The sequence below is a fragment of the Gilvirhabdus luticola genome, assembly GCF_040117515.1.
GTDB classification, from domain to species: domain Bacteria; phylum Bacteroidota; class Bacteroidia; order Flavobacteriales; family Flavobacteriaceae; genus Gilvirhabdus; species Gilvirhabdus luticola.
In genome coordinates this window covers 57,672-115,342 of record NZ_JBEEEN010000009.1, presented here as the reverse complement: position 1 = coordinate 115,342, position 57,671 = coordinate 57,672, and the positions used below count along the sequence as shown (strand labels likewise).

The 57,671-nt window shown below is 32.8% G+C and carries 60 protein-coding genes (2 of these 60 cut by a window edge); 27 read left to right on the top strand and 33 right to left on the bottom strand.

Annotation, left to right across the window (positions count from 1 at the left end; genetic code table 11):
* Window positions 1-1,049: the 5' portion of an NAD(P)H-hydrate dehydratase gene (locus tag AAFP94_RS13815; RefSeq protein ID WP_316663229.1), read on the bottom strand. 511 nt of this gene lie to the left of the window's left edge; the window shows 1,049 of its 1,560 coding nt (coding positions 1-1,049); it begins with the start codon at window positions 1,047-1,049; its stop codon lies beyond the left edge, outside the window.
* A 440-nt stretch (window positions 1,050-1,489) separates the two neighbouring features.
* On the opposite strand from AAFP94_RS13815, the gene thrA reads away from it, so the two are divergent.
* The 7 genes from thrA (at window position 1,490) to AAFP94_RS13780 (ending at window position 9,240) form a co-directional block, all read left to right on the top strand.
* Window positions 1,490-3,934 (top strand): bifunctional aspartate kinase/homoserine dehydrogenase I, encoded by a 2,445-nt coding sequence (gene thrA / locus AAFP94_RS13810; protein ID WP_316663230.1) that lies wholly within the window; start codon window positions 1,490-1,492, stop codon window positions 3,932-3,934.
* A gap of 4 nt (window positions 3,935-3,938) precedes the next feature.
* Window positions 3,939-4,859 (top strand): homoserine kinase, encoded by a 921-nt coding sequence (locus AAFP94_RS13805; RefSeq protein ID WP_316663231.1) that lies wholly within the window; start codon window positions 3,939-3,941, stop codon window positions 4,857-4,859.
* A 1-nt stretch (window position 4,860) separates the two neighbouring features.
* Window positions 4,861-6,153: a threonine synthase gene (gene thrC / locus AAFP94_RS13800; protein WP_316663232.1), complete on the top strand. Its 1,293-nt coding sequence runs from the start codon at window positions 4,861-4,863 to the stop codon at window positions 6,151-6,153.
* A 71-nt stretch (window positions 6,154-6,224) separates the two neighbouring features.
* Entirely contained in the window at window positions 6,225-6,857 is a 633-nt protein-coding gene (locus AAFP94_RS13795; protein ID WP_316663233.1) for an outer membrane beta-barrel protein, read from the top strand.
* A 142-nt stretch (window positions 6,858-6,999) separates the two neighbouring features.
* Window positions 7,000-8,181, top strand: a complete 1,182-nt coding sequence (locus AAFP94_RS13790; RefSeq protein ID WP_316663234.1) for a retropepsin-like aspartic protease — start codon at window positions 7,000-7,002, stop codon at window positions 8,179-8,181.
* Between the two features lies 1 nt (window position 8,182).
* Window positions 8,183-8,707, top strand: a complete 525-nt coding sequence (locus AAFP94_RS13785) for a DinB family protein (RefSeq protein WP_316663235.1) — start codon at window positions 8,183-8,185, stop codon at window positions 8,705-8,707.
* Between the two features lie 2 nt (window positions 8,708-8,709).
* Window positions 8,710-9,240 (top strand): PH domain-containing protein, encoded by a 531-nt coding sequence (locus AAFP94_RS13780; protein WP_316663236.1) that lies wholly within the window; start codon window positions 8,710-8,712, stop codon window positions 9,238-9,240.
* Window positions 9,241-9,242: 2 nt separating this feature from the next.
* On the opposite strand, the gene AAFP94_RS13775 is transcribed toward AAFP94_RS13780, so the two are convergent.
* The 11 genes from AAFP94_RS13775 to AAFP94_RS13725 form a co-directional block, all read right to left on the bottom strand.
* Complete coding sequence (locus tag AAFP94_RS13775; RefSeq protein ID WP_316663237.1) at window positions 9,243-9,944, bottom strand: gluconate 2-dehydrogenase subunit 3 family protein; 702 nt, start codon at window positions 9,942-9,944, stop codon at window positions 9,243-9,245.
* A 10-nt stretch (window positions 9,945-9,954) separates the two neighbouring features.
* Complete coding sequence (locus AAFP94_RS13770) at window positions 9,955-11,670, bottom strand: GMC family oxidoreductase (RefSeq protein WP_316663376.1); 1,716 nt, start codon at window positions 11,668-11,670, stop codon at window positions 9,955-9,957.
* Window positions 11,671-11,704: 34 nt separating this feature from the next.
* Window positions 11,705-13,408, bottom strand: coding sequence for a GMC oxidoreductase (locus AAFP94_RS13765; RefSeq protein WP_409628862.1), 1,704 nt, complete (start codon window positions 13,406-13,408; stop codon window positions 11,705-11,707).
* Window positions 13,409-13,410: 2 nt separating this feature from the next.
* Complete coding sequence (locus AAFP94_RS13760; RefSeq protein WP_316663239.1) at window positions 13,411-13,956, bottom strand: gluconate 2-dehydrogenase subunit 3 family protein; 546 nt, start codon at window positions 13,954-13,956, stop codon at window positions 13,411-13,413.
* A complete protein-coding gene (locus tag AAFP94_RS13755) occupies window positions 13,957-14,703 on the bottom strand; it encodes a 3-keto-disaccharide hydrolase (RefSeq protein ID WP_316663240.1) in 747 nt (248 codons plus the stop codon). It lies immediately after the preceding gene.
* 65 nt (window positions 14,704-14,768) lie between these two features.
* The gene (locus tag AAFP94_RS13750) at window positions 14,769-15,821 is read right to left on the bottom strand and encodes a sugar phosphate isomerase/epimerase family protein (protein WP_316663241.1); all 1,053 of its coding nucleotides are present in this window, start codon (window positions 15,819-15,821) and stop codon (window positions 14,769-14,771) included.
* Window positions 15,818-16,969 (bottom strand): Gfo/Idh/MocA family protein, encoded by a 1,152-nt coding sequence (locus AAFP94_RS13745; protein ID WP_316663242.1) that lies wholly within the window; start codon window positions 16,967-16,969, stop codon window positions 15,818-15,820. Before AAFP94_RS13745 ends, AAFP94_RS13750 begins: the two co-directional genes overlap by 4 nt.
* A 17-nt stretch (window positions 16,970-16,986) precedes the next feature.
* The gene (locus tag AAFP94_RS13740) at window positions 16,987-18,120 is read right to left on the bottom strand and encodes a Gfo/Idh/MocA family protein (RefSeq protein WP_316663243.1); all 1,134 of its coding nucleotides are present in this window, start codon (window positions 18,118-18,120) and stop codon (window positions 16,987-16,989) included.
* Window position 18,121: 1 nt separating this feature from the next.
* Window positions 18,122-19,351: a nucleoside permease gene (locus tag AAFP94_RS13735; protein WP_316663244.1), complete on the bottom strand. Its 1,230-nt coding sequence runs from the start codon at window positions 19,349-19,351 to the stop codon at window positions 18,122-18,124.
* A gap of 22 nt (window positions 19,352-19,373) precedes the next feature.
* Window positions 19,374-20,369: a sugar phosphate isomerase/epimerase family protein gene (locus tag AAFP94_RS13730; RefSeq protein ID WP_316663245.1), complete on the bottom strand. Its 996-nt coding sequence runs from the start codon at window positions 20,367-20,369 to the stop codon at window positions 19,374-19,376.
* 186 nt (window positions 20,370-20,555) lie between these two features.
* On the bottom strand, window positions 20,556-21,716 hold the full coding sequence (locus AAFP94_RS13725) for a cysteine desulfurase family protein (RefSeq protein ID WP_316663377.1): 1,161 nt from the start codon (window positions 21,714-21,716) through the stop codon (window positions 20,556-20,558).
* Between the two features lie 142 nt (window positions 21,717-21,858).
* On the opposite strand from AAFP94_RS13725, the gene AAFP94_RS13720 reads away from it, so the two are divergent.
* A complete protein-coding gene (locus tag AAFP94_RS13720) occupies window positions 21,859-22,755 on the top strand; it encodes a hypothetical protein (protein WP_316663246.1) in 897 nt (298 codons plus the stop codon).
* On the opposite strand, the gene AAFP94_RS13715 is transcribed toward AAFP94_RS13720, so the two are convergent.
* Window positions 22,748-23,314: a DNA mismatch repair protein MutS gene (locus AAFP94_RS13715; RefSeq protein WP_316663247.1), complete on the bottom strand. Its 567-nt coding sequence runs from the start codon at window positions 23,312-23,314 to the stop codon at window positions 22,748-22,750. The two genes, AAFP94_RS13720 and AAFP94_RS13715, sit on opposite strands and share 8 nt — an antisense overlap.
* Window positions 23,307-23,507 carry a hypothetical protein gene (locus tag AAFP94_RS13710; RefSeq protein ID WP_409628855.1) on the bottom strand — a complete coding sequence of 67 codons (201 nt, stop codon included), beginning with the start codon at window positions 23,505-23,507 and terminating at the stop codon, window positions 23,307-23,309. The genes AAFP94_RS13715 and AAFP94_RS13710 overlap by 8 nt, the downstream gene beginning before the upstream one ends.
* A 64-nt stretch (window positions 23,508-23,571) precedes the next feature.
* Between AAFP94_RS13710 and AAFP94_RS13705 the strand changes: the two genes are divergently transcribed.
* Together AAFP94_RS13705 and AAFP94_RS13700 are read left to right on the top strand one after the other, a co-directional pair.
* Window positions 23,572-23,877 (top strand): DUF2752 domain-containing protein, encoded by a 306-nt coding sequence (locus tag AAFP94_RS13705; RefSeq protein ID WP_316663249.1) that lies wholly within the window; start codon window positions 23,572-23,574, stop codon window positions 23,875-23,877.
* Window positions 23,878-23,887: 10 nt separating this feature from the next.
* Entirely contained in the window at window positions 23,888-24,208 is a 321-nt protein-coding gene (locus AAFP94_RS13700; protein WP_316663250.1) for a CCC motif membrane protein, read from the top strand.
* A 63-nt stretch (window positions 24,209-24,271) separates the two neighbouring features.
* On the opposite strand, the gene rocD is transcribed toward AAFP94_RS13700, so the two are convergent.
* From rocD to AAFP94_RS13680, 4 genes are all read right to left on the bottom strand, one after another.
* Window positions 24,272-25,516 carry an ornithine--oxo-acid transaminase gene (gene rocD / locus AAFP94_RS13695; RefSeq protein ID WP_316663251.1) on the bottom strand — a complete coding sequence of 415 codons (1,245 nt, stop codon included), beginning with the start codon at window positions 25,514-25,516 and terminating at the stop codon, window positions 24,272-24,274.
* A gap of 143 nt (window positions 25,517-25,659) precedes the next feature.
* Window positions 25,660-26,040 carry a DUF6768 family protein gene (locus tag AAFP94_RS13690; protein WP_316663252.1) on the bottom strand — a complete coding sequence of 127 codons (381 nt, stop codon included), beginning with the start codon at window positions 26,038-26,040 and terminating at the stop codon, window positions 25,660-25,662.
* Window positions 26,030-26,401 (bottom strand): RNA polymerase sigma factor, encoded by a 372-nt coding sequence (locus AAFP94_RS13685; RefSeq protein WP_409628871.1) that lies wholly within the window; start codon window positions 26,399-26,401, stop codon window positions 26,030-26,032. Before AAFP94_RS13685 ends, AAFP94_RS13690 begins: the two co-directional genes overlap by 11 nt.
* A gap of 18 nt (window positions 26,402-26,419) precedes the next feature.
* Entirely contained in the window at window positions 26,420-26,590 is a 171-nt protein-coding gene (locus AAFP94_RS13680; protein WP_316663253.1) for an RNA polymerase sigma factor, read from the bottom strand.
* 128 nt (window positions 26,591-26,718) lie between these two features.
* Between AAFP94_RS13680 and rlmD the strand changes: the two genes are divergently transcribed.
* From rlmD to AAFP94_RS13640, 8 genes are read left to right on the top strand one after another with little or no spacing between them, the layout of a single operon-like run.
* Window positions 26,719-28,128: a 23S rRNA (uracil(1939)-C(5))-methyltransferase RlmD gene (gene rlmD / locus AAFP94_RS13675; protein ID WP_316663254.1), complete on the top strand. Its 1,410-nt coding sequence runs from the start codon at window positions 26,719-26,721 to the stop codon at window positions 28,126-28,128.
* A gap of 7 nt (window positions 28,129-28,135) precedes the next feature.
* Window positions 28,136-28,666 carry a DUF6452 family protein gene (locus AAFP94_RS13670; RefSeq protein WP_316663255.1) on the top strand — a complete coding sequence of 177 codons (531 nt, stop codon included), beginning with the start codon at window positions 28,136-28,138 and terminating at the stop codon, window positions 28,664-28,666.
* Window positions 28,667-28,700: 34 nt separating this feature from the next.
* Window positions 28,701-29,402 carry a DUF6048 family protein gene (locus AAFP94_RS13665; RefSeq protein ID WP_409628848.1) on the top strand — a complete coding sequence of 234 codons (702 nt, stop codon included), beginning with the start codon at window positions 28,701-28,703 and terminating at the stop codon, window positions 29,400-29,402.
* 22 nt (window positions 29,403-29,424) lie between these two features.
* The gene (locus AAFP94_RS13660) at window positions 29,425-29,970 is read left to right on the top strand and encodes a DinB family protein (protein WP_316663257.1); all 546 of its coding nucleotides are present in this window, start codon (window positions 29,425-29,427) and stop codon (window positions 29,968-29,970) included.
* Between the two features lie 2 nt (window positions 29,971-29,972).
* The gene (locus AAFP94_RS13655) at window positions 29,973-30,977 is read left to right on the top strand and encodes a DUF3500 domain-containing protein (RefSeq protein ID WP_316663258.1); all 1,005 of its coding nucleotides are present in this window, start codon (window positions 29,973-29,975) and stop codon (window positions 30,975-30,977) included.
* A gap of 6 nt (window positions 30,978-30,983) precedes the next feature.
* A complete protein-coding gene (locus tag AAFP94_RS13650; protein WP_316663259.1) occupies window positions 30,984-31,835 on the top strand; it encodes a mechanosensitive ion channel family protein in 852 nt (283 codons plus the stop codon).
* Window positions 31,836-31,894: 59 nt separating this feature from the next.
* Window positions 31,895-32,671 carry a bestrophin-like domain gene (locus AAFP94_RS13645; RefSeq protein WP_316663260.1) on the top strand — a complete coding sequence of 259 codons (777 nt, stop codon included), beginning with the start codon at window positions 31,895-31,897 and terminating at the stop codon, window positions 32,669-32,671.
* A 1-nt stretch (window position 32,672) separates the two neighbouring features.
* Window positions 32,673-33,305: a cation transporter gene (locus AAFP94_RS13640; protein ID WP_316663261.1), complete on the top strand. Its 633-nt coding sequence runs from the start codon at window positions 32,673-32,675 to the stop codon at window positions 33,303-33,305.
* A gap of 2 nt (window positions 33,306-33,307) precedes the next feature.
* Here AAFP94_RS13640 and AAFP94_RS13635 read toward each other — a convergent pair whose 3' ends face one another.
* Window positions 33,308-34,465 carry a THUMP domain-containing class I SAM-dependent RNA methyltransferase gene (locus tag AAFP94_RS13635; RefSeq protein ID WP_316663262.1) on the bottom strand — a complete coding sequence of 386 codons (1,158 nt, stop codon included), beginning with the start codon at window positions 34,463-34,465 and terminating at the stop codon, window positions 33,308-33,310.
* Window positions 34,466-34,523: 58 nt separating this feature from the next.
* Between AAFP94_RS13635 and AAFP94_RS13630 the strand changes: the two genes are divergently transcribed.
* The 3 genes from AAFP94_RS13630 to AAFP94_RS13620 are packed head-to-tail and all read left to right on the top strand — an operon-like array spanning window position 34,524 to window position 36,355.
* On the top strand, window positions 34,524-35,255 hold the full coding sequence (locus AAFP94_RS13630) for a class I SAM-dependent methyltransferase (RefSeq protein ID WP_316663263.1): 732 nt from the start codon (window positions 34,524-34,526) through the stop codon (window positions 35,253-35,255).
* Complete coding sequence (locus AAFP94_RS13625; protein WP_316663264.1) at window positions 35,256-35,927, top strand: ZIP family metal transporter; 672 nt, start codon at window positions 35,256-35,258, stop codon at window positions 35,925-35,927. It abuts the gene before it with no gap.
* The gene (locus tag AAFP94_RS13620) at window positions 35,927-36,355 is read left to right on the top strand and encodes a DUF4268 domain-containing protein (protein WP_316663265.1); all 429 of its coding nucleotides are present in this window, start codon (window positions 35,927-35,929) and stop codon (window positions 36,353-36,355) included. The genes AAFP94_RS13625 and AAFP94_RS13620 overlap by 1 nt, the downstream gene beginning before the upstream one ends.
* Here AAFP94_RS13620 and AAFP94_RS13615 read toward each other — a convergent pair.
* Genes AAFP94_RS13615 through AAFP94_RS13605 form a run of 3 tightly spaced genes read right to left on the bottom strand, consistent with a single transcriptional unit; the run spans window position 36,345 to window position 38,150 of the window.
* Entirely contained in the window at window positions 36,345-36,839 is a 495-nt protein-coding gene (locus AAFP94_RS13615; protein ID WP_316663266.1) for a GNAT family N-acetyltransferase, read from the bottom strand. The genes AAFP94_RS13620 and AAFP94_RS13615 overlap by 11 nt on opposite strands.
* Before the next feature lie 2 nt (window positions 36,840-36,841).
* Window positions 36,842-37,468 (bottom strand): PAQR family membrane homeostasis protein TrhA, encoded by a 627-nt coding sequence (gene trhA, locus AAFP94_RS13610; protein WP_316663267.1) that lies wholly within the window; start codon window positions 37,466-37,468, stop codon window positions 36,842-36,844.
* The gene (locus AAFP94_RS13605) at window positions 37,452-38,150 is read right to left on the bottom strand and encodes a DUF4294 domain-containing protein (protein ID WP_316663268.1); all 699 of its coding nucleotides are present in this window, start codon (window positions 38,148-38,150) and stop codon (window positions 37,452-37,454) included. Before AAFP94_RS13605 ends, trhA begins: the two co-directional genes overlap by 17 nt.
* 99 nt (window positions 38,151-38,249) lie before the next feature.
* On the opposite strand from AAFP94_RS13605, the gene AAFP94_RS13600 reads away from it, so the two are divergent.
* From AAFP94_RS13600 to AAFP94_RS13590, 3 genes are all read left to right on the top strand, one after another.
* Complete coding sequence (locus tag AAFP94_RS13600; RefSeq protein ID WP_316663269.1) at window positions 38,250-39,338, top strand: M42 family metallopeptidase; 1,089 nt, start codon at window positions 38,250-38,252, stop codon at window positions 39,336-39,338.
* A 111-nt stretch (window positions 39,339-39,449) separates the two neighbouring features.
* A complete protein-coding gene (locus tag AAFP94_RS13595) occupies window positions 39,450-40,001 on the top strand; it encodes an NUDIX hydrolase (protein WP_316663270.1) in 552 nt (183 codons plus the stop codon).
* Window positions 39,998-40,672, top strand: a complete 675-nt coding sequence (locus AAFP94_RS13590; protein ID WP_316663271.1) for a PrsW family intramembrane metalloprotease — start codon at window positions 39,998-40,000, stop codon at window positions 40,670-40,672. Before AAFP94_RS13595 ends, AAFP94_RS13590 begins: the two co-directional genes overlap by 4 nt.
* Window positions 40,673-40,677: 5 nt before the next feature.
* Here the strand turns inward: AAFP94_RS13590 and AAFP94_RS13585 are convergent, their stop codons facing one another.
* The gene (locus AAFP94_RS13585) at window positions 40,678-41,136 is read right to left on the bottom strand and encodes a GNAT family N-acetyltransferase (RefSeq protein WP_316663272.1); all 459 of its coding nucleotides are present in this window, start codon (window positions 41,134-41,136) and stop codon (window positions 40,678-40,680) included.
* A 143-nt stretch (window positions 41,137-41,279) separates the two neighbouring features.
* Window positions 41,280-42,365 carry an amidohydrolase family protein gene (locus AAFP94_RS13580; RefSeq protein ID WP_316663273.1) on the bottom strand — a complete coding sequence of 362 codons (1,086 nt, stop codon included), beginning with the start codon at window positions 42,363-42,365 and terminating at the stop codon, window positions 41,280-41,282.
* A 791-nt stretch (window positions 42,366-43,156) separates the two neighbouring features.
* Between AAFP94_RS13580 and AAFP94_RS13575 the strand changes: the two genes are divergently transcribed.
* Together AAFP94_RS13575 and AAFP94_RS13570 are read left to right on the top strand one after the other, a co-directional pair.
* Window positions 43,157-43,978 carry a T9SS type A sorting domain-containing protein gene (locus tag AAFP94_RS13575; RefSeq protein WP_316663274.1) on the top strand — a complete coding sequence of 274 codons (822 nt, stop codon included), beginning with the start codon at window positions 43,157-43,159 and terminating at the stop codon, window positions 43,976-43,978.
* A gap of 173 nt (window positions 43,979-44,151) precedes the next feature.
* A complete protein-coding gene (locus AAFP94_RS13570) occupies window positions 44,152-44,373 on the top strand; it encodes a hypothetical protein (protein WP_316663275.1) in 222 nt (73 codons plus the stop codon).
* Between the two features lie 72 nt (window positions 44,374-44,445).
* Here AAFP94_RS13570 and AAFP94_RS13565 read toward each other — a convergent pair whose 3' ends face one another.
* The 8 genes from AAFP94_RS13565 to AAFP94_RS13530 form a co-directional block, all read right to left on the bottom strand.
* Window positions 44,446-44,895, bottom strand: a complete 450-nt coding sequence (locus AAFP94_RS13565) for a hypothetical protein (protein WP_316663276.1) — start codon at window positions 44,893-44,895, stop codon at window positions 44,446-44,448.
* A 4-nt stretch (window positions 44,896-44,899) separates the two neighbouring features.
* The gene (locus AAFP94_RS13560) at window positions 44,900-46,708 is read right to left on the bottom strand and encodes a DUF885 domain-containing protein (RefSeq protein WP_316663277.1); all 1,809 of its coding nucleotides are present in this window, start codon (window positions 46,706-46,708) and stop codon (window positions 44,900-44,902) included.
* Between the two features lie 26 nt (window positions 46,709-46,734).
* Window positions 46,735-47,436 carry a purine-nucleoside phosphorylase gene (gene deoD / locus AAFP94_RS13555; RefSeq protein ID WP_316663278.1) on the bottom strand — a complete coding sequence of 234 codons (702 nt, stop codon included), beginning with the start codon at window positions 47,434-47,436 and terminating at the stop codon, window positions 46,735-46,737.
* 74 nt (window positions 47,437-47,510) lie between these two features.
* Window positions 47,511-49,901, bottom strand: a complete 2,391-nt coding sequence (locus AAFP94_RS13550) for an aldehyde dehydrogenase family protein (RefSeq protein ID WP_316663279.1) — start codon at window positions 49,899-49,901, stop codon at window positions 47,511-47,513.
* 11 nt (window positions 49,902-49,912) lie between these two features.
* Window positions 49,913-50,917: a deoxyribose-phosphate aldolase gene (gene deoC, locus AAFP94_RS13545; protein ID WP_316663280.1), complete on the bottom strand. Its 1,005-nt coding sequence runs from the start codon at window positions 50,915-50,917 to the stop codon at window positions 49,913-49,915.
* A gap of 55 nt (window positions 50,918-50,972) precedes the next feature.
* Window positions 50,973-52,271 (bottom strand): pyrimidine-nucleoside phosphorylase, encoded by a 1,299-nt coding sequence (locus AAFP94_RS13540; protein ID WP_316663281.1) that lies wholly within the window; start codon window positions 52,269-52,271, stop codon window positions 50,973-50,975.
* Between the two features lie 30 nt (window positions 52,272-52,301).
* Window positions 52,302-52,973, bottom strand: coding sequence for a methyltransferase (locus tag AAFP94_RS13535; protein WP_316663282.1), 672 nt, complete (start codon window positions 52,971-52,973; stop codon window positions 52,302-52,304).
* Between the two features lie 3 nt (window positions 52,974-52,976).
* Window positions 52,977-53,510 (bottom strand): GNAT family N-acetyltransferase, encoded by a 534-nt coding sequence (locus tag AAFP94_RS13530; RefSeq protein WP_316663283.1) that lies wholly within the window; start codon window positions 53,508-53,510, stop codon window positions 52,977-52,979.
* 105 nt (window positions 53,511-53,615) lie between these two features.
* On the opposite strand from AAFP94_RS13530, the gene AAFP94_RS13525 reads away from it, so the two are divergent.
* Window positions 53,616-54,821, top strand: a complete 1,206-nt coding sequence (locus AAFP94_RS13525; RefSeq protein ID WP_316663284.1) for a multidrug effflux MFS transporter — start codon at window positions 53,616-53,618, stop codon at window positions 54,819-54,821.
* A gap of 15 nt (window positions 54,822-54,836) precedes the next feature.
* On the opposite strand, the gene ccsA is transcribed toward AAFP94_RS13525, so the two are convergent.
* Window positions 54,837-57,671, bottom strand: partial view of a cytochrome c biogenesis protein CcsA gene (ccsA, locus tag AAFP94_RS13520; protein ID WP_316663285.1) — the 3' portion only. 345 nt of this gene lie beyond the right edge of the window; the window shows 2,835 of its 3,180 coding nt (coding positions 346-3,180); its start codon lies beyond the right edge, outside the window — the gene reads right to left on this strand; the stop codon is at window positions 54,837-54,839.

The window sequence follows — 57,671 nt, the reverse complement described above, 5'->3', positions numbered from 1 at the left end:
ATCACTAATGGCGTTTTGTTGTCTTTTAAGAATTTTTCTAATGCTTCAATCGTTTTTTTATCTGTACCAATGCCTATTCCAAATCCGATAACGGTTGGTAGTATATCAAATTGAATGTTACCAATTAGTTTTTCATTTTCATCCGTTATGACCATGGCTTCAGGTAAAGCAGTCTGTAAAATGGAATAACCGCATTTTGGAATAAACGCAGAAACAAGTCCTGCTCCAACGGCCAATGCTGCTCTGCTTGACAAAACAACTGAACCCATTTTACCATAAGTTCCTCCAATAATTAAACTATGTCCAAAACTTCCCTTATGAGCAAACTTATCTCTTGGCATATAAACCTGTAACATTTCTGGTTTTCCAATGAGTTCATTTCCAACATTGGTGGTATTATAAAAATCTTGATCAATACCTATATCTAATACTTCCCATTGGATGGTGAACCTGGCAGTATCTGGCAAAAAGAAAACCAGTTTAGGAGTCATAAAACTCAAGGTATAATTTGCCCAAACAACGCCATTTTCATCTTCAGGCACTTTATCTAAATACAAACCTGAAGGAACATCAACAGATAAAGTAAATGCCTTTGATGCCTTAAAATGCATAAACAATGCTTTGACCCAATCTTGTGCAGGTCTGTTTAAGCCAATACCGAATATGGCATCAACAATAATATCATCAACATGAATGTCTGGAAACTCCTCTTTACATTTAAGTAATATTGGCCAATCTTTTGTGACTTCTTTTATTCTCTCGTAGTTTATTAAAAAATCTTTTGAGCGCTTATCACTGCAATTCACAACATAGGTTATCACATTATAACCATGCTGAATTAAGTGCCTTGATAAGGCTAAACCATCTCCGCCATTATTACCAATTCCGCAAAACACATGAATGGGAACCTGTGCACCTTGCATACGTACATGTAACCAATTAAAGATTTGCAGGGCAGCACGTTCCATTAAGTCTGTTGAAGAAATCCCTTGCCGCTCTATAGTAATCTTATCGCATTGATAGAATTGTTCTTTTGAAAATATTTTCATGTGCTAATACTTATTGTTTTAAATGGTCACATGTAACATCAATATCATCTTGCTATTGAATGTTTAAAAAATGAGGTGTGATGTTTCATTTATGGTTATTAATTAATTATGAAAAAATTAATTATTAAAAAGATTAATGTTAATAATTTAAAAAAAAATAAACCTGTTCAAATTTTCTTCAAAAATTTAGGATTAATTTTTTTATTACAGTAAATGTAATACTTTTGAAGCGTATTGCTTAACAAATGAAACAATTTCAAAAAATACAAACAGTAAATTCTTCTTCTAATTTAGTAAGAAATACTTCGGTATTTGGTGTTTTCAATACAACTACATTTACCCTTTTGGGTTGTTAATTTATATACCTCCGTCTATATTCGTATTTATGATTAAAAGTCATAAATTTAGTTTTCAATCCAACATTCATAAATCAACACATAATGAAAGTATTAAAATTTGGTGGAACTTCTGTAGGTTCTGCAAAAAATATTAATAAGGTTATAGATATTCTAAAAGATGTCTCATCTGGCAACCAAGCTGTTGTAGTGGTTTCTGCTGTCGGCGGAATTACTGATAAATTATTAAATACAGCTCAACTTGCAGTAGATAAAAACCAAGATTACAAAGAAGCTTTTAAAGGTATTAAACACATTCACCTCGATATCATCGATGAACTTTTAGACGATAAAAAAACTGATATTGTTAATTTTGTTTCAGAAAAGTTAAACCATCTTGAACAATTACTTGATGGTATTTTTCTCATTAATGAGATGTCACCAAAAACTTCAGATAAACTCTTAAGTTTTGGAGAATTATTATCCTCATATATTATTGCTGAAACAATGAAATCAAGAGGCTATGATACAGCCTTAAAAAACTCTCAAGAACTGATTGTTACTGATAAAAATCATACCAATGCTTCAGTAGATTTTAAAGCAACGAATTCAAACATTGTCTCTTATTTTAATAATAATACAAACAGTATTACCATTCTTCCTGGATTTATTTCAAAATCGAAAGACAACGAAATTACAACATTAGGACGTGGTGGATCAGACTATACTGCTGCTATTGTTGCTGCAGCCTTAAACGTAGATGAATTACAAATTTGGACTGACGTTAGTGGTATGTTCACAACCAATCCAAAATTAGTTAAACAAGCATTTCCTATTAAAGAATTATCATACCAGGAAGCTGTTGAATTATCACATTTTGGAGCAAAAGTATTGTATCCTCCAACGGTTCAACCTGTGTTAGATAAAAACATCCCTATAATTATAAAAAATACGATGGCTCCTGAAGATCATGGAACATCAATTAATAATAATATAGCTCATGGAAGTCTCGCTGTTAAAGGAATTAGTAATATTAATGATATTGCATTGTTAACGCTTCAAGGCAATGGCATGGTTGGTATTCCAGGATTTTCAAAGCGATTGTTTGAAACACTTTCACAAGAGAAAATTAATATTGTATTGATTACTCAAGCATCTTCAGAGCATTCAATTTGTATAGGTATTTCAGAAAAGGACGCTGAAAATGCAAAAGCGGCGATTGATCAGACATTTGAAAATGAAATCTCATTACACAAAATAGACCCAATAATTGTTGAAACAGGCTTATCGATTATTGCTGTTGTTGGCGATAATATGAAAAGCCATCAAGGCATTAGTGGCAAAATGTTTAGCTCATTAGGTAAAAACAACGTTAATATTAGGGCCATTGCTCAAGGCGCTTCAGAACGAAATATCTCTGCGGTAATTGCCGAAAGAGATGTCAAGAAAGCATTAAACACACTGCATGAGGTTTTCTTTGAAGACAATACCAAACAGATTAATCTTTTTATAACAGGTGTTGGTAATGTTGGCGAACGACTCATAGAACAAATAAAACAACAAAAGAAATATTTAAAAGAAAATTTAAAACTTAATGTTAGAATTGTAGGGTTGTCCAATTCTCGAACTATGATATTTGATAGTGACAGTTTATCATTAAAATCATGGAAAGATGATTTAGCAAAAGGAGAAAGAGCATCGCTTGAAGGCTTTTTAGAAACTGTAAAATTACTCAATTTAAGAAACAGTGTTTTTATGGACATTACAGCAAATGCAGATGTAGCAGCCTTATATCCAGAATATTTAAAAAATAGTATTGCAGTTATTGCTTGTAATAAGATTGCTTGTTCTGGTGATATTGAAAACTACAAATTATTGAAACGATTATCTCTAAAATATAATGTGCCTTTCTTATTTGAAACGAATGTTGGAGCTGGCTTACCAGTTATAGATACACTCAATAATTTAATTCTTTCTGGAGATAAAATCACATCTATTCAGGCCGTGTTATCTGGAAGTTTAAATTTTGTGTTCAATAAGTTTGATGGTACAAAGTCATTTCATGATATTGTTAAACAGGCACAAAATGAAGGCTATACAGAACCAGACCCAAGAATTGATTTAAGTGGTGTTGATGTCGCTAGAAAAATACTAATTTTAGCTAGAGAAAGTGGAACAGAAATGAACCTTGAAGATATTAACAACAAATCATTCTTAACCAAAGCCAATTTAGAAAGCAATTCAGTTGATGATTTTTACAGTACCTTGATTTCTGATGAAGTACATTTTCAAAAACTTTATAAAGATGCAAAATCTAAAAGTTGTAGATTGAAATATGTTGCGGAATTCAATAATGGGAAAGCAAATGTTGGATTAAAAGAAATTCCTGAAGGTCATCCGTTTTATAATCTAGAAGGAAAAGATAACATAGTCATGTTCTATACACAGCGTTATCCAGAACAACCAATGATAATAAAAGGTGCAGGTGCTGGTGCAGATGTAACAGCATCAGGTTTGTTTGCAGATATTATAAGAATTGGTAATAACTAACTTCATGGAAGAAATTAAAATATTTTCACCAGCAACCGTAGCTAATGTAGCCTGTGGTTTTGATGTATTGGGGTTTTGCCTCGATACCATTGGAGACCACATGGTTGTTAGAAAAACATTAGAAAAAGGAATTAAAATTACTGAAATTGAAGGTTTCGACCTTCCTTTTGAAGCTACAGAAAATGTTGCTGGCGTTTCAGCATTAGCCTTAATAGAAGATGCAAAACCTAATTGTGGATTTGAAATAGAAATTTACAAGAATATAAAACCAGGAAGTGGTATAGGGAGTAGTTCTGCTAGTGCTTCAGGTAGTGTTTTTGCTATCAACGAATTATTAGGCAAGCCTTACAACAAAACTCAACTCACCTATTTTGCTATGCAAGGAGAGAAAATGGCTAGCCAAAGTGAACATGCAGATAATTTGGCTCCTGGAATTTTTGGTGGATTTACATTGGTAAAAAGCATAAATCCTTTAGAAATTCTAGAGTTACCGACTCCAAAAGACTTATATGCCGTTATTGTACATCCTCAAATTGAAATTAAAACTTCAGAGGCAAGAGCTATGTTACCAAACAATGTTCCTTTAATAGATGCGATTATTCAATGGGCAAATGTTGGGAGTTTTGTGCATGCCTTACATACCAGTAATTATGGTTTGATTCAAAGATCACTTCAAGATATAGTTATAGAACCGTATAGAAAAAGGCTCATTCCGCATTTTAGTCAGGTTAAATCTGAATCCATGAAAGCTGGAGCTTTAGGTTGTGCAATTTCTGGTTCCGGTCCTTCTATGTTTGCGCTTTCACATGGTTTGGAAAATGCAAAAAAAATAGAACTTGCAATGAAAAAAGTGTATAGTAATACTCAAATAGATTTGGAGACTTATGTTTCTAAAATCAATACCAAAGGCATTAAGATTTTATAACATGAAGTACTATTCGCTTAACAGTAAAGCTCCAAAAACAAGTTTTAAAAATGCTGTCATAAAAGGAATTGCTCCAGATAAGGGATTGTATTTTCCAGAATTAATAACACCTTTGCCTCAATCTTTTTTTGATCATATAGATGATTTGTCTTTTCAGGAGATTGCCTTTAAAGCAATCCATCAATTTGTGCACCCTGATATTCCTGATGCAGTTCTAAAACAAATTATAGACGAAACCTTATCCTTTGATTTTCCTTTAGAAAAGATCAATGAAAAAATTTCAGTATTAGAATTATTTCATGGGCCAACTATGGCATTTAAAGATGTTGGTGCTCGTTTTATGGCTCGGTGCCTTGGATATTTTAATCAAGATAATACTAATGAAGTCACTGTATTGGTAGCAACTTCTGGCGATACTGGAGGTGCAGTTGCTAATGGTTTTCTTGGAGTAAAAGGCGTGAATGTTGTGATTCTTTATCCAAGTGGTAAAGTAAGTGATATACAGGAAAAACAATTAACCACACTTGGAAAAAACATTAAAGCTTTAGAGGTTAATGGTACATTTGATGATTGTCAAGCCATGGTGAAGCGAGCTTTTTTAGATGAAGAGCTAACCAGTAAAATGCAGTTAACTTCAGCCAATTCAATAAACGTAGCACGCTGGTTACCTCAAATGTTTTACTTTATGTTTGCATATAGACAATTACATAATAGTCATAAAAATATAGTGTTTTCTGTTCCTAGTGGTAATTTTGGAAATATTTGTGCAGGTATGATGGCACAACAATTAGGTTTACCTGTCAAACATTTTATTGCATCAAATAATGAAAACAAAATAGTTACAGATTATTTACAAACTCAAGCCTATACTCCTAAACCATCAATACAAACCATAAGTAACGCCATGGATGTTGGTGATCCAAGTAATTTTATTCGCATTCAGGAAATTTATAAAAATAACTTCGAATTACTAAAAGACAATCTTTCAGGCTATAGCTTTACTGATGAGGAAACTAAAGATGCCTTAAAGGAAATCTATAATGAATTCAGCTATGTTGCAGACCCTCATGGCGCTGTTGGTTATCTTGGTGCAAAGGCTTATTTAGAGAATAATAAAGAGGTTCATTGTGTTTTTTTAGAAACGGCACATCCAACTAAATTTTTAGACGTAGTTGAAGAAACCATTGGAGAAAATATCGAGTTGCCAGAACAGATTTTAAAAGTGATGGTTAAAAAGAAAAAATCTCTTAAAATAGAGCTATATAGTCAGTTTAAAGATTTTTTGCTTAAATAATGATTGTACAAAACAGAGATTTTGTACAATTTAATTATTCTATATTAGTATTAAATTTTAAAAATGTAGTTATGAAAAATAAATTTAAAGTAATTCTATTGATACTATTTCTGAATTCAATGGTAACTTTTGCGCAGGTTATAGAATTCACGCCAACCTATGGTTATCAATTTGGAGCCAAACTGGGCTACGGTCCAAATTATATAAAAATGAAAGATAGTGATCAATTTGGTGCTACAATTGGGATTGAGACCTATAATGGACTTATGGCAGAGTTAAGTTATTTCAATATGAGTACAGAATTAAGAATAAAAGATCGAGTACTATCTCCAGTAGAAAACTATCTTTCGGATTTAAATACCGATTGGTTTCTTATTGGAGCATCCAAATATTTTAAAGTAGAAAAAGTTAAACCTTTTGCCGGGGCAGGTTTAGGCATTGTGATTGTCTCGCCAAAAAATGAAAATAGAGATATTTTAGATAATAATTTAAGCAGTAATACTAAATTTGCATTTAGCTTTAAAACAGGTGTAAATATTATGTTCTCAAAAGCAATTGGATTAAACTTACAAGGGAATTTATTTTTTCCTGTTGACTGGGCAGGTGTTTATGTAGGACCAGGTGGTGCAGGAATAAGTACTGGATCCACCGTAATCCTTGGTGGCTTCAGCACTGGATTGGTGATTAGAATTGATGCTGATTAAGTTTATAATATTACTTAATGAATTTTATTCTTATACTTCAAAAAAACAAGACTTTTATTTAACTCATTCTCTTAAAAATCTCATAAAAGTTAAAATAAGATAATCAAAAAAGTTATCTTTTACCATTAATTTTCATTCAACTATGAAGGTCATTAATTTCCTATTCATCGTTTTTGCAATTCAATTTAATTTTAGCCAAAACATTAATTTCAGCAAAGGCAAAGCGGCTAAAAACAAATATTATTCGGAAATTTCATTTGAATTTGTAAAAGGGAAAATTATTATTCCTGTAACAATTGAAGGTAAGACCTATAGGTTTCTGTTAGATACAGGCGCACCAAATCTTATAACAGCTAATCTTAAAAATGTCATACAACACAAGGAAGGAGCTAATATGACTATCAAAGATGCAAACAGCAATAAAAGCTCTATGGAAGTTATAAATATTCCTTCCTTAACATTAGGGAATATTCAATTTAATAACCAAACCGCATTGGTATATCCTTCCGATAATAATCTAATCTTTGATTGTTTTCAAGTGGATGGTTTCATTGGTAGTAATTTATTGAGGAATTCAATTATTAAATTTCAACTCAAAGAGAAAAAGGTAATTATAACAAACGATATTAAAAAAGTGAATCCCAACAAAAACTACAAATCAGAGTTAATAATTGTAGGCGCTCAAAGTAGTCCTTATATTCACATAAAAATCAAAGGTGAAAAAAATGCCCGAGAAAGCCTCTTGTTTGATACAGGTATGGATGGTTTTTATGATTTAAGCTTAAACCACTATAATCTTTTTAGCGAACAAAATGTTCTAACTACTCACTCTCAAGGAAGTGGATCTATAGGTATGAGTTTATTTGGTAATGCCAAAGCTAATAATCAATACCGGTTAAAAATTCCTGAAATACATTTTAAAAATGTAATATTTAAAAATGTGATAACTGAAACTTCTGATGATAATAATTCGAAAATAGGTGTTAAGTTACTGGAATATGGTAACATTATTATTGATTTTAAACATAAAGATTTTTATTTTGAACCTTTTGAGCAAGAAGTAGATCTAGATGAAAAGCTTTTAGGCTTCTCTCCTACCATTATAGATAATAAAGTAGTTGTAGGCATTGTTTGGGATGAAACATTAGAAGATAAATTAGCATTTGGTGATGAAATTATTTCTGTAAATGGTTTAGATTTTACACAAATGGAAATCTGTAATTTGCTTACAAATAAATCGCCTTTTGAAGATGAAGATAATTTTACGGTTCAAATTAAAAATAGTGAAGGTGAACTAAAAACCTTAAACATAAACAAACAATAAAATGGAATTCAATTTACAAAAAGCCATCTTAATTTTAGAACGAACACCAGCTGTTTTAGATTCATTATTAAGAGATTTACCAAAAGATTGGACGCATAGAAATGAAGGCGAGAACACCTGGAGTCCATTTGATGTAGTTGGTCATTTACTTCATGGAGAAAAAACAGATTGGATAGAACGAACCAATATTATTTTGCAAAATGATTTAAACATATCTTTTACTCCTTTTGATAGGTTTGCACAATTTGAAGACAGTAAAGGCAAAACAATGAATAATTTATTGGATGAATTTTCGGCACTGCGAAATGCAAATCTTAAAATTTTAAATGATCTTGATTTAAGTGAAAGAAATTTTACACTTATTGGACGTCATCCAAATTTAGGTAAAGTAACTCTTAAGCAATTATTAGCATCTTGGGTAGCACACGATTTAGGTCATATTGCACAAATAACAAGAGTCATGGCAAAGCAATACAAAAATGAAGTAGGCCCTTGGAAAGAATACATGTCAATTTTAAATAAGTAATCATGTCTCAAGAAAATAACCTTATTATTCAGGCAGAATTCAATCCAAAAATTAAACGTTATATTTTATTCTATGTAGCGTTCTTCTTCTTTATTTCTGTAATGGGTATTCCTTTACTCCTATTTTGGTTTTTAGGTATCGGTCAAACATTAAGCAAACGCTACTACGAACATCTTGACTGTAGATTAACAGAAAAACACCTTGAATTTAGGAAAGGATATCTTTTTAAAGTAGAAAAAACTATTCCGTTGGAAAATATTCAGGATTTAACTTTTATTGAAAATCCTTTATTAAAATATTTTGACTTGCGCATTTTAAAAATTGAAACCGCCGGACAAAGCAATATGAAAGGAAGCGACATGAAACTAGTAGGCATTATTGATGCCTTAAAGTTCAAAAAGCAAGTTTTAGATCAACGAGAAAAACTAACAAGAAGAAGTTATACTACAACAACCGAAAACTCAAGTCAACAGACCAATATATTACTTGAAGAAATAAAGGATTTATTAACTGATATAAGGGACAAGTCCTAACATTAAGAAATTAAGTTACCATCATCATCCCATTTGGCAATATCACCTCTTTTAGATTGGTCAACGCATTTTGCCAACCATTCTTCATCATAACTTACATCATGGTCTTTTAGCACGTCTTCAGGTATACCATCCCAAACATTTGGAGTATTACCTTTATATCCTAAATCTTTAAAACCCATTTCGGTAGTATAATACCCTGTAAGAGTCAGGTTCCTCATTAAGGTGAAAAAATGTTCACCTTGCTTTAATTCTTGCTTTGTTTTTTCAGGATACGCAATTTGGTCACAAATTTGAAGTTGTTCAGCATTAGTGCATGATACAAACTCTTTATTAAACAATTTATTACTATATCCATCTAACCACATCAAACCTCCTCTAATTGGAACTTGGTGGTAAGGTAAATCCTTAACGATAAATTCTATAAACTCTTTTACACCAGCTTCAGTTGCAGAACCATATTCGTCATTACTTGGCAATATAATATCACATAACACAGCTATTGTAGATAATTCATATTCTGTTAAAAAAGTTTTATCATTAAGCTTTTTGTCTCTTAACTTTTCTTTATCTGTTCTTCCATATACAGGATCGTTGGACACGATTTCCTTAACTTCAGGTTTGGTTTCTACACATCCATTTAATGCCAAACCAGCAGCCACAGAACCTAACAATAAAGACTTAATTGAATCTCTCCTATTCATAATACAAATATTAAATATTTTGTTTTTTAAGTTGTTCAACAATATAATCACAAGTTCGCCAAGACAGTGCTAATATGGTCCATGTTGGATTTTTATCTGCTTGTGAAACAAATGGTCCAGCATCGACAATAAACACATTATCTACATCATGTAATTGTTGGTATTTATTGGTTACCGAAGTTTTAGGGTTGTCACCCATTCTGGTTGTGCCCACTTCATGTATTATTCTACCAGGAGCTTCAAGACCATAATCACTGTCTTTACCTGGTTTTTCACCAATCAATTCACCGACATTACCAAGAATTTCTTCGAAGGTTTCATGCATGTGTTTGGCTTGATTTCTTTCATAGTCACTCCAATGATAATTAAAACGTAATACAGGAATTCCCCATTCATCAACCACATTTGGATCAATTTCACAGTAATTGCTTTCCATAGGAACACTTTCTCCTCTACCAGCAACACCAAGAACAGAACCATAAAAACGCTTAACATCATCTCTTAATTGATTGCCATAACCACCAACATTTTTACCAATAAACTTGTTGAAATCATTTGGATTAAATCCAAAACCATAGGCTGGCATGCCCATGCCTCCCCAAATTTCAATATGATAGCCACGCGGAAAATCAAGTTTTTTATCATTTCCCCACCATGGTGTATAAACATGCATTCCACCAACACCATCCTCATTGTAAGTTTTTCTATTCATCAATTCTGGAATAAAAACCATTCTTCCTGCTCCAGTTGAATCATGTAAATATTTACCCACCAATCCGCTACTATTGCCTAGCCCATCTTTATGCACCTTACTTTTTGAATTCAACAAAATTCTTGCCGTACTACAAGCTGAAGCTGCAAGAACAATTACCTTCGCATTAAGTTGATATTCTTTTCTATCCTCCTTATTAATAAAAATTACACCTGTAGCTTTGCCTGAATCGTTAACAACAACTTCTCTAACCATTGAATTGTTATACAATGTAATTTGACCACCTGACTTTTGAGCTGGAAATATTAAACAGGATCCTGAAGAAAAATCTGCATATACACTACAAGACCTACTACATTGACCACAATAAAAACAAACTCCACGTTCTTCATTAATTCGTTTAGTTAAAATAGATAATCGAGCAGGAATAACAGGGACATTAGCCTTACGTGCGCCTTTAATATAGTATAGTTCGTGAAGTCTAGGTTTTGGTGGAGGAAGAAAAAATCCATCAGGTTCGTTAGGAATGTTTTCTTTAGTACCAAATATTCCGATGAGTTTATCAACTTTATCATAGTAAGGTTTAACATCTTCATAGGAAATGGGCCAGTCATCACCAAGACCATCAACACTTTTTCTTTTAAAATCCAATGGTCCAAATCGTAATGAAATTCTTCCCCAATGATTTGTTCTTCCACCAAGCATACGTGATCTAAACCAATCGAATTTTGTACCATTTTTATGAGTATATGGCTCACCTTCTATTTCCCATCCACCATAAGCAGCATCAAAATCACCAAATGCTCTTGTTGTGCCTGCTCCTCTTCTTGGAGATTCCCAAGGCCATTTAAGTTGCGTTCTTTGTTCAGGATTAGCAGGGTCAAAAAACGGACCAGCCTCGATAACAGCAATATTCAAACCTGCTTCAGAAAGTATCTTGGTGGCCATGCCTCCTCCTGCACCTGAACCTACAATTATAGCATCATATTCTTGAGTTGATTCTTTTATTTGCATCATTTATAATTAATCTTAATATTAAATCTATTCTTTAAAGTACTCCTTTTTTCATCTGTTTGTCTGCATAATCCACAGCTCTGGCTGTTAACGCCATATAAGTGATACTTGGGTTTTGCGTAGCGGAACTTGTCATACAAGAACCATCTGTTACAAACACATTTGGTACTTCATGCATCTGGTTCCATTTATTCAACACACTCGTTTTTGGATCGTGTCCCATTCTAGCTGTTCCCATTTCGTGTATACAGGCTCCAGGTGCTGTAACATCATTAAATGTTATAACGTCAGTACAGCCAGCCGCTTTAAGCATTTCCGCAGCACATTCTGCACCATGCTTGCGTAAATTTATTTCGTTTTCTCTTAATTTGGCGTCAAAGGTAATAGTAGGTAATCCATTGTTATCTCTTTTATTAAAATTAAGGAACATTTTGTTTTCATGATAAGGTAGCATTTCACCGAAGCATGTCATTCCAATTTGCCAGGTTCCTGGTTTTAAAATTTCATTTTTTAAATCTTCTCCTATTACTCCATCTGGGATGTTAGTAATTCTACTTGCACCACCTTGATAACCAAAGCCTCTCAAATAATCATCCCGCTTTGTTTCTTCATTTAAATTTGTAAATCTTGCAATATAGAAACCACCTGGTTTTCTACCCTGGTAATATTGATCTTCAAATTTATTTGGTAAAACACCAACAGCTCCCATACCATAATGATGGTCCATAATATTATGACCTAATTCACCGCTTCCATTTCCAAGTCCGTTTGGAAATGTATCAGATCTACTGTTTAATAAAATAGCAGTAGTACCAACAGTGCTTGCGTTGCAAAAAATGATTCTAGCATTGTAGACAATCTCTTCTTTGGTGTTATCGTCAATAATCTTTACACCACTAGCTTTGCCAGTTTCTTTATTGAATACAATTTCTGAAACTACACTATGTGGTCTAATTGTTAGGTTGCCTGTATCTTGTGCAACAGGAATAGAAGCTGATTGACTACTAAAATAAGCCCCATACGGACATCCTCGACCGCATCTATTTCTACTCTGGCATTGTCCTCTTTTACCTAAATGAATTTCAGGATTATATTCTGTAAGATTAGCAAGTCTTGTTGGAGTAACAATACGATATGGATATACTTTTTTCACTTCTTCTCGTAGATATTGTTCTACACAATTAAGCGGAAATGGTGGTAAAAATACCCCATCTGGTATTTGAGGCAATCCTTCCTTTTGACCAGAAATACCTACAAATGTTTCAACATAATCGTACCATTGTTCAATATCTTTATATCTAATTGGCCAATCTATAGCTATATTTTCTTTACCATTAGCTTCAAAATCCAAATCACTCCAACGATAGCAATTTCTTCCCCACATTATTGAACGACCACCGACATGGTGTCCTCTGATCCAATCAAATCGTTCTATTTCATCATAATCATAAACATCATCCTTATTAACCCAATGTTTATTATCTTGTCTTACCCACCAATTCAATCTATTCTGTTTTGAGTAATGCTTTTCTATTTCATTTTGTGATAGCATATTTAAATTTTCCAAATCCCAAGAATCCGTATTTGCTGTTGGATAATCTCCATGTTCTACCATTCTGCCTCTTTCCAGCATCAAGGTTTTATATCCCTTTTTACACAATTCCATAGCTGCATATCCACCACTTATTCCAGAGCCAATTACAATGGCATCAAATGTCATTATTGATTTAGCTTTCATACTCATAATGCCCAAGCTTTTCCGTCTACTTCTTCTAAAGAAATACAAGCTTTGTATTTGCCTGGAACTGGTAGATAATTTAAAAATGTAGTAGCAACTTCCTTTGTATTTAAAAAATATAATACTGTTTGCTGCTTTATGTCTATAAATGCTTCTTTAGAAACATTGTGAGTTTCTTCAGATGAATTTGACAACTCTTGAAGGGATTGTGTATAATTTTTTGAATTTTTTAAATATGATTTCAAGTTCGAAAACTTTTTGGTAAAATTCTGTTGCTGTTCAACAGAATAGACCTTACCAACAATGGTATCTATCATCTGGTGAACTCCAACTTCAGTTGCCGAAGGACTATTGGATTTTGGAAGAATTGCATCAACTAAATTTTTGAGTAAAGAAAAATCTTCATTATTAAAAAACTGAAGGGCATAATCTGATTCGTCCTGTTTTTCAACTTGTTTACATGCAACCAATAAATTACTCGTAAACGGAATAATCAATGCACTTCCTGTGGCAAGAGTTACTAATTTTATAAGTTCTCTACGTTCCATTTAATCTAATTCCTGAATTTTAATATTTCGGTACCATACTTTGTCTTCATGGTCTTGTAAACAAATTCGTCCGGTTTTTGATTTGGCAAAATGTTCCCAATCTTTAAATTTTGATTCCGCAATCATAGCATCCCATTTATCGCCAGAAAGAGGAAACTCTGCAGTTAAGGTTCCGTTTAACCATACTTTACCTTCGTTAGCTCTATGATTGATATAAATTTCACAAGTATTCCATTCGCCAACCGGTTTGGTTATTCCATCCGGAGGTACTATTAAGTCATATAATGCGCCAGCCCTATGTGATGGAAATTTTCCATCTGGATGCCCATCATTATCTAATACTTGTATTTCTGCTCCTGTATCGTACGGGTGATCAAACTTCTCGTCTTCTATAACTCCCCACATAATGCCACTATTACCATTTACAGAAATTTTCCACTCAAGTGATAACTTAAAATTGGTGTATTCTTTATCAGTTACTATATTATATTCTGGACTGCCCTTTCTTCCTGCAAATGCTAACGCTCCATCTTCAACACTCCAATGACTGCTTATGTCACGACCATTATACACGTGCCAACCATTTAGTGTTTTGCCATCAAAGAGAGAAACCCATTCTGGTTCTTTGTCCACTTCAATTTCTGTGGATGTCGCTTCTTCAGGTTTAGTATCAGTATCTTTTTTTGGTTGGTCTTTGCATGCTACAAATACTATAATAAGTATTAGTATGGTTGTGGTTTTTGTCATTTTGATCTATGTTTAGTTATAAAAAATAATTTTGTTTCAACGTAATATATATTATGATTGATAATTTACAAGCCCAAAATGCCTTTTAAAAAATTCTCATCTGCACTACTACCTGCAAAATCATCAAACGTTTTTTCAGTGGCTTCAATAATATGATCTTTTATGAATTTTGCTCCTTCTCTGGCTCCTTGTTCTGGACTTTTTATACAACATTCCCATTCCATAACAGCCCAAACATCACATCCATATTGCGTGAGTTTAGAAAAGATGGATTTGAAATCAATTTGTCCATCACCTAAAGAACGATATCTACCTGCACGATCGCCCCAATCATTGTAACCGCCAAAAGCTCCTTTTTTTCCAGTAGGATTAAACTCTGAATCTTTTACGTGAAACGATTTTATAAATTCATGATAATGGTCTATATAAGTTAAATAATCCAGTTGTTGCAGTACAAAGTGGCTTGGATCATATAAAATATTAACACGTTTATGATTTCTTGTAGCTTCTAAAAAACGTTCAAAAGTATCACCGTCATGCAAATCTTCACCAGGATGAATCTCATAGCAAACATCTACACCTTCGTTATCATAATGATCTAAAATTGGCAACCAACGTTTAGCAAGTTCTTCAAAACCCATTTCAACCAATCCTTTTGGTCTTTGAGGCCAAGGATGCCATGTATGCCATAATAATGCTCCTGAAAACGTTGCGTGAGTGCTAATTCCTAATCTTCTACTTGCAGTGCCTGCTTTTTTTACAGTTTCAATTGCCCACTTGGTGCGTTGTTTTGGATTTCCTTTCAATTTATCTGGAGCAAAAGCATCAAACATAGTATCGTACGCTGGATTTACAGCTACTAACTGACCTTGTAAATGCGTTGAAAGTTCAGTGATTTCTAATCCATAAGAATTTATTTTTCCTTTTAACTCATCACAATACGTTTGACTATCTGCTGCTTTATCTAAATCTATTAAAAATGATTCCCAAGTTGGAATTTGAATGCCTTTATATCCTAAATCTGAAGCCCATTGACACATGCCTTCAAGTGAATTAAAAGGTGCTTTGCTATCTACAAATTGTGCCAAAAAAACGGCTGGTCCTTTTATTGTTTTCATTTATTAATTTTTGTCCATTTAGCATTATTCTTATTACTTTCTACAGAAGCATATATAAATCGCATTCCTTTTAGCCCTTCTTCTATTGATGGATAATTCGCTTTGACAATATTATTACCATCTAATATGGCCATAAAGTGCAATGCGAAATTTTTATATATGTTTGCAAAAGCTTCAATATATCCTTCTGGATGACCTTTAGGAATTCTACATGCTTCTATGGCTTCTGGATATAAATCATGTCCTAATGGTGTATATATTTTGTTTGGCTCATTAAGCCATTTTGCAACTAATCTATTTGGATTTTCTTGTTTCCAAACAATACTACCTTTATCTCCATAAACCCTTATTGCAAAATTATTTTCTTCTCCTAGTGCTATTTGTGAATAAGACATGATGCCTTTGGCCCCATTTTCTAAACGAAGTAATAAATGACCGTCATCATCTAGTATACGTCCTTTACCAAATGTAGTTAAATCGGCTGCCAGCTCTTCTATTTCAAGTCCGGTTACATACGATATTAAATTTTCTGCGTGAGTTCCAATATCTCCTAGTCCACCACCAATCCCTGATCGTTTCGGATCAACTCTCCATTTAGCTTGTTTATGTCCTTCATGTTCTTTATTAGTTGCCAACCAACCTTGAATATACTGCACTTGAACTTTTCTGATATTTCCTAAATCGCCATTCATTACCATAGCCCTAGCTTGTTTTACCATTGGATAGCCAGAATAGTTATGAGTAAGAGCGAATAGTTTGCCCGATTTCTTGATAACCAAATATAATTCTTCAGCCTCCTCTAAAGTTAATGTTACAGGTTTATCACAAACAACATGGAAACCATGTTCTAAAGCCATTTTTGTAGGTTTAAAGTGCATATGATTTGGAGTCACCACCGCTACAAAATCCATACGGATGTCTTTGGTTAGTTTGCTTTCTTTTAAAATCATTTCCTCGTAATTGCCATAGCATCTATCTTCAGGTAGGAATAATGCTTTACCAGATGCTTTTGATTTTTCGGTAGTACTACTAAAAGCACCACAGACCAAATCGATCATACCATCTAAACCAGCGGCTTTTCTGTGTACATCACCTATAAAAGACCCAAGACCTCCACCTATCATTCCCATTCTCAATTTTCGAGGCATATCTTAAAGTTTTCTTTTTAAATATCTGTCCAAATATTTCCGTTAATATGTGACTCAACTGCCTTTTCAATAAAACTCATTCCTCTAACACCATCAATCATAGTTGGAAATTCTCCTTCATCATATTTTTCGCCATTTACTGCACGTGCTACACCTTTATAAATATTAGCCATTGAATCAAAAATTCCTTCAGGATGACCTGGTGGTAATTTTGTCCCGTCTAATGAGATGGATGAATTATAAGAGTGGCCTGGTTTTAAAACTTTAAGTGGTTCTCCATCTTGCATTAAATACAAATAATTTGGATTTTCTTGCTCCCATTTCAGTCCTGCTTTTTCTCCATATACTTTTACAATAAAATTATTTTCTTCACCTGAAGCGATTTGACTTGTACAAATTACACCTTTAACTCCATTTTCACAGCGCAATAAAACAGTACCATCAACATCCATTTTGTTATCATCATATACATAATTTAAATCTGCTAGCACCGATTTTATTTTTAGTTGAGATACATATTCCAACATATCGAAAGCATGTGTTCCAATATCACCAATACAACAACTAATTCCACCCTTTTCAGGATTTAGGCGCCATGTATTAGCTCTTAAATCTTTATCATGAATAATCGGATTTATCCATCCTTGATAATATTGAGCATCAATTTTTTGAACCTTTCCGATAACTCCATCCGCTACCATTTGACGCATTTGACGAATCATTGGATATCCTGTATACGTATAAGTAACCGCGAAAACTGTATTTACATTTTTTAATGTGTCGTTGAGAACTAATGCTTCTTCATAGCTTGTGGTCATAGGTTTTTCACAAATAACATTAAAACCACTTTCCAATAATTTTTTAGCCATGGGGAAATGCAAAAAATTTGGTGTCAATACCGATACAACCTGCATTCTTTCTGATAGAGGAAGTTTCAATTCTTCCTCTATCATTTTATCAAAATCCAGATAGATTCTATTCGTTGGAATCCCAATTTGTTTTGCAAAACCAATATTTTCTTCCCATACAGGATTAAAAACACCTCCAACAATTTGATATTGGTCGTACATTGAAGAAGCTATTCTGTGCAAAATACCGATAAGAGAATCTCCTCCACCTCCAAGAATTCCAAGTCTGATTTTACTATCCATATTATTCTTTATATGCTATTTTTTCGTTTTTAAAGAAGACTAAAAATATGACTAGAACTACTGCCGCAAAAATTGCTGGGAACAGCCAAATATCTGCCCAGGAATGCAATCCATCAGAAACTACATATTTATCTGTAATCTTTCCTGCCACCCAAAATCCAACTAACATGCCTAAACCATATGTAGCTAATGTGATTAAACCTTGTGCAGCACTTTTAATATTATCACCTGCTTTAGAATCTGTATATATCTGTCCAGACACAAAAAAGAAATCGTAACATATTCCATGTAATGCAATACCAGTAATTAACATAAATGCCAATTCACCTGAATTACCATAAGCAAATAACAAATAACGAACTGTCCAAGCTAGCATACCCACTAAAATAGTTTTTTTGAATCCGAATTTCTTAAAAAAGTAAGGCAGTAATAACATAAACAAAACTTCTGACATTTGCCCAATAGTCATTTTTCCTGTTGGATTTTCCATTCCGATTTCTGACAAGAAAGGATTTGCATTTTGATAATAAAACGCTAATGGAATGCAGATTAAAATTGACGAAATAAAGAAAATTAAAAAATTTCTATCTTTCAATAGATTTAAGGCATCTAGGCCTAGAATATCTGAAATGGTTATTTTCTCTCCATCTTTTGCTCTTGGTGGTGTTTTAGGCAAAAAGAAACTAAACAATCCTAAAATTCCAGAGGCAATGGCAACCATTAAAAATGTATTCTTAAGCATTCCACCGGAAATAGCTTCTGCTGAATCCCAATGGAATAAATAGCTTATTGCTAATCCTGCAACAATCCACCCTATTGTTCCCCAAACTCGAATAAATGAAAACTCTTTTGCAGGATCTTTCATTTGATTAAAAGCGACTGAATTAACTAATGCCAAGGTTGGCATGTAGGCTATCATATAACCCAAAACATAAGGATAAAATGCGTTAAAGTCTGTTGCCAATGACATTTTATACATCAATACAGCTCCAATAATATGTAAAACACCAAGTATTTTTTCGGCATTAAAAAATCTGTCAGCAATAAGACCAATAATAAATGGCGCAATAATTGCTCCCCAAGATTGAGTAGAATATGCCATGGCAGTTTCACTACCTGAAGCACTTAAATTATTTCCTAAAAAAGTACCAAGCGTTACAAACCAACCGCCCCAAATGAAGAATTCTAAAAACATCATTAAGGATAGTTGAAATTTAGATGAGTTGTTCATATAATAATTTGTTAGTTAGTTCCTATAAATTTTCTGCGGCTTTTATTACTAGTGCTTTGGTAGCTAAAATACCTTCTTCTTCGGATAAGACGCTGCCTTCATATTCAACACCAATAAATCCTTTGTAATCAGAATCTTTAACTATTTTCATCATTTTGTAATAATCAATAGTTTCTTCGTTACCGTTTTCATCAAATGTATAGGATTTAGCAGATACTCCTTTTGCAAAAGGCAGCAATTCTGCCATTCCTTTGTAGCGATCGTAAGCCTTATCACATGGGGTTTTCCACTGATTTGAACTTGAACCAATAATACAAAAATTTCCAAAATCTGGTAAAGTACCACAGTTAGGTAAATTAATTTCTTTTAAAATTGCAACCAGTTTATCCGCTTCAGAGGAACGGCCTCCATGATTTTCAACAATAACGTTTATATTTATTGTAGCACCATAAGCTGCTAATCTTCCTAAACCATCTACTGCATTTGCTTGCCATTGTTCTATATTTTCGGCTTCTCCACCAGATAAATTTACTCTAACAGAAGAACAGCCCAATTCTGCTGCAGCATCGATCCACATCGAATGTCTTCTTATAGCTTCGTCTCGCCCAGCCTTATCACTAACAGCTAAATCACCTTCTCCATCAACCATAATCAAGACATTTTGAATACCATGTTCTTCACTGCGTTTTTTTAATTGAACAACCAAAGAATCCAGACTGGCTTTTTCATTTCCTTTTGTTAAAGGATACAATTGACTTACATATTCTATGCCTTCAAAACCCAACTCTTTTGCTTTCTTGGCAAAATCTAGATTAGACAAAGTTTTTTCATCTCGTATGGCTTTGTGCAATGACCATTGTGCCAAAGAAAGTTTATAAAATGGTTCATCTGCCATTACTGATTCTGTTTTAATTTCAGATTTCTCTTCCTTTTTATTGTCATTCTTACATGAAACTGTTCCGATTAATAGTAAAAATATACCCAAATAAACAAGATCTGATTTGGTTTTTAATTTCATATTTAATTGAATTTTAGTTGCCTTTTTGAGATTTTAATAACTTTTAGCGATTATATTAATTAGCTTATGATATAAATAAGACAACTAATGTAAAAAAAATATCGCTAAATATTGGCAGTATCTTTTATCAATAAAAAGATAACTAATTTATAAACCAAATGAGATAGTTGGGTTCTCGTTGAAGTTTTAGAATATTGTTTTTTCCTGAACAAACTCTTTTAGTGTTTCTATAACATAGTCAATTTCTTCTTTGGTGTTGTAGCGACTGAAAGAAAAGCGTATGGATGGCTTTTTCATTTCTTGCTCATCCAAAATTTGTTCAAGTACATGTGAGCCTTTATTGCTTCCGCTTTGACAAGCACTACCTTTAGAGCAAGCGATGCCTTTTAAATCCAACTGAAATAATAACATTAAGGCTTTTTCTTGAGATAATGGCAACCTTACATTTATGAGAGTATAAGTACTAGACTCGAGATTAGCTGAACTGCCATTAAAACCTATATCGGGAAAGTCGTCTTGTAAACGTTTAATAAAATGAGATTTAAGATCAACAATGTATTGTCTTTCGGTTTCTAAATTTTCATATGCCAACTTCATTGATTCTGCTAACCCAACAATATTATGAACAGATTCGGTACCTGCTCTAAAACCTCGCTCTTGCTCACCTCCAAAAATCAATGGTTTTAATCCTGAATTCTTTCTGACAAAGGCAAATCCAACACCTTTGGGTCCATGAAATTTGTGAGCGGCAACTGCCATGAAATCAATATGAATTTCTTGCAAATCCAACTCAAAATGACCAACAGACTGTACAGTATCACTATGAAACAAGGCACGATATTCTTTGCATAATTCACCAACACGTTTAATATCTAAAATATTGCCGATTTCGTTATTAACATGCATCAAGCTCACTAAAGTTTTTTCTGAAGTGTTTTTGAGCAGATTCTCTAAATGTCCATAATCAATATGACCATCATCTTTTAGGTTCACATAATCAACAACTATTTTATGTTGCTTTTCAAGTTCTTGAATAGTATGAAGCACTGCATGATGTTCAATTAAGGAAGTAATAATTCTTTTTACTCCTAAATCTCTTACAGAACATTGTAACACTAAATTATCGGCTTCAGTGCCTCCTGAAGTAAAGATTATTTCTGCTGGAGAAACATTTAAATATTTTGCTATTGCCTTTCTTGAGTTTTCAATTATAACTTTAGATGTTCTGCCAAAACTATGTGTAGATGAGGCATTTCCATAATTGTTTTTCATTACCTCTGTCATCTTATCTATGACCTCTTCTCTAATTTGAGTTGTAGCAGCACTATCAAAATATACTTTTTTTATCATTTTAAATTAGTTTGCCTTTGAAACAACTTATAATTGAAAATTCAAATAATTTGTACAAAAATAGGGCAAATAAAATTATTTATAAGAAGCAGCGTTATAAATAATCAATTCTCTTATTTTTGTTTCAAATCTACAATGGATGAAAAAAATTATAAGACTTATATTTAGTTGTTTGTTTCTTACAACATGTGATGACGGCGATATTATTACTGTTCAATTAGATTTTGACGATACTTTTCTAGCTTGTGGAGATATTGTATTTTATAAAACCAAAGACGATCCAGCAGAATCTCTATCCATTCAAATTACATCTCCTACTCTTACCATTGAAGATATTTTAGAGGCAACAGCACCAATAACACGTACTATTAATGGATCTTCAAACACATTTCATTACAGATCATACAATACCGTAACAAACGATTTGTTTTGTAATGACATTCCACCTTCGGAAGTTGATATTAAGGAAGATTATGAAAGCACTTCAGGAACTGTAACCTTTACTTCCGTTTTGACAGAAGATGACAATGATGGTATTCCTGCAGAATTTGAAGACATTAATGGTAATGGAGACTTGGAGGATGATGATACAGATGGTGATGGATTACCAAATTATTTAGATGACGATGACGATGGTGATAATGTAAGAACAGTTACAGAAAACCCTGAATATACGCAAACAGATGGATTAGCTAACGCTCAAGATACCGATGGAGATAGCATACCCGATTATTTGGATGATGATGATGATGGTGATGGAGTGCTAACCAGGGATGAAGAAAACATATCGCAAGATCAAAACCCAACTAACGATGTTACCAACAATGAAGTTGGTCCGGATTACTTAAATCAGGAAATTATTGAGGTAGTTCCCGCTACAGCCTATAGGGAGCATAGTATAAAACAAACCTATGAAGTTACTATGATTGTAGAAAATATTGACCTTGAAGTACTATCACAGGATATTTTGGATTTTGGAACTTTGAGCAATAGTGCAACAACAAATACTCGAATAGTAACTCCAGATTTTAATTAGAATTTATATTCTGATAAATATAAACCTCTGTGGCTCCTAAACCATATTTCTGATAATTGGCATCATAGTATTTAACGTTGTATCGGCCAAATAAATATTCTAATTCTACTTTTAAAACACCTTCTCCAACACCATGAATAAATACAACTTTTTGAATTCGCTTTCTTATAGCAAACTCTAATTGTCTTTTTGCAGTTTCTAACTGTAGTGTTAACATATCATGGTGACTCATTCCTTTGGAAGATTTCACTAGCTGATTGATGTGTAGGTCAACTTCCATGGTTGGTTGGTAACGTTCCTTTGCTTTTATACTACTTTTGCGATTCTTTTTTGGTGATTCTTTTTCAGAAATAACCGAATCTAAATCAGTATTTGAAAAAAGCTCTTTTTTAAAATCTTGATCTGCTTTATCCTTTATCAATTCTGATGGACTAAAATTTAACGAAAAACCTTCTGTAGTTTCAATAGTAATTTCATCTTTATTAATTGCCGTAATAATACCCGATAAATCTTCATCTAGAACTGTTACAGAATCTCCAATTTTAAAATTATTACCCATTATCCAAATCGTTGTTTTGATGTTCTTCCTTTTCTTTTTTACTAGGGATAGTTCTTGCTAGTCTATAAATACCAACCATTAATAAAACAACGCCTCCAATTAAAATATATTGATTTTGTTGTTCATCATGTTGAGCATAAATTGCTACTATTCCACCCATAATTATAAGTAGGTAATTAATCCTAATGTTCATTTTTCTTGATTAAAAAGATTTTTCAAAAATAATACTTATAAATCACAATAAAGTTTTTTTAAATTTGAATCCGATTAAAAAAACCATGACCTTGCAAGAACAATTTATGTTACCATGTCTTAACAAAAATCTATTTGGTATAGAATGCCTTGGTTGTGGTTTGCAGCGTTCTTTAATTTTGGTTTTTCAAGGCGATTTTGCTGGTGCTTACAAAATGTATCCTGCTATCTTTACTATTATTATATTAGTGCTTTTTATTATATTTAATCTCTTTAAAAAATTTAAACATGACTACAAAATTAAAATGGGTTTGTTATATTTAAACATCATTATAATTATTGTTAGTTATTTAATTAAAATAACCGCTTAAAAAAACACTTATGGAACAACAGAAATTACCTAATTCAACACTAATATTAGTTTTCGGAATCTTATCAATAGTTACTTGTTGCTGTTATGGATTTATTGGATTAATTTTAGGAATCATTGCTATTGTTTTAGCAAATAAAGCAACAAAATTATATGCAGAAAACCCAGAAGGCTATACAGGGTTTCAGAATGTAAAGACTGGTAAGATTTTAGCAATTATTGGTGTTGTTTTAAGTGCAATTTATTTACTATATATAGTCTATATGTTCTCAACTGTCGGTTATGATGGTATTATGGATAGATATAATGAAGCTATGGAACAATTTCAATAGTAATTGAATTTTTAAAATAAAAAAAGCAACCAAAATGGTTGCTTTTTTTTGTGAAACATTGAATTATCTTTCAAATTCTTTGAGCGATTTTATAATAATTGAAATACAATCCAATAATTGTTCTTCAGTCATCACTAATGGTGGCGCAAACCTAATCATATTTCCATGTGTTGGCTTTGCGAGTAATCCATTGTCACGTAGTTTTAAACATATATTCCAAGCGGTATCACTGTCTTCATCATCATTAATGATAATAGCATTTAGCAATCCTTTACCTCGTACTAAATTAACCAACTTACTTTCAGCGATGTATTTATTTAATTCAGATCTAAATAGTTTACCTAAATAGTCTGCATTTTCAGCTAAATTTTCATCTCTTACAACTTCTAATGCTGCAATGGCTACTGCAGCAGCGATAGGATTTCCCCCGAATGTGCTTCCATGATTACCTGGTCTAATGACATTCATAATTTCGTTACTTGATAACACAGCCGAAACTGGATAGACACCACCACTTAAAGCTTTACCTAAAATTAAAATATCTGGCTTCACATTTTCATGATCCACGGCTAGGAGCTTTCCTGTTCTAGCAATTCCTGTCTGTACTTCATCAGCAATAAATAGTACATTATATTTTTCACATAATGCTTTTGCTTTTGCTAAATACCCTTCGCTTGGCACAAACACACCTGCTTCTCCTTGAATAGGCTCGACTAAAAATCCAGCTACATTAGGATTACTTTTAAGAATCTCTTCTAACGCTTCTAAATTGTTGTATTCTATTTTTATGAATCCGGCTGTAAATGGTCCAAAATGTTTTCTAGCGACAGGATCATTACTAAACGAGATAATTGTAGTTGTACGACCGTGAAAATTGTTTTCACAAACAATAATCTGTGCTTGATTAATGTCAATACCTTTTACTTCATACGCCCATTTTCTACAAACCTTCAACGCAGTTTCTACGGCTTCTGCACCAGAGTTAATGGGTAATAATTTATCAAAACCAAAAAATTCGGTTGCGAATTTTTCATAAACTCCAAGCATATCATTATAAAATGCTCTGGAAGTTAATGTTAGTCTTTGTGCTTGTTCTGTAAGCGCATTTACAATTTTAGGGTGACAATGCCCTTGATTTAGAGATGAGTAAGCCGATAAAAAATCGTAATACTTTTTTCCCTCAACGTCCCAAACATAAACACCTTCTCCTCTCGTTAATACAACTGGAAGTGGATGATAGTTTTGAGCGCCATACTTGTTTTCTAATGCCATCGCTTGTTGCGATGATAATTGGTCTAAAACAGCCATTTTAATTTGTTTTTAAATTAATAAAATAACCATTCCTTCTGTACCTTTATTCTTCCGAAGAATTCGAAAAAGCAGCGTGGGAGAGAAATCATCCCTAGAGGTCTGCAAATTAGTAAATATTCGTGGTTTCTTAAAATCTCTTATTACAATTTTGTTGACAGTGATGAAATCTGTATTTCCAATCGCTTGATTTCTCTTATCAAGGCATTCTTATCCATTTGCATCCAAGCAAAAACTTTTAACATACTCACTCCAAACAAAAATACCAATCCTCCTATTCCCCATTTAATCATTTCGTTTGTGACTTCTGTATTAAAAAACTGGACTGTGCAATAAATAAATAATCCGAAGAAAACAAGTGTTACTAAATTCATTAAATACATAATCCACTTATTCTTTCCTTTAAATAATCCAATAACCATTTCAAATACATTTTCTTCATCTAATTGCGCATAGAATTTTGCCTCTTCTTGAGTTAATGTTTCTTTGATAAGTTTGTCTATATCTTCCATATTAGTTTTCATAATCTTTATATTTAATTGTTTGTTTTAATTTTTCTCGGGCATGAAATAGTCTTGATTTTGCAGTTCCAACGGATATTTTTAAAATTTCACTTATTTCCTTTAACGAATAATCTTCTACATAAAACAGTTGCAGTATATTTTGTTGATTAGGAGATAACTTTTTTATCGCTTTTAATAACTCTTTTTTAATTTGTTCATTGTTTGTTTCGGATGCTTCAATTTGTTCATTTTGTTTCTCCTTTTTATAAATTTCTACAAAATTGTTCTTCCTTTGATTAGCTCTTAAAGCATCCATAGATTTAGAGTATACTATTCTTGATGCCCAATACCCAAAACTTTCTGGGTTTTCTAGTTTATCTATTTTATCAATAATTGTATTCTAACTGTCTTGTGCAATATCTTTGGCTAAATCTGCATCTTTTAATATCCAAAATGCTTTTTCACAAAATTGTTTATGCCTTCGTTTGACCAATGTCGCAAGTGCTTTTACATTACCAGATTGATATTCTAAAACCAGAATTCCATCAATTATAGCTTCTTTTATATTCATTAAATAGCTCTCACTTATATTAAAGACGGCAACAAATTAAAAAGGTTCAATTTATTTTTTTTTGAAGTTCCTTAAAGATAATTTATTTAAGATAGATGTTTATTTGTTGCTATTATTATTTTTGCAGGATGTCAAGAAGAAATAAAAAGCAAATCTTTACAAACATAGAAGTGATCGATGCAGGTGCTAAAGGAAAAACCATAGCCAAAGCACCTGATGGTAAAGTAATTTTCTTGCCCAATGCTGTTCCAGGCGACATTGTAGATATTCAGACCTTCAAAAAAAGAAAAGCATATTATGAAGGCAAAGCTATAGCATTTCATAGGCTTTCAGACAAACGTACACAACCAGTTTGTGAACATTTTGGAACTTGTGGTGGCTGTAAGTGGCAGGATATGGCCTATGAGCATCAATTATTTTATAAACAAAAAGAGGTTACTAATAATATAACAAGATTAGGTCATTTAGAATTACCTGAAGTTACTCCAATTCTGGGTTCTGAACAGCAATATTTTTATAGAAATAAAATGGAATTCTCTTTTAGCGATAGTCGTTGGTTGACACAAGAAGAAATCCAATCGGATGAAGATTTAGGAGATAAAAATGCATTAGGTTTTCATATTCCAGGTATGTGGAACAAAATTTTAGATGTCAATAAATGTCATTTACAAGCTAATCCTTCAAACGCTATTCGAAATGCTGTAAAACAGTTTGCGGTTGATAATGGTTTAGAATTCTTCAACACAAGAAACCAAACTGGGTTTTTAAGAACCTTAATGATTAGAACATCTTCAATTGGAGAAATCATGGTTCTAATTCAATTTTTTAAAGAGAATAAGATAAAACGTGAACTGCTCCTGAATTTTCTTTCAGATACATTCCCAGAAATTACTTCATTACAATATGTTATTAACGAAAAAGCCAACGATACTATTTACGATCAGGATGTGATTTGCTACAAAGGGCAGGATCATATATTTGAAGAAATGGAAGGTTTAAAATTCAAAATTAATGCAAAATCTTTTTACCAAACAAATTCTGAACAGGCTTATCAATTGTATAAAATAGCACGTGAATTTGCAGACTTAAATGGCAAAGAACTGGTTTATGACCTATATACAGGAACTGGTACTATAGCACAGTTTATAGCAAAAAAGGCCAAGCGTGTAGTTGGTGTAGAATCTGTTCCAGACGCTATAGAAGCTGCAAAGGAAAATGCACAATTAAATGGTATAAAAAACGTTGAGTTTGTGGTTGGAGATATGAAGAAGGTATTTAATGATTCATTCATTAAAGCCTATGGAGAACCAGATGTGATTATTACAGATCCACCTCGAGATGGCATGCATAAAGATGTTGTGCAGCAACTATTAAATATAGCACCTTCAAAAATCGTATATGTGAGTTGCAATAGCGCCACTCAAGCAAGAGATTTGGCATTAATGGACGATTTTTATAAAGTAACTAAAGTTCAACCAGTAGATATGTTTCCGCAAACTCATCATGTAGAAAATGTTGTACTTTTGGAACGAAGATAATTTAACTATGAAGAAAACATTAAGTTTGTTTCTGCTGTTTATAGCTTTATTAAATTGCGAACGTGACGACATTTGTCCAGAAGCTACACCTACAACTCCACATTTAATTATTAGGTTATACGATATCTCTAACCAAGAAAGCAATAAGAATGCCTTTAAAATAAGGATTCAAGGTATTGGTAATTCTGAAGTTTTAGAAAATTATAATGTTGTAACTACAGATTCTATTGTCTTGCCTTTAAAAACTGATGCTTCCGTTACTGAATTTAGTCTTCATAAAGATTATGAATATGATGATAATGGCACGCCTGGAGATACAAGTGATGACATAATTTCTGGGAATGAAGATATTATCACCATTACTTATGCTACCAAAAAGGAATATGTTTCTAGAGCCTGCGGTTATAAGACCATTTTTGAAAATGTTATAGTCACACAAGAGGATGATGGCGATAATTGGATACAACTCATACAATCTGTAAATGATAATTTAACAGTAGAAAACGAAAATGCTGCACATTATAAAATATTTCATTAAGAATTTTGCTTTCATAATTCTGTTTTGTGCTTCAATGAATGCACAGAATGATAGCATTGTTAGTTCAATTACTGATTCCGTAAAAGCTGAAACCGATTCCATTAAAATTCAAAATAAATATGGATTAAGAATTGGAGCCGACGTAAGCAAGCTAGTGCGTTCATTTATAGATGATGACTACAAAGGCTTTGAAGTTAATGGAGATTTCAGATTGACCAGAAAGCTTTATCTAGCTGCAGAAATAGGCACAGAAGAAAAGATCACAGATACAGATTATTTGAAAGTTACAACAACTGGAAGCTATTTAAAAGCTGGTGTAGATTATAATTTATATAAGAACTGGTTAGACATGGAAAACATGATTTATAGTGGATTTCGCGTTGGCGCTAGTACATTTAGCCATACATTAAACGAATACTTAATATATTCTCAAGACCAATATTGGACACCACAATTGTCATCAGATACATCTGAAGATTTTGATGGTCTAACAGCTATATGGGCTGAAATTGTTTTCGGTATCAAAGCAGAGGTTTTTAATAATCTATACGTTGGATTAAATGTGCAGTTTAAAGGTTTGATTACTGAAACTGAACCATCAAATTTCGAGAACCTTTATATTCCTGGATTCAACAAGACATATGATAGTGGTGGCTTTGGTTTTGGTTTTGGATATAACATTTCTTATTTGATTCCTATATATAAAAAAGATAAAACTTTCGCTGTAGAAGAGTAACAAAAAATTCTGTATCTTTTCCATGAAAATTACAACTTCAATGGATAAAGAGGCTATTTCTGAATTGCTTGAAACAAAAAGGCTAGATTTATATAATTGGATAGCAAAGCAAGACGATAATAAATGGGAAAGTGGTCCTGAAAATAAGTGGACCACCGGACAACAAATTCTTCACCTGCTTCAAAGTATAAAACCACTTAACAACGCTTTAAGTATGCCTAAATTTATATTGAGATATAAATTTGGAAAAGCAAACCGAGAAGTGAGAGATTACCAAATTGTTGTAAACAGATACCTTGAACGCTTAAATGATGTACCAAAAGGAGCTGTTTCTCCTTTCTCCAAAAATATGAAAGTTCCACCTTTAAAGGACAAGCAATATCTTCTGGATAGACTTCAGGTGGAAATAAAAAAACTAGAATATAAAACCACAAGAATTTCAGATAAGAATTTAGACTCCGTAATCCTTCCACATCCGTTAATGGGTAAAATGATAGTTCGTGAAATTATAATGTGGTCTGCTTATCATATAGAACACCACACGAAACAACTCATTGAAAATTACTAAACATGAAAAATATTACTCTTGCAATTTTTATTTTGTTCATTAGCTATGCTTTTGCCTTAAACTCCAAAAGTTCAAACCCAGCATTAGATTTTCTCAACTCTTTATCAATAGAACAAAAAGAAAAAGCACTACTTCCATTTGGGCATATCACTAGGCAAGAATGGCATTTTTTACCTGGAGCCATGTGGCCAAGAGCAGGAATACATTTGTTTGAATTAGACCAAAACCAAATAGCCTTATTATTTGATTTATTAAAAAATAACTTGAGCGAAACAGGTTATGATAAAACCATGAAGATTATTGATTTAGAAAATGTTCTTGCAGAGATGAGTGGTGATACAGACTTTAGGGATCCTGAAAAATATAGTATTGCCTTCTACGGAAACCCAGAAAAAGATAATGCATGGGCATGGTCTTTTGAAGGTCATCATGTGTCTTTAAACTTTACGATTGTTAATGGAAAAGTTACTATTGCTCCAAGATTTATGGGTGCAAGTCCAGCAATCATTCAGGAAGGTCATAGAAAAGGGGAAAAAACATTAGGGCAAGAAGAAGGACTTGGACTGATACTGATCAATAGTCTTTCTGATGAGCAAGTTCAAAAAGCTATTTTTCAAAAAGAATCATTTTTTGATATCGTTACCTCTAATGCAACCGAAGTCGGACCTCTAAGCAAAGTTGGAATTAAGATATCAGATTTAAATGACAAACAGCAAAACATTCTATGGGATTTGCTTGACGAATATCTTTCTACAATGCCAACGGAACTTGCTGAACAAAGAATGGAAAATCTCAAAACCGAAGAGCTCAATGACATAAGGTTTGGTTGGGCAGGCTCTACGCAACTTGGTAAGCCACATTATTACAGAATACAAGGCAAAACATTTTTGGTTGAATTTGACAATACACAAAGTAATGCTAACCACATTCACTTGGTTTGGCGAGATTTTGATGGTGATTTTGGTCGTGATTTAATAGCAGAACATTATAAGAATTTGAAACATTAACGAATAATGGAGGTAATTAAAAAGTTTTTGGAGGTAGAATTATTTAGTATTAGCGAATATAAATTAAGGATTTATAATCTTGCTATTCTACTTATTATTTTTCTTGTAACAAGATTTGTACTATGGCTAATTAAAAAAGCTCTTTTTAGAAAAACCAAATTTAGAAGACTGGACAGTGCTAATACTTATGCTCTTTTTCAAATAATTAAATACGTGCTTTGGGTAATTGCCATTTCTTTAGCTCTTGAATCTATTGGAGTTAAAATTACCGTTTTAATTGCTGGTTCAGCTGCTTTGCTTGTTGGAGTTGGGCTTGGTTTACAACAAACATTTAATGATGTTATTTCAGGAATTATCTTACTGTCTGAAAAGTCAATAAAAATTGATGATATTCTCGAAATTGACGGAGATATAGTGAAAATTCAATCCATTGGTTTACGTACATCTAAAGGCTTAAATCGAGATGATATTTCTATTATAATTCCCAATTCACTTATCACAACAAGTAAAGTAATTAATTGGAGCCATCAATCCAGAAAAACACGATTTAAAATTGATGTTGGTGTAGCCTATGGTAGTGATGTAGATTTGGTTATTAGAATTTTAGAGGAAAGTGCATTTGAACATCCTGACGTGTTTGATAGAGATCTTGTAGAAGGAAGATTATTAAATTTTGGAAATTCTTCTTTAGATTTTCAATTGTACTTTTTTAGTAAAAATATTTTTAGAATCGATAAAGCCAAAAGTGATATAAGAAGAACAATCAATAAAAAATTTAAAGAGAATAATATTACCATTCCATTCCCTCAAGTGGATGTGCACATGAAACCTGACGCAAAAAATAATTCTGATGAATAATATCTATAAAAGCAATTAGAAAATAATTTAATACTATTACACACATTTAATATTTAAGAATGAACGGTTATTTATTCGCAACATTACCTCTTTGGGCAATTTATTTAGGAATTGTTTTAATCATTATATTATCTGTTAGAGGTGGAATAGCATTTGCCAGATGGCGAAAAAAACATATTGAAAAAGAAGATGATTCTTCAATCAATACTATAGTAGGTGCAACTTTAGGTTTGCTAGCTTTCATGTTGGCATTTACCTTTAATTTGAGTTCTAATAGGTTTGATGCGAGAAAACAATTCTTGCTTGAGGAGGTAAATTCAATCGAAACCAGTTGGTTAAGAGCAGGCTTGATTGAACAACCCTTTAGTGACCAATTACAAAAAATGTTAGTAGAATATACTGAAGTCAGAATTTGGTTATTAGATAATCCAAGCAATGTACAAGAAGCAATAAGAAAATCTGAAGACCTACAAAATACCATTTGGTTATTGCTAACTACCATGACAAAAAACAATATTGGTGATTCAAGGATTAATGCATTATTGATTGATTCGGTAAATAATATGTTCGATTATCAATCAAGGCGTATTGCAAAAGCATTTATTGATCGTATTCCAAACCTGATTTGGATTGCCCTTTTCGCGCTCATTATCATCGCCATGTTTGAAGTTGGTTATTTACTTGGGAAATCTGAAAAATCCAACTGGGTTATGGTGTTAGCCTTGTCTATGGCTTTTTCGGCCATTATTATCATTATAGTAGATCTAGATAGCTCAAAAGGAAATATTACGGTAAACAATCAGGCATTGTTTGATATGTATGATCGGATAAAATAAAATGACAGACCACAAAAGTCTTTACAGAATAGCACTCTTACTTGCTATCATTACCATTATTTACAATGTGGTAGAAGGTTTCATCTCTACCTATTTTGGATATGAAGATGAGAGCCTTGCATTGTTTGGTTTTGGTATAGACAGTTTTATAGAAGTCATCTCTGGTTTAGGCATTGCACACATGGTGTTAAGAATACAAAACAATCCAAACAGTAATAGAGACAACTTTGAAAGAACAGCATTAAGAATTACCGGTGTTGCCTTTTATATATTGGTTTTTGGACTTGTTATTACAAGCGTGTATAATATCTGGACTGGTCATAAACCAATCACTACATTTTGGGGTGTTGTTATTTCTGTAATTTCTATTTTGGTGATGTGGATTTTGGTTTTCTCTAAAAGAAAGGTTGGCAAACAACTTAACTCCGAACCTATTCTGGCAGATGCCAACTGCACTTTGGTTTGCATCTATATGTCTATCATTCTACTGGTAAGTAGTGGTATTTATGAGCTGTTTCACATTGGGTATATTGATAGTATTGGTACTTTGGGCTTGGCGTATTTTGCATTTAACGAAGGCAAAGAATGTTTTGAAAAAGCCAATTGCGATAAATATTGCTCTTGTGATGATTAGTTTTAATTTTGGTATTTCGCCTTTTTACTGCCTTCGTACATTTCGTACTTTACCAAACGTGCTTCCAGCTTGGCATTAAAGAGTTTTATCTTTCGGGAAGGTCTTAAGCCAACATGTTTTAAAGCTTCCAGATTAGACGTGATAAACCAGGCATTAGTATTTGGGTAGCCTTGTTTCAAAGTATCACCAATATCTTTATAAAAGGCTTCCATATCTAAATCCAATCGCTCTCCATAAGGCGGATTGAAAACCATGTGCAGCTTCTCCTCGCCTGCTTTTTGGGTTTTAAAGAAATCTTCATGTTTTATGGTTATAAACTCATCTAGATGAGCGTTTTTTATATTGGCTTTAGCTTTACTCACAGCACTTGGCGATTTATCATAACCAATGATCTTATGATGAAAATCTCTGGTTTTTTTTAATAAAGATTCCTCAATGGTTTCAAACAGATCGACATCCCAATCCTGCCAACGTTCAAAGGCAAATTCTTTGCGCATCAAATTTGGCGGAATGTTACAGGCTATCATAGCAGCTTCAGCCAGAATGGTTCCACTACCGCACATGGGATCCATAAAATCAGATTGTCCATCCCAACCAGACAACATCACCAAACCAGCGGCAAGCACTTCGTTAATTGGTGCAATATTGGTTGCTGTTTTGTAACCACGTCTATGCAAGGATTCGCCAGAAGTGTCCAAAGAAATCGTACAAACCTGCCTGTCTATATGCACATTGATCTTTAAATCTGGAAAACGCAAATCTACATTTGGTCTTTCTTTGGTGGTATCACGAAACTTATCTACAATGGCGTCTTTGGTTTTTAGTGCAATATATTTGGAATGTGTAAAAACATTAGAATGTACAGTGGAGTCTATAGCCAATGAGCCTGTTGGTTTCATATATTTGTCCCAAGACATTTTGTAAACCTGATCATACAAATCTTGCTCACTTAAAACACGGAAAGTTTTAATGGGTTTTAAAATTTTAATGGCAGTTCTTAAGGCTAGATTGGCTTTGTACATAAAGCCTTTGTCGCCAACAAAACTAACATTACGAACTCCAATTTTTAAATCTTGAGCGCCTAACTGTTTGAGTTCGTTTGCCAGTAATTCTTCAAAGCCAAATAATGTTTTGGCAACCATGTTAAAATTATTCTCCATTGCAATCACAAAATAGATTGCAAAAATACAGTATTTTTGTAGTGTTACACGCGCATATATGATAAAAGAGAAAACATCGTGGTACGCTTCATGGTTTGATACACCTTACTACCATATGCTCTACAAAGAGAGAAACCAATATGAAGCACGAATGTTTATGGATAATCTGACCAGCTATTTAAATATTCCTGTTGGCTCCAAAATATTAGATCTTGCCTGTGGAAGAGGACGACATTCCAGATATTTAAACTCTATTGGATACGATGTTACAGGCGTTGACCTATCTATAAACAGTATTGCCTTTGCCAAACAATTTGAAAATGACACACTTCATTTTGAAGTTCACAATATGTGTAAATCTTATAGTGAACAGTTTGATGCGGTTTTTAATCTGTTTACCAGTTTTGGGTATTTTGATAAAGAGGAAAACAACTTAAAAACCATTCAGGCCATAAAAGCCGATTTGAACGAGTCTGGTTTTGGTGTTATTGATTTTATGAATTCTAAACATGTAATTGATACGTTGGTTCCTGAAGACACAAAAACAGTTGAAGGTATTACGTTTCATCAAAAGAGATATTTGCAGGATGGTTATATTTTTAAAGACATCCGTTTTAATGCAGATGGCAAAGATTATAGTTTTCAAGAACGTGTAAGAGCCTTTACTTTAGAAGATTTTGAAACACTTTTTGAGCAAGCTGAAGTACATTTACTGGATGTGTTTGGCGATTATAAATTAAACCGCTATGACGAAAAAACGTCTGAACGACTAATCATGATTTTTAAATAAATGACAGCGATTATACTTCCAATTATTTCAGTTCTTCTTGGGTTTTTATTAGTCCTGATTTTTAAGCCATCACAGCAAAGTAATTTAAAACTACTATTGGCTTTTAGCGGTGCTTTTTTATTATCAATAACTGTTTTTGATTTTTTACCAGAAGTATATCAGCACCAAGGTAAACACGTTGGTTTGTTTATCATGATTGGTATTTTGTTGCAAATCATTTTGGAATTTTTATCTAAAGGTGCCGAACATGGTCATTTGCATTTAGATAAGAACTCGCAGGTTTTTCCTTGGTTATTGTTTATCAGTTTAAGTATTCATTCACTCTTGGAAGGTATGCCAATAGAAGCACATCATAACCTGATTTATGGTGTTGTGATACATAAGTTACCAATTGCCATTATTTTATCAATCTTCTTTTTGGCATCACAATTAAGCAAAGTTAAGATTGCATTCTTTTTAATTCTGTTTGCTTTGATGACACCGCTCGGTGTAATTTTGTCAAATCAATTGGAATTCGTTCAAACTTATTACACACAAATTTCTGGATTGGTAATTGGTATTTTTCTTCACATTTCAACTATTATTTTGTTTGAAAGTAACGCAGGACATAAATTCAATCTTACAAAATTACTTACCATTGTTATGGCTGTGATTATTGCCTACATTATATAATGTTCAGTAAAGAAGAATCTAAACACATACGAGAAGAATTTTGGACGAGCTTTGGGAAATCGTTTCCCAGAAAATGGATTTTGTATAATACCAAAATAAAGGGTTTGTCTTTTAAATTTCATTTTGATGTAAAATCTGCTTTAGTGGCTATAGATTTGGAAGACGACCTAGAAAACCGAATCAATTATTGGGAAAAACTGTTGAACTTAAAATCGATCTTAACCGAAGAATATTTACCAGATGCCATATTTGAAGAGGTTTATTTTTTAGAAAATAGTAAAGAAATCTCTCGTGTATATGTTCCTTTAAATAAAAAAGTCTCTATTCATAATAAAAATACTTGGCAAGATGTAATGGTGTTTTTCAATGAAAAAATGACCTTGTTTGAAGCTTTTTTGGAAGAGTATAAAGATATTATTAAAGGGTAATTTTTTTCTCCATTACATAGTCATCCATAACAAAACCACCACCTATGTCCATTACTATTGGACCTTTATTTATAAACCCAATCCTTTCATAGAACTTTCCAGCACTGTTATGTTTGTTTACCGTAAGTCTAATGGTATTTAGCCCTTCAGCTTTTGCTTTACTTTCAATAAAAGTAATTGCACCTTTACCTATATTATTACCTCTATAATCAAATGAAACATAAATTTTACTTAAAAACAATACGCTGCCTTCTTTAAGTATTGAAAGATACCCAACTGGTGCTTCCTCAAAGTAAATAATATAATATTGATATCCTTCTTTAATTTGAGATGTTATAGCTTCAACAGATTGAAACTTGTTAAGCATATAATCAACTTGATCTAGCCCAATTATAGGTATATAATGTTGGCGCCAAATACTATCTGCCAGTTGCTCTATTAACAAATACTCGTTGGTGTTTGATGCAATTCTAAAATCTATCATATTTAGATTATATATTTAAATATCATAAAAAAATGACAAATCGCACCACCAAGTACAAAGAAATGCCAGACAACATGATTGTACGGAATTCTTTCTATTACATAAAATACAATGCCTAATGTGTAGAACAGACCTCCTGCGAAAAGGAATAATATGGCATTGTATTCTACATTATCTGATAAGGCTGAAAAATCAAAAACAATCAACCAACCCATAACCAGATATAGAAGCGTTGAAAATATTTCGAACCTACCTGTAAAGAACAATTTGAGAATAATGCCAAATATAGCAATTCCCCAAACGGTCCAAAACAAAGGCCAACCTCTACTCTGCTCTAACGTAATTAATAGAACTGGTGTATAGGTACCTGCTATGAGAAAGTAAATACTAATATGGTCAACTATTCTAAAATAGTGTTTATGAAAATCTGGTCTTACAGAATGGTATAATGCAGAAGCTGAAAATAAAGTAATAATAGAAATGCCATAAACAATAACACTAAACAAACTCCAATCTGTTTTTTGAGTATTGTGTCGAATAAGTAGTATAAGCCCAACTATTCCTAATAAGGCACCAAAACCATGAGTTAAAGCATTTAATTGTTCTTCTCGCTTACTTTGATGTCTCATTTAAAGCAGTTTTTTCATTAGGCTTCAACCATTTTTCGGTAAGTTCAAAAAAATCAAATTCAATAGCAGGTTCCTGTCTTTCTAAAACACCACTTTGGAAATTACGCTGTAAAATATCCTCAATTAAGTAGTGTTCCTTTAAATTTTCAGGATCAAATTCTGTTTTCAGAGAAATATCAAACAGTTTTGCTGTATTGTTATACCAAAAAGCTCTCCATCCTGTTCGGAGTTCTTTAACAAGATCGAATGTTGTCTTACCTGTTTGTCTTTGAATCAATACAACTAATATCTGGCCTTCAGTTCTTGTTAATTTTTTAAGCTCGTCTGAAAACTCTCCTTCAATATATTTTTGAATTCTTTTAGTATATACTTTTTTATCACTTTTTTTTTCTAGAAGTTCAAGTCTTTCGTTGAGTGTCTGTAAACGTTCAGCAGCCAATTTGGCATAAGGATAAACCTTAATTGTTTTTCGTCTTAAGATGAGATAACGCTTTCGGTCTTCTTTACTATTAAACTGAAGTTTATGTAACAACATAACCTCATCTAGGTTGATAGTATTTGTAGCAATAGAATCTCCTTCTACCAAAATATAATCATACTCCAAAGAGTCTTGTTCGACTTCATTGACTTGAGCAAAACAAAGCATTGGAAAAATTATAAAAATATAGATAAAGTACTTCATATTTATACTTACAAAAAATCGATTCAAATTTAGTAATTTACATACTGTAAAACCTTAATTTCTTATTAATATTGCTATTTTAGTACAAATTTTTTACAGATGGCAAAGAAGAAAATATTGAATAAAAAATCACTTGACTTTTTAGAGAAATATCTAAATAATGCTGCTCCAACCGGATATGAATGGGATGGGCAAAAACTATGGATGGATTATTTAAAACCTTATGTCGATGAATTTATTACAGATACTTATGGTACTGCAGTAGGAGTTATAAACCCTAAAGCCAAATATAAAGTGGTTATAGAAGGTCATGCCGATGAAATTTCTTGGTATGTCAATTATATTTCAGACAACGGACTTATATATGTCATCAGAAATGGAGGTAGCGATCATCAGATTGCACCGAGTAAAATTGTAAATATTCATACAAAAAATGGGATTATTAAAGGAGTTTTTGGCTGGCCTGCAATTCATACACGTAGCCGAACAAAAGAAGAACCACCAAAACCTGATAATATTACCATAGATATTGGAGCCAAAGATAAGGCAGAAGTGGAAAAACTTGGTGTTCATGTAGGCTGCGTGATTACTTATCCTGATGAATTCCATATCCTCAATGGCGATAAATTTGTTTGTCGTGCGCTGGACAATAGAATGGGTGGATTTATGATTGCTGAAGTTGCCAGATTGCTGCATGATAATAAGAAGAAACTTCCTTTTGGATTGTACATTACAAATTCTGTTCAAGAAGAAATTGGTCTTCGTGGTGCCGAAATGATTACGCAAACGATAAAACCTAACGTAGCTATCGTCACAGATGTAACACACGATACTACGACACCAATGATTGATAAGAAAAAGGAAGGGCATTTGGAGATTGGTTTAGGACCTGTTGTTGCTTACGCACCAGCAGTACAACAAAAATTACGTGATTTAATTATTGATACAGCCGAAGAAAAGAAAATACCTTTTCAGCGTTCAGCATTATCTCGAGCAACAGGAACAGATACAGATGCATTCGCTTATAGCAATGGTGGTGTTGCCAGCGCCTTAATCTCTTTGCCTTTAAGATATATGCATACCACCGTAGAAATGGTTCACAGAGATGATGTTGAAAATGTAATTAGAATAATTTATGAAAGTCTTCTTAAAATAAAAGAAGGAGATACTTTTAGCTATTTTGAATAGTTTGACATTGTGAGATTTTTGTAAAAAATCGTGACAGTCGTATGAATCGATTTATAATATATCAGATTACCAAGTCAAATTCGTTCCTTGTAATGACGCTTATTATTAATTATGGAAGAATATCTTGATATCGTTACTAAAGAAGGTAAACCAATAGGAAAATCTGCACCAAAATCAGAAATTCATCAAAAAGGATATTATCACCATACAGCTCATGTTTGGTTTTACACTAAAAATAGCGAAGTATTGCTATCACAACGTTCGGCCAAAAAAGAGATTTGCCCTTTAATGTGGGACGTTTCTGTGGCAGGACATATTGATGCTGGCGAAACAGCAAAACAAGCAGCTGTCCGTGAAACCAAAGAAGAAATTGATCTTAAAATTTCTGAAAAAGATTTGCTGCAAATTGGTGTTTTTGAGTGTTTCCAATCGTATAAAAACGGCATTAAAGACAACGAATTCCACAATACGTTTATAGCAGAATTAAAAATTCCAATTTCAAATTTGTCTCCTCAAGTTGAAGAAGTCGAAGCCTTAAAACTTGTGCCATTAGAAGATTTCGAATGGTTAATTGAACATATTGGAATTGATAACCATTTTGTACCAGCAAATAAGGCGTACTACCAATTTGTGTTGGAACAATTAAGAAAATCTGTTAAATGAAGTTATTATTATTAGCTATTGCGCCAGTTTTTATCATCATTTTATATATCTACTTAAAAGATAAATATGAAAAAGAACCTAAAAGATTACTCCTGTATACCTTTTTGTTAGGTGCAATTGTGAGTATTATTATTTCTACAATACTCTATGTTTTTTCTAGTTATATTTTACCATTACCAGATAATTACAGTGTTTGGCAACAATTTATAAAAGCATTCTTTGTTGTTGCTTTGATTGAAGAGTTTAGTAAATATGTTATTGTTAGGTATTTTGCACAAACAAGAGATGCATTTAATGAACCTTTTGATGGCATTGTTTATGCCGTCATGGTTTCCATGGGTTTTGCTGCTGTAGAAAATATTATGTATGTGACAACTGGAGGTGTAAATGTGGCACTTGTTAGAGCATTTACTGCCGTACCTGCTCATGCAACTTTTGCTATTTTAATGGGATACTTTATGGGAAAAGCCAAATTTTCAAACAACAGAATTAAATTAAATTTAATAGGGTTATCATTAGCCATTCTTTTTCATGGTGCTTATGATTTCTTTTTATTCATCAACTTTGTTCCAGGAATTTGGATCGGTGCTTTTGTATCTCTGATTATTGGTATAATTCTCTCTCATCGCGCTATAAAAAAGCACCAGGATAGGTCACATTTTAAAATATAATAAAATTAATTACTGAAGTGAAGTTTCATACCTTCATGAGAAGCTGTAAAGCCAAGTTTTTCATAGAATCTTAAGGCATCAGGTCTTTTCTTATCTGTTGTGAGTTGAAGTAAATGTGCACCACGATCTGATGCTCTATGTATGGCCCATTTAAACATATATTCGCCAACACCTTGCCCACGACTGTCTTCACGAATTCGAACTGCTTCTATTTGCGCCCTTACTCCACCTTGATAGGTTAAATAAGGTATAAAGCTCAATTGCATTGTTCCAATAATAGATTTATCAATATCTTCAACAACAATTAATTCCTGATTTCTATCAGCATCAATTTGACTAAAAGCATCAAAATAAGATTTAGGCAAAGGTTCTTTATAGTCTTCTCTTATTTTACCGAGTTTGTCTTCAGAAATCATTCTGACAATATATGGAAGATCGCTTTGAACCGCTTTTCTAATATTCATGTTAGTGTTTATTGAAATTATTGACTCGTTCTAACCATTAGGTGTATCATCAAATGTAACGTCAAATTATAAAATGAATGTTATTCTTAACAAATATTTATGTTTCGGATTTTTGATTATCTTGAACAAAAAATTACTTATTGTTAGTCTTTAAATAAGCCTTTATCCAATCCTGGTACAATACGCAATGCATTTTTAAAATACACTTTTTTCAAGACTTCGTCAGGAAGATCTAATCCATACATTGCCCAAAAGGCATGATATTTTTTATGGTATGGGAAATACTCGTCTGCACTTTCCAATACTCTAAAATAGGTCGGGAATTCTTCTGGTTTCCAGCTGTCCTTACCAAAAAGGATTCTATCCTGATATTTAATAAAGAACTCGCGCGCAAATCGTGGTTGCCTTCCCAATTCGGCTATAATGGCTCCAATACCTACATTCATATTTGGCAATTCGTCTAAAAGTTTTCCAAGTGTTCCAAGATCATTAGCGTACCAACCCATATGTGCATTAATGAATGTTGTTTTTGGATTGTTCTTAAACATGTTATGTTGTTCTTTGATGATTGTTTCCCACGGTGCAGGATTATCATCTCCTCGCTTTCTACGAGGATGTGTCTTCAATTCCAACCAACGCTCATTGTTCTTATCAAAGGGTTTCCAAAAAGATTTTGGGTCTGCGGAATGGATCAACACTGGTACTCCCAGTTCTGCACATTTTTCCCATATAGGATGTAATCTTGGGTCATCAATTTTTAAACGTTTGCCATCACTATCCTTATTGTACATACCAAGACTTTTATACACTTTTAAACCTTTAGCTCCGTTCTTGACATCGTGCTCAAATTGATTAACTGTCTTTTCTATCCAACCTTCTGCTCCTGCACCTTCAAAGTCTATATTGGCAAAAACAGCAAAACGATTTGGGTAGTTCTCATTGACATTCTTTAATGCGTTTTGTAACTGCTCACCGCTACGTCCACTTAAGTTCACCATAATGGCCTCGTTGAGTTGATCCATATCTGCAATAAGCTCTGACAAGTCTTGAGTTGCCATACGGAATTGATGCCCATGGACATCTATAAAAGGAAACTTGGCTTTGTAGATGCTGTCTCCAGGAACTACTAATGTTGATTTTGGATTGTATTCTTCGAAGGTTAGGTCTTGAGCTTGCGTTGTAGTAATTGATATAAAAAATAAAACTATGATTAAGTTTTGAACTGACATTTGAAAATAATTTATTACAAGATGCTAAAATTAACAATATCCTTTTTATAACCTAGTCTTTTAGGACCTGTTTAACAATAATTGCTTTTATATGTATTCCTATGTCGTAGAATGAATTAAATATCAAGATGATATAAAGTATAAGTATATTGGCATTAAAAATAAAAAAGGTGAACAGTTGTTCACCTTTTTTGCCCCAAATCTACCATAAACTTAACCTACTTATGTTACGGTGGTCTAAATATATATATCTTGACAAAAGCAGAACAAAATTATCTATAAAAAACTCAAATAATTGTTGAACGGTAGAAATAAGTAATTATTAAACAGAATATTTAAAAAAAAAGAGCCACAAATAAATGTGGCTCAAGCAACATAAAATAAGTATTTTGGGGTATTTAGTTCATGGCTAAACGTATATAGGTATTATTTATTATTTATATCTATAACAGTTGATAGATGCAAAACACTACCATAACTATGAACTATTAGACCTACTGTTACATTTTTCAGTTAACGTGTAGATAATTATATTAGATCAATGTTTTTTGCTCAATATTCAATTAAATAACTACTAAATTCTTTTATAATAAATCTTGTGCGTAGTTTGACAGCCTAACAGAATTACCTTTGTATAATCAAATCTCCAATTAAAACTATAATAATAACTAGTATAATTTAATACTAGTAACTACCAAAATAATTTGACTAATTCTAATATAATCAGTATATTAGAGGCTACTCTCACACCATGTTTTGCCGAAAGTGTTTATAATTTAAACTTTTGAATTATGAAAACTTCCACCAGAAAAGAGCTCTCAAATCGGATGGTACAGTATGGCGCATTATCATTAGCCATATCTGGATTAACAGACGGCAACAGTCAAACACTTAATTATTTTGATATTGATGATGTAGGTGGACAATATGTTGTACATGTTTTTGATCTCAATGGTGATGGACAAGGTGATTTTAATATTAGAAATGTTGAATACCTCTATAACTATGTATATTACCGCAGCTATTTAGGCATCTGGCCAGCTCCTGGAAATGCAGTGTTGGGCAGTTCTGCAAATAGTTTGATTTATCCATTTGCATTAGATGAAGGTGAAATAATTAGTGCTGGTAATTCTAACTGGAAATCTAATAACTTTTACCAAACTCTGATATGGAGTTACTGCTATTCTAATAGTAATTGGTGTGGAGTGACCGATAAATATTTGGGATTACGATTTAATGACCTTTCTGCTAATACCTACTATGCCTGGGCAAGATTGGATGTAACAGCTGCGGATGATTGGGTACTTAAAGATTACGCTTTTTATGGGACTCCAGATACGCCTATCATGGCTGGAGAAGGTAGACTTGATATTGATGAAAACATCTTGAGAAAGGTAAAAATTATAGCTTTAAATAAAAGCATTGCCATTTATAATTTAACAGATATTACAAATTATAGATTGTTCAATATTACAGGACAGTCGTTATTGGAAGGTGTAATTGAAAACGACACTTATGTTATAGAAGCCAATACCATGTCTTCTGGTGTATATATTATTGAATTGAAAGATTTAAACACTAATGCTATAAGTAGAAAGAAAATACGTTTATAAAATATTTAACTAATATAGACTTTCCAGTATATAAATGCTAATCTTAAATTTATTTTATAGTTTTTAATTATTTAAATTACAATACTGTATAAAAGCATACCTAATTTAAAACTTAATAGTTTTGTATTGATTTTTTTTATAATTTTGATGCTATCCCTCTAAAACTAATTTAAATGAAAAACATTTACTGTTTGCTTAATGGTCATGACTTTAGGGTTACTAAAAATGTGACGTATCATATTAAAGAATATAAGTGTAAGCACTGTAAAGAAAAATTCACTACATCTCAATCTGGAGGCATTACTTCACTAACTCCAGAACGGAAAAACATTAATGCTATTTTAGAAAATATTCATTTGAAGAAAGTGAAGCGTCAATCTATTTTAATGAATTAAAAAAATAGTTCATTTAAGTAATTCTAACAACACATTATTCTTTTTATACATTAAGTGCTTTTTTTATGTTAATTAAATAGTTGCTAATCCTATTTCCATAAAGAATAGTGCCTTATTTGTTTGAATTTCACCTTCAATATCCTTATAACTTGTTTCTAATATATTTAAATATCCCCATTCTACCGGAAAAGAAATATTAGTGTTATCTGTAGGTGTTTTGAACAATAATGGTAAATTCTGATTAAAAGAAATTACTAATGTGTATACTTTATTATTATAAATTGTAATATTTGGGTTTACTGTGTTAAAATAATATGCTTCCCACCAGTCATTATAATAATATGTAGTTTCTGTTTTGTCTAATAATACTTGTCCTTCATCATCAATTAATACAATTCGTCCTATTGTATTTTCATTATAATAATCTGAACGCAAAAAAACAATTCCTTTCAAGTCTTCTTTTTGCAATTGTCCTAACATAAGTCTATCTGTTTTTAGCTCTGGAAACGGTGTAAAGTTCATGATATTAATAAACGATTACTTTTTTTGAGATCAACCAATTATCCACAATTTTCTCTAAAGTATGAAGTGGCATAGAACTGCTTAATAATATTAAATCATGAAATTCTTTCAAACTGAAAGTTTCACCTAATTCATTTTCACACTTTTTGCGTAGCTCTTTTATTTTAAGTTCGCCTATTTTATAAGCCAATGCTTGTCCTGGTCTTACCATATAACGCTCTATTGCCACAGTGGCATTCGCTTCGGTCACAGGCATATTTTCCATAGAATATGCTATAGCCTGTTCTCGTGTCCAGCCTTTTGTATGAATACCTGTATCTACTACTAAACGTACAGCCCGAAGCATTTCGTCTTCCAGTCTACCTAAATAATGATATGGATCGGTGTATAGACCTAATTCTTTTCCTAAACTTTCACAATACAATCCCCAACCTTCTGAAAAAGCACCAAACCCGGCTACCTTTCTGTACATTGGTATTGATTCTTCTTCAAGTTTTAATGCAATTTGAAAATGATGTCCTGGAATTGCTTCATGAAGAAATAAAGACTCCATACTGATATAATTATACTTTTTTGGATTAGGAATAGCATCATAAAAAATACCTGGTCTTGAACCATCTAATGAAGGCGAGTCATAATTTGCAGTTGCAGACCTTGCCAATGCTGGGTCTACAGGTCTGATTTCAAAAGGAGTTTTTGGTCTTACACCAAAATAAGAATCTACATAAGGTTGTATAATTTCCAAGGTTTGATAGTGTCTTGCAATAACCTCATCAATGGTATTGAAAGGATAAAATTGTTGATCTGTTTTAACAAAATTGAAAAAAGATTGTAAATCACCTTCAAAACCAGTCAATACTTTTATAGAATCCATTTCTGAACGAATTCTTTGCACCTCCTGCAGACCCAATTCATGAATCTCTTTTGGCGTTAAATCAGTTGACGTCCAATGTCTTACTAAATATTCATACTGTTCTTTACCACCTGGAATTGCATAAAGTCCGTCTTCTTCTCTGGCATGTTCTAAATAATCTTCGTCAAGAAACCTTTTCATTTCTTTGAATAGTGGAATCATATCAGATTCTATATAACTTTTATAGTCTTGAACAATTTCAAGACTGTCTTCTGAAGAAATGTTATCTGGTATTCTTGCTAGTGAAAAATAAAATGGATTTTGTTTTGGATTGCTAGTTATCCAATTATCAAATTGTGGAATCATTTTAACCACTATTTTTTTTGGAAGTGTTTTCTCTTCTTCTATTGCAATTTTCATTCTTGATTGAGCAGAAATCAACCACTTTTTAAAATCTTTTAACTTTAATAAAAAGTCGTTATAATTTTTTTTAGACTTAAAAGGTTGTGAGCCATCACCTTTTGCCAATTTTATAAATTCATGATGTGTGCTTCTGTGGTATTGATGAATTGGATGATTTAAAGACATTGTCCCAGGTTGTATACCAAGTTCTAATCCAGCTAAATTATCTTCAAGTAAATATTTAAATATATCAATTTCATTTCGGTCTTTTTCAGATAGACTCTCGAGGTCAATAACCTGTAATGTGTCTCTCCATTTTAAAAAAAACGCTTTCTTTTTTTGTAGATAAAGATCATCTAAATTATTATCCCATTTGTCATTATAACCATCGTAACCAAGACTTGTAGCTACATTAGGATTATAAATTAAATACTCTTTGAAGTAACCATCAAAGAATTCAGCAATATTGACCTGCTCTTTAAAAACAGGCTTTTTACTTTTTGAATTACATCCAAGTATGAACAAACAAAGACCAAAAAGGATAGCTTCTTTTTTCATATTTATTATTTATAAGATTTAAATTTTCAGGCCAGTTCTAACGCTATTCGCATCATTTCGTTATATGATTGCTCTCTGTCTTGAGAACTTGAAGCTTCACCTGTAATAATATTGTCGCTGACAGTAAGAATAGACATGGCTTTTCTACCAAAACGTTTTGCTAAAGTGAATAATATTTGAGTTTCCATTTCTACACCTAAAACACCGTGTTGTATCCATTTTTCCCAACGATTCGGTGTGTCGTCATAAAAAGTATTGGTACTAAAAACAGAGCCTTGATAGGTGTTTATATTTAGTTTTTTGGCTGTATTATATGCTTTTAACAATAAATCAAAATCTGCAGTTGCCGCATAGTGCATCCCTTCAAAATAGTGGCTATTAGCATCTGCATCTCCTGAAGCACTCATAGCTAAAATGACTTGTCCTAAACTCATGTCTTTTTGAATAGTACCACATGTGCCAACACGAATAAGTTGCTTGCAATCATAGGTGTTGATTAATTCGTTAACGTAAATACCTATACTTCCCATACCCATTCCTGTGCCCTGAATAGAAATTCGTTGTCCATTATAATGTCCAGTAAAACCTAACATTCCGCGAACATTATTGTAGCAAAAGGCATTCTCTAAAAAGGTTTCTGCAACATGTTTTGCACGTAATGGATCACCTGGTAATAAAACAGTTTCGGCTATTTCACCAACTTTTGCTTCTATATGAATACTACTCATGTATATTTTTTTTAACTAATATATAAAATTTGTTCTCGATACATTCTGACTTTCAGTATACTCGAACAGACACTCTAGGCTCCATAAGGAATCCAAATATTTTTTATTTGACTCGCATGACGTAGAAACTCTTCACCTTCACCTTGCTCTTTATCCATCCAGTCACGATACTTACCATTGTTGCCCCAAGTACGTTTCATATTATCTGCAGACAAATATTCTATATCTTTTAAACCGGCTTTATCTCCAAAATACCAAATGGCATCTACATCATCATGTTTTGCTAAAACTTGAGCCAGTTCATCTTTTTTACCTGTAACAATATTGACTGTTCCTGCTGGCACATCAGAAGTTTCTAATATTTGATAAAAGTCTGTTGCAGATAATGGAGCCGACTCCGAAGGAATTGCGATAACATTATTACCCATAGTCATAGCTGGTATAACGGTAGAAATGAAGCCTAACAATGGCGATTCGTTAGGACAAACAATGGCCATAACACCAAGTGATTCTGGCATTGCCAATGTAACATTTTGTTTTACCGTATGATGAACCAAACCATCATATTTATCTGCTAAAGCAGCATAGGTATAAATACGCTCTATAGATTCATCAACTTCTTTTAAAGCCTCTGTTTTACTACAATTGGTCATTTGCACTATTCTATTTGCAAATTCTTCTTTTCTAATCGCTAAATTTTCGGCAATATAATACAATACCTGTGCCCTTGCATGGCCTGTCATACTTCCCCAAGTGCTGTTAGCATGAGCAGCCTCTACTGCATTTCTAATGTCCTTTCTGTTTCCAGTTGACACTTCACCTATATATTCTCCATTTGCACTTTTAATCACCGTGCTATATCCTCCATCAGGTCTTACTTGTTTACCACCAATATACATTTTGGTCGTTCTGTCTATTCCAGTAACGTGTTGTCCATTAGTAGAAGGTGCTTTTAAATCTTTTGGTTTTTTGACAACTGGTTTATCTGAAAACTTTTCATGAATACGAGGTTTCATATACTCGTACAAGCCTTCCTTGCCTCCTTCTCTACCAAAACCTGATTCTCTGTAACCGCCAAAACCAGCAGCTGCATCAAATACGTTGGTACAGTTAATCCAAGCTACACCGGCTTTAATTTGAGGTGCAATATCTAAAGCTAAATTGATGTTTTCTGTCCAAATGCTACTAGCTAAACCATAACGTGTGTTATTTGCTAATTTGACTGCTTCTTTATGGGTCCTGAAACTCATAGCGACCAATACAGGGCCAAAAATTTCAACTTGTGCAATGGTTGACGATGGACTAACATCTGTAAACATGGTTGGAGGATAAAAATAACCATCTTGTGGACAAGCCCAAGAAGGCTGCCACAACTTGCTACCTTCATCAACGCCTTGTTGTACAAGTTCTTCGATGGTTTTAAGTTGAACTGGAGCAACAATGGCACCAATATCGATACTCTTATCCAACGAATTTCCAACACGCAAACTTTCCATGCGTTTACGAATCTTTTTATACAATTTTTCGGCAATACTTTCTTCAACTAACAATCGTGATCCTGCACAGCACACTTGTCCTTGATTAAACCAAATGGCATCAACTACACCTTCTACAACACTATCTAAATCTGCATCTTCAAAAACAATAAAAGGTGATTTTCCACCAAGTTCTAATGATAACTTTTTTCCTGTTCCTGCAGTAGCACGTCTAATAATCTTTCCAACTTCAGTAGAACCTGTAAAGGCAATCTTGTTCACATCTTTATGATCTACAAGTGTTGCTCCAGTTTTACCATGACCAGTAATAATATTAACAACACCATTAGGTAAACCGATTTGTTTACAAATATCTGCAAACAGCAATGCTGTTAAAGAAGTGAATTCAGCAGGTTTTAAAACTAAAGTATTACCCATAGCCAATGCTGGTGCGATTTTCCATGCTAACATGAGCAATGGGAAATTCCAAGGAATAATCTGTCCAATCACTCCTATTTCTTTATACTCTTTTAATTCTGTATCTCGCAATTGTGCCCATCCTGCATGATGATAAAAATGTCTTGCGACCAAAGGGATGTCTATATCTCTGGTTTCACGAATGGGTTTACCATTATCCATAGATTCTAGTACTGCAAACAAACGTGAATGTTTTTGAATTTGCCTTGCAATGGCATATAGATAACGCGCACGTTGATGGGCTCCAATATTCACCCATTCTGGTAATGCATCCTTTGCAGCCTTTACAGCCAGATTCACATCTTTTTCATTGGCTTCAGAAATTTCGGCTAGTTTTTCTCTAGTAGATGGATTGATGCTATCAAAATTTTCTTTCGAGCTAGGAGCTTTCCATTCGCCATTAATAAATAGTTGGAATTTATTCTTATGTGATTTTAAATAGTCTATGGCTACATCTGCACTTTCTGGTGCTGGTCCATATTCCATTGTTTCAAAAATATCTTTAATTTTCATTGTAAAATAAGTTATGCCATTGGGTGTCTGTATGATGCTGAATAACGTCCTGTAACATAATGTTCAAGCTGACGTTCTATATCTCCGAGTAAACTACTGGCTCCAAATCTGAATAAATCTGGATTGAGCCAATCGTTTCCTAATTCTTCCTTAATTAATACCAACCAATTTAAAGCATCCTTGGCTTTACTGATTCCTCCTGCTGGTTTAAATCCAACTTTATCTCCAGTTAACTCGTAATAGTCACGCAAGGCTCTTATCATAACCAAACTCACAGGAATTGTAGCATTTACTATTTCTTTACCAGTACTTGTTTTTATAAAATCTGAACCTGCCATCATACTTACCCAACTTGCTTTTGCGACTTTGGTGTATGTAGGTATTTCTCCAGTAGCAAGAATAGTTTTCATATGTGCTTCACCACATGCTCTTCTACAAGCAGCAACCTCATCGTAAAGGCCTTTCCAATCAGAATTTAAAACCAATCTCCTACTTACAACAATATCTATTTCTTTGGCTCCTGCCGCTACAGAAAGCTCAATTTGCTTTAGTTTTTCCTTTAAAGGAATATTACCAGCCGGAAATCCTGTTGACACTGCAGCAATAGGAATATTACTTTTACCTAATGCGCTCACTGCGTCTTTAATTAAATTATGATACACGCAAACTGCACCAACATGTATATTGGCATCTTGCATTCCCATAGCTACCAATAAATCTTTACGGACTGGTGCTTTGGCTTTAGCACAAAGTCTGTAGACATTGCTTCTGGTGTCATCTCCTGCTAAAGTTGTTAAATCTATACATGTAATTGCTTTAAGAAGCCATGCCGCTTGCCATTCTTTTTTTATAGAACGACGACCACTTAATGTAGCTGCTCGTCTTTCTACTGCACTTCTATTGATATTAATATCCTTAAACAGTGTTGCATCAAAAGGGATGCCGTCATTGCGTTGATGCATCATAATGTGATTATTGGATTGTATATGGTTTACTTTTAATTTAGAATTTGCCATATTATGTATTTTGTGTTGATCATATAACGGTTAAAAATACAAATTTCCGAGAGTACTATGTCAATGTTTTAAGTATTAATGGTTTTGACACAGGTTTGTCCTCACCAATTTTATAAGCTAAATCCATGTACTCCATTGCTTTTACAAAGTTAGCTTGATTATTAGAATACAGCATGGCTAGGACTTCACCTTTCTTAACAAAATCTCCAATCTTTTTTTTCAATAGTATACCAGCACCATAATCAATAGTACTGTTTTTTGTTTCACGTCCTGCACCTAACTTAACAGAAGCTAAACCAATATCCAGAGCATTTAATTCGGTTATGTATCCATCAAACTTACTTTTATATGACTCCGAATATTTAGCATTAGGTAATAAACCTGGCTTTTCTAACATGTTTATTTCTCCTCCTTGTGATTTTACAAATTCTTTAAATTTTTCATATGCTGCGCCTGACAAAATTTGATCTTTAAGCTTTTTAATTCCTTCTACTCTATTTTTGACAACTTTTCCTAATACCAACATTTCACTTCCCAGTTCTAAACAAAGATTTGTTAAATCATCAGGACCATTACCCTGCAATGTATCAATCGCTTCTTTTACTTCCAATGCATTTCCTACTGCATACCCTAAAGGTTGACTCATAGCGGTAAAAAATACTGAAACCTTTCTGTTCATTTTTGAACCTATACCAATCATAATTTTGGCTAATTCTTCAGCTTCCTTTGTTGTTTTTATTGATGCACCATAACCTACTTTAATATCAATAACTATGGCTTCGGCTCCACAAGCTAGTTTTTTACTCATAATACTAGAAGCTATTAGGGATAAGTTTTCAACCGTACCAGTTACATCACGTAGTGCATAAAGCTTTTTATCAGCAGGAACTAAACTTTCATTCTGTCCGCAAACAGCGATTCCATGTTCCTTTACTTTATTAATAAACTCCTTACGAGTCATATCAACAGACAGACCTTTAATCGATTCCAATTTATCTAAAGTTCCACCTGTATGACCAAGTCCTCTACCAGACATTTTTGCCACAGGCGCACCAGCTGCTGCAACCAATGGGGCTAGAACCAAGGTAGTCTTATCACCAACACCTCCTGTACTATGCTTATCTACTTTAGTTCCTGGTATTTCTTTTAAGTCAATAAGTTCTCCTGAACGCATCATGACATCTGTAAGATTGGCTGTTTCTTCCTGATTCAATCCTTTAAAATAGATAGCCATTAAAAATGCTGAAATCTGGTAATCAGGAATTTCTCCAGAGATAAACCCTTGAATAATGGTTGTATATTCTTCTTTGGACAAAACTTCTCCACTACGTTTTTTTATAATTAATTCTACCATAATATTAAAATATAAATGTATGGAATTTAATTAGTATTTATTTTGATAGATATAATTCATATCTGGTTTTTCGGTAAAGTAATAATGCACCCAAATGTATATATGACTAAAAAGCGCAACGAGTATTGCTGCTTTGGATTCATAAAATAATCCAGGTAAATAGAAAGCCAAAAACGCGTATGTGTACATTCCGTTACGTGTGTATTTGAAGATTCCTTTTTTAACCAATGGAAGTTTTCTTACTTCAACATCAAAATGATCTAATCCTGCCGCCCTTTTGAATCCAAAATACCGCTTTACTGAATAAAAGGCGTAAATTGAAATAACCGATATTATAAAAATCAAAACGGATTTAACATAATTGTTAAGATTGAATGTATATCTGTTTGAATTTGCCAAAAAAATTAAAAATACGATTCTGATAGCAAATAGAATAAAAAAATCAATGAGGTATATCTTAAATGCATGTTTTCCTATTATTTTTGTTAAACTATTGTAATACAATTCACTACGCCAACATATTAAAACATATACTTGATGTACAATAGGGATAGAAACGGCCCATAAAAACCATGCTTTTGTTTTAACGTTCCATAAACTTCCAAATAGGATTTCTTTGTCTATTTTTAAAGTAACATAGATGCCTAATAGTAGTAAGGCTAAACTTAAAAAATGCCATAATTGTTTTTCTAAAAGTTTCATGCTTTAAAAAATACGTCCGTAATAATTTAAATCCACTACTCTGCCTTTTGTTGTTACATAGTCATTTCTAATTGTTCCTTCAAGTTCGAAACCATTCTTCAACGCAACCTGAATGCTTCCAACATTTTCACCATTTGCTCTGCATAATAGCTTTTTGAAATGGTGTTTTTCCACAATATAATTTACAACAAAACCTAAAGCTTTTGAAATGATTCTTTTGCCCTGATATTCTGAATCTATAAAATATCCTATTTCAGCCTTCGGAACACGCCAATCTATATTTTTAATATCAATTAGTCCTATGTATTTGTCTTTTTCTTTATTTAAAATAATGTAAGGAAAATAAGTCTTATCATTAATTCTTTGTTCTGTCTTTTGAAAGAATTTTTTAGTATCTGCCAAAGATTTATTTTTTGATAAAATCCCTGCAAAATAATCTTCAAGTCTGTGCTTGTTGTTATCAATAAGTTGAAAAAATAATTCAGCCTTCTGAAAATCTAAATCTACAATACTAAAATGATCAAAATCTTTATTCATTAATAAATTACTGAAGTTTATAGTATCAAATTTAATAATAATTAGATAGCTTATTAGTATTCAAAACTTCAAATTTGCTCTGTTAAATTCCCTTACATTTGTTCAATGCAAAACAAAACTTCGTTTGAGTTTGAATTTATAGCGTTAATGGCATCTCTAATGTCTATTGTAGCGCTTTCTATTGATGCACTATTACCAGCATTACCTAATATTGCTTCAGATTTAGGGCATTCCAATTTACAAGACACGCAATTGCTTATCACCATGATATTTTTAGGTCTTGGTTTTGGGCAACTCATTTTTGGGCCTTTGTCAGATAGTTTCGGAAGAAAGCCTATTGTCTATTTTGGTTTTGCGTTATTTATAATCGCATCTATTATTTGTGTGACAACCAAAGATTTTAATATGATGATTCTTGGTCGCATTCTTCAAGGTGTGGGATTGGCATCTCCAAGAACATTAAGTATTGCCATCGTTAGAGATTGTTATAGTGGTGATTATATGGCTAAAATACTTTCTATTGTTGTTATGGTCTTTATTTTAGTCCCTGTAATTGCACCAACATTAGGGCAATTTTTAATCACATACTATAGCTGGGAATCTATTTTTTACGTTAATCTGATATTCGGTTTAATTGTAATGATTTGGTTTTGGAAACGGCAACCTGAAACGCTTTTAAAGCAGAGACGTATTAGATTTACAGGAAATCTGTTTATCAATGGAACTAAAGAGTTTTTTAGACATAATGATGCTATTGCATTTACTTTAATTTCTGGATTTATTACTGGCTCTTTTATGGTTTATTTGAGTACATCTCAACAAATCTTTCAAGAACAATACAAACTAGCTGATATGTTTCCTTATATTTTTGCAAGTTTGGCTATATCAGTTGGATTGGCAACGTTTTTAAACAGTAGATATGTAGTCAAGTATGGCATGTGGCGTATTGCTTTTACCGCAGCAATTGCCTATTTTTTAATTTCTATTTTGTATGTCATCCTTTTTTGGTCTGGGAAAAACCCAAGTGTAACAATAGTGCTTACTTTTTTTGCTTTACAGTTCTTTTCTATTGGGTTTTTATTCGGAAACCTACGTTCTTTAGCTATGCAACCTCTCGGTCATATTGCTGGTATAGGCGCAGCAATTAATGGCTTTATATCCACGGTTATGGCGGTTCCAATTGCCAATTATATTGGAACTTTTGTAAAAGATTCGGTACTGCCCTTATTTATTGGGTTTTCATTTTTTGGGTTCTTGTCTATTTTGGTGTTTTTCTTATTAAGAGTAAATAGAGAACCTAGACAGGTTTAAAAAGAATGTGACAGCCTATTTCTGATAAAACTTCAAATATTTTCTATACGCAAAGAAGCCTATTAAAGCTACAATTGTAAAAGCTATAGCAATAATTTTAAAACTTGCTATTTGTTGTCCTGACTGATAAGAATGTAATCCGGATAAATAAAAGTTGACGCCAAAATAAGTAAAAAGTATGCTGGAAAACGCAATGATAGAGGCCAGATTAAAACCAAAACGTCCTCGTAAACCTGGCACCAACCTCATGTGAATTACAAAGGCATAAATCATAATACTTATTAGTGCCCAAGTCTCTTTAGGATCCCAACCCCAATAACGTCCCCAACTTTCGTTTGCCCACATACCTCCAAGAAAGTTACCAATGGTTAACATGACTAAACCAACAGTTAGAGACATTTCATTAATAATTGTAAGTTCCTTAACATTGAGCAACATTTTCTTTTTATTCTTTTCTGAAGTAAAAATCATAAGTAATAATGTGGTTACACCCAAAATCATACCTAAAGTAAATGGCCCATAACTTCCTACAATAACAGCAACATGTATCATCAGCCAATAACTGTCTAAAACCGGTTGAAGATTTGCAATAGCTGGATCCATCCAGTTCCAATGCGCTATCATCAACAACATAGACGTAACAAATGCTGTTGCAGCGATGGTTAAATCACTTTTGCGGCCAAAAATCAATCCAAAAAGCATCGTCGCCCAAGCTACATAAATCATAGATTCGTAGGCATCACTCCAAGGTGCGTGACCAGAAATATACCAACGCACAATGAGGCCTATAGTGTGTAAAGCAAACAATGCCAAAATAGCATATTTGAAAATTGAAATCAATAAGTTAACGTACTTACTTCTATCCTTAAAAATTTGGATTATAAGTGCTATAAATAAAAAAGTGCCTGCATATAAATACCAACTAAAAAGTTTTTTAAAAATATCATACTTATTATAAAGTACTTCAGCTTTAATCTTATCATCAGACAACATTATCTCACTTCCAAATTGATGTTGCGTTTTTTTAATAGCGTCTAAAAGTTTTTCTGCATCACTGTAATCTCCTGTTTTTTTCGCATCATTCAACGTAAACAAATACGCTTTAAAGCCACTATTTATAAAGTTAGCGTACAAAGAATCTTGGATGTTATAATTGCCAGCTCGTTTTTCGATTGAAGATATCCATGTATTGTTTTCATCATCAGGGATTGGGAAAATTTTCAATGTTCTCCCTTCAATAGCATTGTACAACAAATTAACACGCTGGTCAACTTCCTTAAATTGCATTTGGTAACCGCTGGGCACATTGGTTTTATAAGCATCTTCTAGATAAGGACCAAGCTTATACGCACCTGTATTCGTAAAAAAGTCTGCCAAAGCCAAATATTTTTTATCTGCATCTACACCTACCAAATGCCTGATAGAGTCTCCTTTTTTTGGAGTTAAATAAATAATTGGGACATTATACCACAATAACGGGCTTTCCTGAATGGATAAAAACACCTGATTGGCATCAAACCCTTCATAGGTGTCATGTTTACTTAATTTACGAAGTAGCTCTGACGCATAAGTATTTACCGGCATCATACGGCCACTTAAATCCTGAATGACCATATGACCAAACTTATCTGCGTGCTCCTTTGGTGTAATATTAGCCTTTAGAATAGAATCTATTTGGGCTTTTGAGGTTTGATTGTGTAAATGATTTTGATCTTTTTCTTGAGAAAATACATTTAGTCCAAAACATAAAAGTAAAATTGTAAGAAGTTTAGCCTTTTTTGCTTTTACCTTATTCAGTTGTTTTCTTAAATCTGCTGAACGCGTATTCTTTACAAATAAAATAGCCAGTAAACCAAAGTAGAGTAAAAAGTATCCTATATAGGTAATCCAAGTACCGTAAAAATCATGGTTTACTGAAAGTATTGTACCCTTTTCGTCAGGATCAAAACTGGATTGAAAGAATCTATAACCACGATGATCTAAAATATTATTCATAAAAATACGATAGTTATAATCGCCTTTTTCTTCATCAAAAACAGTAACATCACTTGAAAAGGCAGAATACCTGTTTTCAGTTCCTGGATAACGTTCGGCTACAAAATCATTCAACTTAATACTAAAAGGCAATTCCATCACTTTAGAACCATATCTAAACGCAAAATCCAAACCTCCAATGTGTATTTGTTTAAAAGCATTAATTGAGCCCTGTCCTCCTAAAACACCAACATGTTTGGTTTCTCCATTGGCTGTCACTTTAAGTACAATACCATCTTCGTCATTTTTAAGAATTTGAGATTTTTTTACTATGGCAAATTCTCCTTTTACTATTGGCTTTGGAAAGACCATTTGCATATTTCCTATGACATATCTTGAACGGAGATGCAATGGTTGTATACTATCTTTAACCAAGATTCCTGTGGCTTGTGTAGCCATAGTCATATACTCACCTTCAAACGGAGATTGTATAGTAAGGCTGTCTCCAGCATGCGTAATATTGATAGCGCCATGCGTTGGTTTATTTAGAGCAATTAAGACATTATGGATACTCTGTACTTGACCAACTTTAAGAAAATGATTATGTGAGCCTCCACCGCTTGCTTCAACTATCTTTAAGTATTCTTCACCATCTTCGTTTGGCACAATATCCTCTTCGGCACCACTAATAAAGTTGTCCAATTCTATGGTTACAGGTTGTCCATTATAATCTGTATTAACTTTAAAATGATTATTTAATCTAGGAGAAAAATCAACTTCACTTTCAATGGTTCGCCTCTGGTTTTTACCATTCACAACATAATCACCATCAATGTACGTTGTAATATAAGTTTTGATTGACAAAAATTTATTTTC

Coding starts and splice junctions, on each gene's coding strand:
- AAFP94_RS13665 (WP_409628848.1), top strand. CDS start 28,701: ATGAATGCACAGAATGATAGCATTGTTAGTTCAATTACTGATTCCGTA.
- AAFP94_RS13600 (WP_316663269.1), top strand. CDS start 38,250: ATGGCAAAGAAGAAAATATTGAATAAAAAATCACTTGACTTTTTAGAG.
- AAFP94_RS13790 (WP_316663234.1), top strand. CDS start 7,000: ATGAAGGTCATTAATTTCCTATTCATCGTTTTTGCAATTCAATTTAAT.
- AAFP94_RS13765 (WP_409628862.1), bottom strand. CDS start 13,408: ATGAAAGCTAAATCAATAATGACATTTGATGCCATTGTAATTGGCTCT.
- AAFP94_RS13620 (WP_316663265.1), top strand. CDS start 35,927: ATGTTCAGTAAAGAAGAATCTAAACACATACGAGAAGAATTTTGGACG.
- AAFP94_RS13680 (WP_316663253.1), bottom strand. CDS start 26,590: ATGAATATAAAAGAAGCTATAATTGATGGAATTCTGGTTTTAGAATAT.
- AAFP94_RS13650 (WP_316663259.1), top strand. CDS start 30,984: ATGGAGGTAATTAAAAAGTTTTTGGAGGTAGAATTATTTAGTATTAGC.
- AAFP94_RS13580 (WP_316663273.1), bottom strand. CDS start 42,365: ATGTCAGTTCAAAACTTAATCATAGTTTTATTTTTTATATCAATTACT.
- AAFP94_RS13540 (WP_316663281.1), bottom strand. CDS start 52,271: ATGGTAGAATTAATTATAAAAAAACGTAGTGGAGAAGTTTTGTCCAAA.
- rocD (WP_316663251.1), bottom strand. CDS start 25,516: ATGGCTGTTTTAGACCAATTATCATCGCAACAAGCGATGGCATTAGAA.
- AAFP94_RS13730 (WP_316663245.1), bottom strand. CDS start 20,369: ATGAAATTAAAAACCAAATCAGATCTTGTTTATTTGGGTATATTTTTA.
- AAFP94_RS13700 (WP_316663250.1), top strand. CDS start 23,888: ATGGAACAACAGAAATTACCTAATTCAACACTAATATTAGTTTTCGGA.
- AAFP94_RS13585 (WP_316663272.1), bottom strand. CDS start 41,136: ATGAATATTAGAAAAGCGGTTCAAAGCGATCTTCCATATATTGTCAGA.
- AAFP94_RS13570 (WP_316663275.1), top strand. CDS start 44,152: ATGAAAAACATTTACTGTTTGCTTAATGGTCATGACTTTAGGGTTACT.
- AAFP94_RS13715 (WP_316663247.1), bottom strand. CDS start 23,314: ATGGGTAATAATTTTAAAATTGGAGATTCTGTAACAGTTCTAGATGAA.
- AAFP94_RS13760 (WP_316663239.1), bottom strand. CDS start 13,956: ATGGAACGTAGAGAACTTATAAAATTAGTAACTCTTGCCACAGGAAGT.
- rlmD (WP_316663254.1), top strand. CDS start 26,719: ATGTCAAGAAGAAATAAAAAGCAAATCTTTACAAACATAGAAGTGATC.
- deoC (WP_316663280.1), bottom strand. CDS start 50,917: ATGGCAAATTCTAAATTAAAAGTAAACCATATACAATCCAATAATCAC.
- AAFP94_RS13605 (WP_316663268.1), bottom strand. CDS start 38,150: ATGAAGTACTTTATCTATATTTTTATAATTTTTCCAATGCTTTGTTTT.
- AAFP94_RS13720 (WP_316663246.1), top strand. CDS start 21,859: ATGAAAAAAATTATAAGACTTATATTTAGTTGTTTGTTTCTTACAACA.
- AAFP94_RS13560 (WP_316663277.1), bottom strand. CDS start 46,708: ATGAAAAAAGAAGCTATCCTTTTTGGTCTTTGTTTGTTCATACTTGGA.
- AAFP94_RS13775 (WP_316663237.1), bottom strand. CDS start 9,944: ATGAATAGGAGAGATTCAATTAAGTCTTTATTGTTAGGTTCTGTGGCT.
- AAFP94_RS13690 (WP_316663252.1), bottom strand. CDS start 26,040: ATGAAAACTAATATGGAAGATATAGACAAACTTATCAAAGAAACATTA.
- AAFP94_RS13755 (WP_316663240.1), bottom strand. CDS start 14,703: ATGACAAAAACCACAACCATACTAATACTTATTATAGTATTTGTAGCA.
- AAFP94_RS13780 (WP_316663236.1), top strand. CDS start 8,710: ATGTCTCAAGAAAATAACCTTATTATTCAGGCAGAATTCAATCCAAAA.
- AAFP94_RS13770 (WP_316663376.1), bottom strand. CDS start 11,670: ATGCAAATAAAAGAATCAACTCAAGAATATGATGCTATAATTGTAGGT.
- AAFP94_RS13805 (WP_316663231.1), top strand. CDS start 3,939: ATGGAAGAAATTAAAATATTTTCACCAGCAACCGTAGCTAATGTAGCC.
- AAFP94_RS13575 (WP_316663274.1), top strand. CDS start 43,157: ATGAAAACTTCCACCAGAAAAGAGCTCTCAAATCGGATGGTACAGTAT.
- AAFP94_RS13655 (WP_316663258.1), top strand. CDS start 29,973: ATGAAAAATATTACTCTTGCAATTTTTATTTTGTTCATTAGCTATGCT.
- AAFP94_RS13660 (WP_316663257.1), top strand. CDS start 29,425: ATGAAAATTACAACTTCAATGGATAAAGAGGCTATTTCTGAATTGCTT.
- AAFP94_RS13635 (WP_316663262.1), bottom strand. CDS start 34,465: ATGGAGAATAATTTTAACATGGTTGCCAAAACATTATTTGGCTTTGAA.
- AAFP94_RS13740 (WP_316663243.1), bottom strand. CDS start 18,120: ATGGATAGTAAAATCAGACTTGGAATTCTTGGAGGTGGAGGAGATTCT.
- AAFP94_RS13670 (WP_316663255.1), top strand. CDS start 28,136: ATGAAGAAAACATTAAGTTTGTTTCTGCTGTTTATAGCTTTATTAAAT.
- AAFP94_RS13590 (WP_316663271.1), top strand. CDS start 39,998: ATGAAGTTATTATTATTAGCTATTGCGCCAGTTTTTATCATCATTTTA.
- AAFP94_RS13645 (WP_316663260.1), top strand. CDS start 31,895: ATGAACGGTTATTTATTCGCAACATTACCTCTTTGGGCAATTTATTTA.
- deoD (WP_316663278.1), bottom strand. CDS start 47,436: ATGAGTAGTATTCATATAGAAGCAAAAGTTGGTGAAATAGCCGAAACT.
- AAFP94_RS13630 (WP_316663263.1), top strand. CDS start 34,524: ATGATAAAAGAGAAAACATCGTGGTACGCTTCATGGTTTGATACACCT.
- AAFP94_RS13710 (WP_409628855.1), bottom strand. CDS start 23,507: ATGAACATTAGGATTAATTACCTACTTATAATTATGGGTGGAATAGTA.
- trhA (WP_316663267.1), bottom strand. CDS start 37,468: ATGAGACATCAAAGTAAGCGAGAAGAACAATTAAATGCTTTAACTCAT.
- AAFP94_RS13550 (WP_316663279.1), bottom strand. CDS start 49,901: ATGAAAATTAAAGATATTTTTGAAACAATGGAATATGGACCAGCACCA.
- AAFP94_RS13525 (WP_316663284.1), top strand. CDS start 53,616: ATGCAAAACAAAACTTCGTTTGAGTTTGAATTTATAGCGTTAATGGCA.
- AAFP94_RS13750 (WP_316663241.1), bottom strand. CDS start 15,821: ATGAAAACAATAAAAGGACCAGCCGTTTTTTTGGCACAATTTGTAGAT.
- AAFP94_RS13565 (WP_316663276.1), bottom strand. CDS start 44,895: ATGAACTTTACACCGTTTCCAGAGCTAAAAACAGATAGACTTATGTTA.
- AAFP94_RS13745 (WP_316663242.1), bottom strand. CDS start 16,969: ATGCCTCGAAAATTGAGAATGGGAATGATAGGTGGAGGTCTTGGGTCT.
- AAFP94_RS13595 (WP_316663270.1), top strand. CDS start 39,450: ATGGAAGAATATCTTGATATCGTTACTAAAGAAGGTAAACCAATAGGA.
- AAFP94_RS13785 (WP_316663235.1), top strand. CDS start 8,183: ATGGAATTCAATTTACAAAAAGCCATCTTAATTTTAGAACGAACACCA.
- AAFP94_RS13735 (WP_316663244.1), bottom strand. CDS start 19,351: ATGAACAACTCATCTAAATTTCAACTATCCTTAATGATGTTTTTAGAA.
- AAFP94_RS13530 (WP_316663283.1), bottom strand. CDS start 53,510: ATGAATAAAGATTTTGATCATTTTAGTATTGTAGATTTAGATTTTCAG.
- AAFP94_RS13535 (WP_316663282.1), bottom strand. CDS start 52,973: ATGAAACTTTTAGAAAAACAATTATGGCATTTTTTAAGTTTAGCCTTA.
- AAFP94_RS13640 (WP_316663261.1), top strand. CDS start 32,673: ATGACAGACCACAAAAGTCTTTACAGAATAGCACTCTTACTTGCTATC.
- AAFP94_RS13625 (WP_316663264.1), top strand. CDS start 35,256: ATGACAGCGATTATACTTCCAATTATTTCAGTTCTTCTTGGGTTTTTA.
- thrA (WP_316663230.1), top strand. CDS start 1,490: ATGAAAGTATTAAAATTTGGTGGAACTTCTGTAGGTTCTGCAAAAAAT.
- thrC (WP_316663232.1), top strand. CDS start 4,861: ATGAAGTACTATTCGCTTAACAGTAAAGCTCCAAAAACAAGTTTTAAA.
- AAFP94_RS13615 (WP_316663266.1), bottom strand. CDS start 36,839: ATGATAGATTTTAGAATTGCATCAAACACCAACGAGTATTTGTTAATA.
- AAFP94_RS13795 (WP_316663233.1), top strand. CDS start 6,225: ATGAAAAATAAATTTAAAGTAATTCTATTGATACTATTTCTGAATTCA.